This is a genomic window from Flagellimonas marina (genome assembly GCF_042651185.1).
In the GTDB taxonomy this organism is placed as follows: Bacteria; Bacteroidota; Bacteroidia; order Flavobacteriales; family Flavobacteriaceae; genus Flagellimonas; species Flagellimonas marina.
On sequence record NZ_JBHSCL010000010.1, the window covers coordinates 57,039 to 112,241 of the forward strand.

Annotated in this window: 71 protein-coding genes (1 of these 71 cut by a window edge); 17 read left to right on the forward strand and 54 right to left on the reverse strand. The window is 44.9% G+C overall.

Annotation, left to right across the window (positions count from 1 at the left end):
* The first annotated feature begins 25 nt into the window (after positions 1-25).
* The 6 genes from ACFOWS_RS16950 (at position 26) to ACFOWS_RS16975 (ending at position 11,408) form a co-directional block, all read left to right on the forward strand.
* Entirely contained in the window at positions 26-3,685 is a 3,660-nt protein-coding gene (locus tag ACFOWS_RS16950; protein WP_379767198.1) for a hypothetical protein, read from the forward strand.
* A 5-nt stretch (positions 3,686-3,690) separates the two neighbouring features.
* The gene (locus ACFOWS_RS16955; RefSeq protein WP_379767201.1) at positions 3,691-5,286 is read left to right on the forward strand and encodes an interleukin-like EMT inducer domain-containing protein; all 1,596 of its coding nucleotides are present in this window, start codon (positions 3,691-3,693) and stop codon (positions 5,284-5,286) included.
* A 51-nt stretch (positions 5,287-5,337) separates the two neighbouring features.
* Positions 5,338-7,575 (forward strand): phage tail fiber protein, encoded by a 2,238-nt coding sequence (locus ACFOWS_RS16960; protein WP_379767204.1) that lies wholly within the window; start codon positions 5,338-5,340, stop codon positions 7,573-7,575.
* Between the two features lie 62 nt (positions 7,576-7,637).
* Positions 7,638-9,869: a phage tail fiber protein gene (locus ACFOWS_RS16965; RefSeq protein WP_379767207.1), complete on the forward strand. Its 2,232-nt coding sequence runs from the start codon at positions 7,638-7,640 to the stop codon at positions 9,867-9,869.
* Between the two features lie 25 nt (positions 9,870-9,894).
* On the forward strand, positions 9,895-10,710 hold the full coding sequence (locus ACFOWS_RS16970; protein ID WP_379767210.1) for a hypothetical protein: 816 nt from the start codon (positions 9,895-9,897) through the stop codon (positions 10,708-10,710).
* Positions 10,711-10,763: 53 nt separating this feature from the next.
* Complete coding sequence (locus ACFOWS_RS16975; RefSeq protein ID WP_379767213.1) at positions 10,764-11,408, forward strand: hypothetical protein; 645 nt, start codon at positions 10,764-10,766, stop codon at positions 11,406-11,408.
* Here ACFOWS_RS16975 and ACFOWS_RS16980 read toward each other — a convergent pair.
* From ACFOWS_RS16980 to ACFOWS_RS17235, 53 genes are all read right to left on the reverse strand, one after another.
* Positions 11,391-11,666, reverse strand: a complete 276-nt coding sequence (locus ACFOWS_RS16980) for a hypothetical protein (protein WP_016054062.1) — start codon at positions 11,664-11,666, stop codon at positions 11,391-11,393. The two genes, ACFOWS_RS16975 and ACFOWS_RS16980, sit on opposite strands and share 18 nt — an antisense overlap.
* Positions 11,663-11,965: a hypothetical protein gene (locus ACFOWS_RS16985; RefSeq protein WP_349043917.1), complete on the reverse strand. Its 303-nt coding sequence runs from the start codon at positions 11,963-11,965 to the stop codon at positions 11,663-11,665. The genes ACFOWS_RS16980 and ACFOWS_RS16985 overlap by 4 nt, the downstream gene beginning before the upstream one ends.
* On the reverse strand, positions 11,965-12,762 hold the full coding sequence (locus ACFOWS_RS16990; RefSeq protein WP_379767217.1) for a hypothetical protein: 798 nt from the start codon (positions 12,760-12,762) through the stop codon (positions 11,965-11,967). The genes ACFOWS_RS16985 and ACFOWS_RS16990 overlap by 1 nt, the downstream gene beginning before the upstream one ends.
* A gap of 300 nt (positions 12,763-13,062) precedes the next feature.
* On the reverse strand, positions 13,063-13,392 hold the full coding sequence (locus ACFOWS_RS16995) for a hypothetical protein (protein ID WP_016054066.1): 330 nt from the start codon (positions 13,390-13,392) through the stop codon (positions 13,063-13,065).
* Positions 13,367-13,504, reverse strand: a complete 138-nt coding sequence (locus ACFOWS_RS19020) for a DUF7230 family protein (protein WP_016054067.1) — start codon at positions 13,502-13,504, stop codon at positions 13,367-13,369. Before ACFOWS_RS19020 ends, ACFOWS_RS16995 begins: the two co-directional genes overlap by 26 nt.
* A 271-nt stretch (positions 13,505-13,775) precedes the next feature.
* A complete protein-coding gene (locus tag ACFOWS_RS17000; protein WP_379767223.1) occupies positions 13,776-14,030 on the reverse strand; it encodes a hypothetical protein in 255 nt (84 codons plus the stop codon).
* Positions 14,031-14,038: 8 nt separating this feature from the next.
* On the reverse strand, positions 14,039-14,476 hold the full coding sequence (locus ACFOWS_RS17005; protein WP_349043956.1) for a hypothetical protein: 438 nt from the start codon (positions 14,474-14,476) through the stop codon (positions 14,039-14,041).
* Positions 14,451-14,864, reverse strand: coding sequence for a hypothetical protein (locus ACFOWS_RS17010; RefSeq protein WP_379767226.1), 414 nt, complete (start codon positions 14,862-14,864; stop codon positions 14,451-14,453). The genes ACFOWS_RS17005 and ACFOWS_RS17010 overlap by 26 nt, the downstream gene beginning before the upstream one ends.
* A 45-nt stretch (positions 14,865-14,909) precedes the next feature.
* Entirely contained in the window at positions 14,910-15,809 is a 900-nt protein-coding gene (locus ACFOWS_RS17015) for a hypothetical protein (protein WP_379767228.1), read from the reverse strand.
* A complete protein-coding gene (locus ACFOWS_RS17020) occupies positions 15,809-18,058 on the reverse strand; it encodes a hypothetical protein (protein WP_379767231.1) in 2,250 nt (749 codons plus the stop codon). Before ACFOWS_RS17020 ends, ACFOWS_RS17015 begins: the two co-directional genes overlap by 1 nt.
* A gap of 243 nt (positions 18,059-18,301) precedes the next feature.
* Entirely contained in the window at positions 18,302-18,823 is a 522-nt protein-coding gene (locus ACFOWS_RS17025; protein ID WP_379767234.1) for a SprT-like domain-containing protein, read from the reverse strand.
* A 93-nt stretch (positions 18,824-18,916) separates the two neighbouring features.
* On the reverse strand, positions 18,917-20,206 hold the full coding sequence (locus tag ACFOWS_RS17030; RefSeq protein ID WP_379767236.1) for a DNA gyrase subunit A: 1,290 nt from the start codon (positions 20,204-20,206) through the stop codon (positions 18,917-18,919).
* Complete coding sequence (locus ACFOWS_RS17035; RefSeq protein ID WP_379767239.1) at positions 20,203-22,098, reverse strand: ATP-binding protein; 1,896 nt, start codon at positions 22,096-22,098, stop codon at positions 20,203-20,205. The genes ACFOWS_RS17030 and ACFOWS_RS17035 overlap by 4 nt, the downstream gene beginning before the upstream one ends.
* Positions 22,099-22,165: 67 nt before the next feature.
* Entirely contained in the window at positions 22,166-22,390 is a 225-nt protein-coding gene (locus ACFOWS_RS17040) for a zinc ribbon domain-containing protein (protein WP_379767242.1), read from the reverse strand.
* Positions 22,330-22,761 carry a hypothetical protein gene (locus ACFOWS_RS17045; RefSeq protein ID WP_349043964.1) on the reverse strand — a complete coding sequence of 144 codons (432 nt, stop codon included), beginning with the start codon at positions 22,759-22,761 and terminating at the stop codon, positions 22,330-22,332. The genes ACFOWS_RS17040 and ACFOWS_RS17045 overlap by 61 nt, the downstream gene beginning before the upstream one ends.
* 20 nt (positions 22,762-22,781) lie before the next feature.
* Complete coding sequence (locus tag ACFOWS_RS17050; protein ID WP_379767245.1) at positions 22,782-23,378, reverse strand: hypothetical protein; 597 nt, start codon at positions 23,376-23,378, stop codon at positions 22,782-22,784.
* Positions 23,365-23,664: a hypothetical protein gene (locus tag ACFOWS_RS17055; RefSeq protein WP_016053818.1), complete on the reverse strand. Its 300-nt coding sequence runs from the start codon at positions 23,662-23,664 to the stop codon at positions 23,365-23,367. Before ACFOWS_RS17055 ends, ACFOWS_RS17050 begins: the two co-directional genes overlap by 14 nt.
* Positions 23,661-24,251, reverse strand: a complete 591-nt coding sequence (locus ACFOWS_RS17060) for a hypothetical protein (protein WP_016053819.1) — start codon at positions 24,249-24,251, stop codon at positions 23,661-23,663. The genes ACFOWS_RS17055 and ACFOWS_RS17060 overlap by 4 nt, the downstream gene beginning before the upstream one ends.
* A 32-nt stretch (positions 24,252-24,283) precedes the next feature.
* Positions 24,284-24,616 carry a DUF7717 family protein gene (locus ACFOWS_RS17065; RefSeq protein WP_016053820.1) on the reverse strand — a complete coding sequence of 111 codons (333 nt, stop codon included), beginning with the start codon at positions 24,614-24,616 and terminating at the stop codon, positions 24,284-24,286.
* Positions 24,617-24,701: 85 nt separating this feature from the next.
* Complete coding sequence (locus ACFOWS_RS17070) at positions 24,702-24,905, reverse strand: hypothetical protein (protein ID WP_016053821.1); 204 nt, start codon at positions 24,903-24,905, stop codon at positions 24,702-24,704.
* On the reverse strand, positions 24,893-25,054 hold the full coding sequence (locus ACFOWS_RS17075) for a hypothetical protein (protein ID WP_379767249.1): 162 nt from the start codon (positions 25,052-25,054) through the stop codon (positions 24,893-24,895). The genes ACFOWS_RS17070 and ACFOWS_RS17075 overlap by 13 nt, the downstream gene beginning before the upstream one ends.
* Positions 25,055-25,128: 74 nt before the next feature.
* Positions 25,129-25,614, reverse strand: a complete 486-nt coding sequence (locus ACFOWS_RS17080) for a pyrimidine dimer DNA glycosylase/endonuclease V (RefSeq protein WP_379767252.1) — start codon at positions 25,612-25,614, stop codon at positions 25,129-25,131.
* A 67-nt stretch (positions 25,615-25,681) separates the two neighbouring features.
* The gene (locus ACFOWS_RS17085) at positions 25,682-25,987 is read right to left on the reverse strand and encodes a hypothetical protein (protein WP_379767255.1); all 306 of its coding nucleotides are present in this window, start codon (positions 25,985-25,987) and stop codon (positions 25,682-25,684) included.
* Between the two features lie 430 nt (positions 25,988-26,417).
* The gene (locus ACFOWS_RS17090; RefSeq protein WP_379767258.1) at positions 26,418-26,681 is read right to left on the reverse strand and encodes a LysM peptidoglycan-binding domain-containing protein; all 264 of its coding nucleotides are present in this window, start codon (positions 26,679-26,681) and stop codon (positions 26,418-26,420) included.
* A 14-nt stretch (positions 26,682-26,695) separates the two neighbouring features.
* Positions 26,696-27,367, reverse strand: a complete 672-nt coding sequence (locus ACFOWS_RS17095) for a 3'-5' exoribonuclease domain-containing protein (RefSeq protein ID WP_349043696.1) — start codon at positions 27,365-27,367, stop codon at positions 26,696-26,698.
* The gene (locus ACFOWS_RS17100; protein ID WP_379767261.1) at positions 27,364-27,675 is read right to left on the reverse strand and encodes a hypothetical protein; all 312 of its coding nucleotides are present in this window, start codon (positions 27,673-27,675) and stop codon (positions 27,364-27,366) included. The genes ACFOWS_RS17095 and ACFOWS_RS17100 overlap by 4 nt, the downstream gene beginning before the upstream one ends.
* Positions 27,657-27,971 (reverse strand): hypothetical protein, encoded by a 315-nt coding sequence (locus ACFOWS_RS17105; RefSeq protein ID WP_379767264.1) that lies wholly within the window; start codon positions 27,969-27,971, stop codon positions 27,657-27,659. The genes ACFOWS_RS17100 and ACFOWS_RS17105 overlap by 19 nt, the downstream gene beginning before the upstream one ends.
* 26 nt (positions 27,972-27,997) lie before the next feature.
* Positions 27,998-29,329: an ATP-dependent DNA helicase gene (locus tag ACFOWS_RS17110; RefSeq protein WP_379767267.1), complete on the reverse strand. Its 1,332-nt coding sequence runs from the start codon at positions 29,327-29,329 to the stop codon at positions 27,998-28,000.
* Positions 29,326-29,613 (reverse strand): hypothetical protein, encoded by a 288-nt coding sequence (locus ACFOWS_RS17115; RefSeq protein ID WP_016053830.1) that lies wholly within the window; start codon positions 29,611-29,613, stop codon positions 29,326-29,328. Before ACFOWS_RS17115 ends, ACFOWS_RS17110 begins: the two co-directional genes overlap by 4 nt.
* A gap of 178 nt (positions 29,614-29,791) precedes the next feature.
* Entirely contained in the window at positions 29,792-30,325 is a 534-nt protein-coding gene (locus ACFOWS_RS17120) for a hypothetical protein (protein WP_379767270.1), read from the reverse strand.
* A 7-nt stretch (positions 30,326-30,332) separates the two neighbouring features.
* Positions 30,333-31,325, reverse strand: a complete 993-nt coding sequence (locus tag ACFOWS_RS17125) for a hypothetical protein (RefSeq protein WP_379767273.1) — start codon at positions 31,323-31,325, stop codon at positions 30,333-30,335.
* 41 nt (positions 31,326-31,366) lie between these two features.
* The gene (locus ACFOWS_RS17130) at positions 31,367-31,570 is read right to left on the reverse strand and encodes a hypothetical protein (protein WP_379767276.1); all 204 of its coding nucleotides are present in this window, start codon (positions 31,568-31,570) and stop codon (positions 31,367-31,369) included.
* Positions 31,571-31,584: 14 nt separating this feature from the next.
* Entirely contained in the window at positions 31,585-32,076 is a 492-nt protein-coding gene (locus ACFOWS_RS17135; protein WP_379767279.1) for a hypothetical protein, read from the reverse strand.
* Positions 32,077-32,081: 5 nt separating this feature from the next.
* Entirely contained in the window at positions 32,082-32,867 is a 786-nt protein-coding gene (locus tag ACFOWS_RS17140) for a hypothetical protein (protein WP_379767282.1), read from the reverse strand.
* Positions 32,803-33,195 carry a hypothetical protein gene (locus ACFOWS_RS17145; RefSeq protein WP_379767285.1) on the reverse strand — a complete coding sequence of 131 codons (393 nt, stop codon included), beginning with the start codon at positions 33,193-33,195 and terminating at the stop codon, positions 32,803-32,805. The genes ACFOWS_RS17140 and ACFOWS_RS17145 overlap by 65 nt, the downstream gene beginning before the upstream one ends.
* Positions 33,192-33,422 (reverse strand): hypothetical protein, encoded by a 231-nt coding sequence (locus ACFOWS_RS17150; protein WP_016028021.1) that lies wholly within the window; start codon positions 33,420-33,422, stop codon positions 33,192-33,194. The genes ACFOWS_RS17145 and ACFOWS_RS17150 overlap by 4 nt, the downstream gene beginning before the upstream one ends.
* Positions 33,423-33,517: 95 nt before the next feature.
* The gene (locus ACFOWS_RS17155) at positions 33,518-33,772 is read right to left on the reverse strand and encodes a hypothetical protein (RefSeq protein WP_379767288.1); all 255 of its coding nucleotides are present in this window, start codon (positions 33,770-33,772) and stop codon (positions 33,518-33,520) included.
* Positions 33,773-33,851: 79 nt separating this feature from the next.
* A complete protein-coding gene (locus tag ACFOWS_RS17160; protein WP_188669538.1) occupies positions 33,852-34,061 on the reverse strand; it encodes a hypothetical protein in 210 nt (69 codons plus the stop codon).
* Positions 34,062-34,094: 33 nt separating this feature from the next.
* A complete protein-coding gene (locus ACFOWS_RS17165) occupies positions 34,095-35,534 on the reverse strand; it encodes a DnaB-like helicase C-terminal domain-containing protein (protein ID WP_379767292.1) in 1,440 nt (479 codons plus the stop codon).
* Positions 35,535-35,543: 9 nt separating this feature from the next.
* Complete coding sequence (locus tag ACFOWS_RS17170; RefSeq protein ID WP_349043851.1) at positions 35,544-35,849, reverse strand: hypothetical protein; 306 nt, start codon at positions 35,847-35,849, stop codon at positions 35,544-35,546.
* Positions 35,850-35,889: 40 nt separating this feature from the next.
* Entirely contained in the window at positions 35,890-37,038 is a 1,149-nt protein-coding gene (locus ACFOWS_RS17175; RefSeq protein ID WP_379767295.1) for a hypothetical protein, read from the reverse strand.
* A gap of 79 nt (positions 37,039-37,117) precedes the next feature.
* Entirely contained in the window at positions 37,118-39,793 is a 2,676-nt protein-coding gene (locus ACFOWS_RS17180) for a DNA polymerase domain-containing protein (protein ID WP_379767297.1), read from the reverse strand.
* Positions 39,794-39,815: 22 nt separating this feature from the next.
* Positions 39,816-40,133: a hypothetical protein gene (locus ACFOWS_RS17185; protein WP_379767301.1), complete on the reverse strand. Its 318-nt coding sequence runs from the start codon at positions 40,131-40,133 to the stop codon at positions 39,816-39,818.
* A gap of 68 nt (positions 40,134-40,201) precedes the next feature.
* Entirely contained in the window at positions 40,202-40,570 is a 369-nt protein-coding gene (gene regA, locus ACFOWS_RS17190) for a translational repressor RegA (protein ID WP_349043847.1), read from the reverse strand.
* A 3-nt stretch (positions 40,571-40,573) separates the two neighbouring features.
* Positions 40,574-41,146, reverse strand: coding sequence for a DNA polymerase clamp loader subunit A (locus ACFOWS_RS17195; RefSeq protein WP_349043846.1), 573 nt, complete (start codon positions 41,144-41,146; stop codon positions 40,574-40,576).
* A gap of 1 nt (position 41,147) precedes the next feature.
* Positions 41,148-42,146, reverse strand: coding sequence for an AAA family ATPase (locus tag ACFOWS_RS17200; RefSeq protein ID WP_349043845.1), 999 nt, complete (start codon positions 42,144-42,146; stop codon positions 41,148-41,150).
* Positions 42,147-42,210: 64 nt separating this feature from the next.
* The gene (locus tag ACFOWS_RS17205) at positions 42,211-42,876 is read right to left on the reverse strand and encodes an LCP family protein (protein ID WP_016053850.1); all 666 of its coding nucleotides are present in this window, start codon (positions 42,874-42,876) and stop codon (positions 42,211-42,213) included.
* A gap of 20 nt (positions 42,877-42,896) precedes the next feature.
* On the reverse strand, positions 42,897-43,181 hold the full coding sequence (gene rpbA / locus ACFOWS_RS17210; protein WP_379767307.1) for an RNA polymerase-binding protein RpbA: 285 nt from the start codon (positions 43,179-43,181) through the stop codon (positions 42,897-42,899).
* Between the two features lie 45 nt (positions 43,182-43,226).
* Positions 43,227-44,210 carry a hypothetical protein gene (locus ACFOWS_RS17215; protein WP_379767310.1) on the reverse strand — a complete coding sequence of 328 codons (984 nt, stop codon included), beginning with the start codon at positions 44,208-44,210 and terminating at the stop codon, positions 43,227-43,229.
* A 3-nt stretch (positions 44,211-44,213) separates the two neighbouring features.
* Positions 44,214-44,879 carry a hypothetical protein gene (locus ACFOWS_RS17220; protein ID WP_379767313.1) on the reverse strand — a complete coding sequence of 222 codons (666 nt, stop codon included), beginning with the start codon at positions 44,877-44,879 and terminating at the stop codon, positions 44,214-44,216.
* Complete coding sequence (locus ACFOWS_RS17225) at positions 44,876-45,127, reverse strand: late promoter transcription accessory protein (protein WP_349043842.1); 252 nt, start codon at positions 45,125-45,127, stop codon at positions 44,876-44,878. The genes ACFOWS_RS17220 and ACFOWS_RS17225 overlap by 4 nt, the downstream gene beginning before the upstream one ends.
* Before the next feature lies 1 nt (position 45,128).
* On the reverse strand, positions 45,129-45,392 hold the full coding sequence (locus ACFOWS_RS17230; protein ID WP_016053855.1) for a dsDNA binding protein late transcription: 264 nt from the start codon (positions 45,390-45,392) through the stop codon (positions 45,129-45,131).
* 9 nt (positions 45,393-45,401) lie between these two features.
* Entirely contained in the window at positions 45,402-46,382 is a 981-nt protein-coding gene (locus tag ACFOWS_RS17235) for an RnaseH (RefSeq protein ID WP_379767318.1), read from the reverse strand.
* A gap of 278 nt (positions 46,383-46,660) precedes the next feature.
* Between ACFOWS_RS17235 and ACFOWS_RS17240 the strand changes: the two genes are divergently transcribed.
* The 5 genes from ACFOWS_RS17240 to ACFOWS_RS17260 all read left to right on the forward strand — a co-directional run bounded on the left by ACFOWS_RS17240 (position 46,661) and on the right by ACFOWS_RS17260 (position 50,723).
* On the forward strand, positions 46,661-47,176 hold the full coding sequence (locus ACFOWS_RS17240; RefSeq protein ID WP_016053857.1) for a sigma factor for late transcription: 516 nt from the start codon (positions 46,661-46,663) through the stop codon (positions 47,174-47,176).
* Positions 47,173-47,400 carry a hypothetical protein gene (locus ACFOWS_RS17245; RefSeq protein WP_016053858.1) on the forward strand — a complete coding sequence of 76 codons (228 nt, stop codon included), beginning with the start codon at positions 47,173-47,175 and terminating at the stop codon, positions 47,398-47,400. The genes ACFOWS_RS17240 and ACFOWS_RS17245 overlap by 4 nt, the downstream gene beginning before the upstream one ends.
* Positions 47,384-47,728, forward strand: a complete 345-nt coding sequence (locus ACFOWS_RS17250; RefSeq protein ID WP_379767321.1) for an a-gt.4 family protein — start codon at positions 47,384-47,386, stop codon at positions 47,726-47,728. The genes ACFOWS_RS17245 and ACFOWS_RS17250 overlap by 17 nt, the downstream gene beginning before the upstream one ends.
* Before the next feature lie 26 nt (positions 47,729-47,754).
* A complete protein-coding gene (locus tag ACFOWS_RS17255) occupies positions 47,755-48,774 on the forward strand; it encodes a metallophosphoesterase (RefSeq protein ID WP_349043841.1) in 1,020 nt (339 codons plus the stop codon).
* A 257-nt stretch (positions 48,775-49,031) separates the two neighbouring features.
* Entirely contained in the window at positions 49,032-50,723 is a 1,692-nt protein-coding gene (locus ACFOWS_RS17260; RefSeq protein WP_379767324.1) for an AAA family ATPase, read from the forward strand.
* On the opposite strand, the gene ACFOWS_RS17265 is transcribed toward ACFOWS_RS17260, so the two are convergent.
* Positions 50,710-51,420 (reverse strand): HNH endonuclease signature motif containing protein, encoded by a 711-nt coding sequence (locus ACFOWS_RS17265; protein WP_379767327.1) that lies wholly within the window; start codon positions 51,418-51,420, stop codon positions 50,710-50,712. The two genes, ACFOWS_RS17260 and ACFOWS_RS17265, sit on opposite strands and share 14 nt — an antisense overlap.
* A 48-nt stretch (positions 51,421-51,468) precedes the next feature.
* On the opposite strand from ACFOWS_RS17265, the gene ACFOWS_RS17270 reads away from it, so the two are divergent.
* The 6 genes in view from ACFOWS_RS17270 to thyA are tightly spaced (at most 24 nt apart) and all read left to right on the forward strand, a layout consistent with a single transcriptional unit that may run on beyond the window.
* Positions 51,469-51,666 carry a hypothetical protein gene (locus tag ACFOWS_RS17270; protein WP_379767330.1) on the forward strand — a complete coding sequence of 66 codons (198 nt, stop codon included), beginning with the start codon at positions 51,469-51,471 and terminating at the stop codon, positions 51,664-51,666.
* On the forward strand, positions 51,663-53,438 hold the full coding sequence (locus tag ACFOWS_RS17275; protein ID WP_379767333.1) for a hypothetical protein: 1,776 nt from the start codon (positions 51,663-51,665) through the stop codon (positions 53,436-53,438). The genes ACFOWS_RS17270 and ACFOWS_RS17275 overlap by 4 nt, the downstream gene beginning before the upstream one ends.
* Positions 53,439-53,462: 24 nt before the next feature.
* Positions 53,463-53,723: a hypothetical protein gene (locus ACFOWS_RS17280; protein WP_379767336.1), complete on the forward strand. Its 261-nt coding sequence runs from the start codon at positions 53,463-53,465 to the stop codon at positions 53,721-53,723.
* On the forward strand, positions 53,720-53,977 hold the full coding sequence (locus ACFOWS_RS17285) for a hypothetical protein (RefSeq protein WP_379767339.1): 258 nt from the start codon (positions 53,720-53,722) through the stop codon (positions 53,975-53,977). The genes ACFOWS_RS17280 and ACFOWS_RS17285 overlap by 4 nt, the downstream gene beginning before the upstream one ends.
* Complete coding sequence (locus tag ACFOWS_RS17290) at positions 53,974-54,555, forward strand: dihydrofolate reductase (protein WP_379767342.1); 582 nt, start codon at positions 53,974-53,976, stop codon at positions 54,553-54,555. Before ACFOWS_RS17285 ends, ACFOWS_RS17290 begins: the two co-directional genes overlap by 4 nt.
* A gap of 1 nt (position 54,556) precedes the next feature.
* Positions 54,557-55,203, forward strand: partial view of a thymidylate synthase gene (gene thyA / locus ACFOWS_RS17295; RefSeq protein ID WP_379767345.1) — the 5' portion only. It continues 208 nt past the right edge of the window; 647 of the gene's 855 nt are visible here — the first part of the coding sequence; its start codon is at positions 54,557-54,559; its stop codon lies beyond the right edge, outside the window.

Genomic DNA, 55,203 nt, shown 5'->3' on the forward strand with positions numbered 1-55,203 from the left:
TTGAATAGATAAAGGAAAAACGATAATGGTAGCTAAATCATTCCGCGCCACAAGTGGCCTTGATGCTGCTGGCGAAAAAGTTATCAACGTTGGTAAAGCATCGCGCTCCGTGTTGAGTGACGGCGTGAACGTTGACTTTTTTAACGAATTTAACACCGTACAACAGTACGATTCAACCCGTGGCTATGCTGCTTTCATGGCTATCATTTACGCGCGTCGTATCTGGTACGCTCGCGCTGATATCGCATCACCTGCGGGGGCTTTCGATGAAACAAAGTGGATCGCAACACGTAATGATCCAAAATGGGTATATAACAACGTAACCAATCCAGACGGCTTGCCTGTTGAGTCTGGTACGTACATGATGTGTGATGGGCGATTCTCTGAACTATCGTACATTCTGCCAGATTCCCCGATTGAAGGTGATATTGTAACCTTTAAAGACGGTGGCGGTCTTGCTGGTGTCAACAGCATTCTGGTACGTTCAAACACTCGTCAGATCCGTCTGCGTGATATTCAGTCAAGCTCTTACCGACTGACTCACCCATATATGACCGTAGCGTTTATCTTCAACGGTAACTTATGGCGTGTAGCGGAAATGCGTGATAACCGCGATTCTCAGTTTGTAAACGCAACTGGTTTGCTTCCTTTCCAAATGCAAGCGGGTATGGTAACATTCCGTAACAGCGGTACAGGTAAAATCACCCTCCAGTTGCCGAAGTATGCAAACGATGGTGATTCAATCACAACCTACGATCTGGATCGTCTTGCTTCGGTGAACGTTGCGACTCTGCAAGTTTATCCCGGTAGCGGACACACGATCAGTTATGACGGTATCAATAACGTACCCTCTGTGACTTCACAGCGTTCCGGTTATGGTATTTTCATGTTCGATCAGGCTAATAACCGTTGGGTTGTTTATGACGGTGATCAGCGCGTTCGTCTGCGTCGTATCAGTGATGACCTGAACATGTTGCCGAACGATTACGTGTTCATCACTCCGATTGCTGTCAACCCACCAACTGTACGTAATGTAACGCTGACTCTTCCGCAAGATGTTGCAGAAGGTGATCGCGTATATATCAGTATGTACATGATGGGGAAAACGCAGAACTGTACAATCAAAGTTAAAGATGGTTCCGGTGAAAAGATCCGCACCAATAAAAACATGATGCAGTTCCCACAGCGTAAGGATTATCCGCCTGATGACTGGTTCAGTGTTGACACTCTGACTTTCAACGCCGATACTGACTATCTTCCATATATGGAACTGTCATATCTGAAAGCTACGAAAGAATGGGTAGTTGCACAGTATCGCCCGATCATTGAACGCGTCGATCCAACAAACCGTTCTCGTCTGGGTGTTATCGCACTGGCTACACAGGCAGAAGTAAACAAAAACTGGGAAGATTTACCGTCTGATGAACTGGCAATAACCCCGCGCACACTGGCGAATAAAACCGCTACTGAAACGCGTCGTGGTATCGCTCGCCTGGCAACAACTGCGGAAGTTAACCAGAACACGACAGCAACCTTCCTTGATGACGTGATCGTGACGCCTAAAAAGCTGAACGAACGATCAGCAACCGAAGATCGTCGTGGGGTGCTGGAAATCGCTACCCAGGCAGAAACAAACGCTGGTACTGATGACACTACCGCAATCACGCCTAAGAAGCTCGACACACGCCGCGCGACCGAAACCCTAGCAGGTATCGGGAAACTCGTTACAACGGGCGCTACGACAGCGGAGGGGGCTTTACGTGGGGATGCTGGTACTAACGTCTACAACTTCAATAACGGTGTTGACTTACTGACTCCGAAATCATTGAACGAGAAGACGGCGACCGAAAAGTCAAAAGGTCTGGTTGTTCTGGCGACCGAAAACGAAGTGGTAACTGGTGCTGCTGCTGGATCTGCTTCAATGCCGATTGTAGTAACTCCTGAAATGTTACATCGTAAAACGTCTACTGAATCGCGAATCGGTTTGATTGAAATCGCTACTCAGACAGAAACAAATAACGGTGTTGATGATCTTCGTGCGGTAACGCCTAAGAAGTTGAACGACCGCAAGGCTACTGAATCACTTGATGGTATTATTGCCCTCGCTACTACTGCGGAAGTTGCAGCAGGTACAGTGACGAATAAGGCAGTTGTTCCGGTTAAGCTGAAAGAGTTCTTCGACGTTACAAGTCATGTTGCGGTTGCAACTGCTGATGGTTTAACTCAGTCCGGTACTATCTGGACAACGGTTAACCTGGGGATTGTTTCTGCTACCGAAACGCAACGTGGTACTTTACGCGTAGCGACTCAGGGCGAAACTGATGCGGGTACGCGTGATGATGTGATTATCACTGCGAAGAAACTGCAAGCGAAGAAATCAACTGATACAGCAGAAGGTATCATTCGTTGTGCGACTAATGCGGAAGCTGGCGCGGGTACTGCTACTAACTTAGCAATCACTCCGGCAACAATGCAGTTCCTTAATGGTACTGATCCGGCATGGGGCGCAACAACTACCCGACGCGGTGCTGTGTTTATCACAACCAAATCAAACACCTTTATCGGTGATAATCTGGTTGGTTCTACTCAGGCAGTAGATAGCTACCTGGAAGATTTTTATGCTGTATCGCCTCGCGGTCTGAACTTTGCTCTGCAAAACTTCTTACCGAAAATGGCAACAGCACAGAATAGTTTGAGTCTGGGCGGTGTGGTTGCTGCAAGCTGGATGCGTCGCGATGCTGATCAGACCGTGACAGGTAATAACACCTTTAACGGTACGAGCAACTTCGTAGGCAATGTAACCACTAACGGCACACTGACTGCGAACGCTGCGGTAGCAGTTAACGCGGTTATGACCTCAAACAACAACATTAACCAGTCTGCGAAAGCAAACACGGTTTATGCTAATACTGTTTTGAGCACTGCTACTGCGGGAACCAAAAACCTGCTTCGTACTTTCCGTGGTGGTTCAACGGATACTATCTGGCATGAAACGGTTCAGGGAAGCATGTACCGCCTTGCAACGGGTGCAACGGATTTGGTTGATGTTCTGACTATCGGTGATACTTCTAACGGCGCTATGGCGTACTACGGTACGAATATTCGCTTGAACGGTAAAGCCCTTGCAAATATCAATACCGCTGGCGATCTGTTTGTTGCAAGTGATGCAACTCCTACGGTACAATTACGAACCGCTGCAACTAACGGTTGGAACGGTGTGACAATCAGTAATGATAACGGCGTGACTACTGCAACCGTGATCAACACTCGAAACTTCACTCAGCATCTTGACAGTACCTACGTCAATGCGACGGGTGATACGATGACGGGAACCCTGGCGGTTAACGTTAGCGGTACGGGTGGACGCTTTACCAGTGTAAACGGTACTGGTCATATTCAGGCGGGTGATTTCTCTGGGGCGACTCAGAAAATGCGCTTAACTGGCATCAATGATCAGGTGTTGACTGAATTCAACATCAACATCACCGATTACAACAAAGCGATGATCAACGGAAACCTGATTTATCATGCGGGTCGTCGTCCGACTCCTGCGGAAATCGGTGCTGTTGCGCTGGCGGGTTCAACCGTTGATACTCTGGTTGTTCGCGACTACATCAAAATCGGTAACGTGAAAATCTTCGCAAATCCAGTCACTAAGACTTGTGAATTTGTGTGGGAGGAATAATTTAAATGGCGAATAACGAATTTATGGCGTTATTCGGCCCTGATAGTTTCACGGCGAGTGTGTTTTCAGAAGCAAACGCCGTGAAATATCGCCTTGTTGTCCGTGGAACGAATAACGATTCTGCGGTCAACTCGGTTGAGGTATCTATCAATGGGGCTGATATTATTAACCGAAACGTACAGCGCGGTCGAGGGATTAACCTTGCTGTAATTGACGGTACGAGTTTGGCTTTGCTGGATTTCAAAACTTTTGATATGTATGGTGATCCTACTACGAATGGGACTGCGATTAGTGATTACCTATCTACACTTCCAGCAAACAGAATTGTATGTTTCTATACGTTCGATGCTATAAAATCTACCGATGCGTTTTTGAGTTATATGCGCACAATCGGATCGGTTGCATGGCCTGAAACACGATTCTTTAACACGCCGTCATCATCAACAAACAACCCGCAACGTTCATCCTATTCAGCAATCTATTCATCCACGATGAAAAAGATCTGTATGGAAAACTTCGTAGGTGGTTCTGGTAGTGGACTCAAAGACAACACGACGAGTTTTGTTGAGGTTGTATTCGATGAATTCAGTGATATCGGGGTAACTGGTATTCCTGAAAGAATGGTTGATGATGTTCAGGTATATCAGAACAGTGGCAGTGCTTACGGCTTCCATTTATACGGGATGTGGGATATTGGTTCTACTGTTTTCCTGGGAGACATCTTCAAGTTCACTGGTGATGTGTATTGCTCGCAAGAACTTCGTGATGCTGGCGGTGAATGTTATCTCTATATGTGGTCACAGAACGCCTCTGGTCAATGGTTATCCTCTGCGATCATACGAACTACTGGGTTAGCTCCTGATGAATGGCATTCTTTATCAGCGTATTTCACTATCCCTACGGACGCGCTAAACGTGAAGATGGGCTGTATGGTATATCACTACCCGTCTACCGTGAAAGTGGGGCTTGCTCAGTGTCGCAATGTCCAGATCAGTAAAGTTCCACGAACCGAAACCGATCGCAACGGGGCGGCAATTGGTGTCAATGGTATCAGGATGCAAACGCTTTCCGAAGTCGATGATACTGGAACCCAAAACCCGATTGATATGCTGCTTTCTCTTCCTGTTTCTCCATCTGGAACGAACAGCGATAAGAAAATCAGTTCTCATAACTTCGCAGAACTTGATTATATTGTTTCTGATCCGGTTGAATACACTTCGACTAACACAGCGGAATATCAGTACAAGGAATGGACAGCAACACAACAAGCGGCGGTAACTAAAGCATCACTAAGCAGTTATGGAATGAAACCTGGCGATACGATCCGTATGCAATGTCAAATGAAACGCGATGCAACAGCAATCGCGAATAATAAAGGCGCATACATCGTAATGCAGTTCTGGGATGCAAACAATACGTATATCACTGGTATTAACATGCGTGATGTTGGTACGATCCCGAACATTTATTCATTCTACAAAAATGAAGGTGTTGTTCCTGCTGGGGCGGTTACTTTCGATTTCGGTTTATATCGTTATCCAAATAACACAAACACAGGTTCAATGTCCGCGAAAGACGTTAAATTGTCGATTGTGCGTTAAAGGGGCGAAAGCCCCTTTTTCATAAATACAGTCATTACAGGAGAAATTTTTATGGCTGATTTGAAATTAGGTACAACGCTGGGTGGTGCGGGTATCTGGAGTGCTTCTAACCTTCCTCTATTGCCCTCTGGTGGACAATTAACGTATAAAGGCTGGAGAGTATACACAGAAAATGATCGACCAACAGCAGAAGATATAAACGCACTCTCGACGATTAACGGCGGGACTGTTGCAAAGAATACTACGTTTAGTCAAAACGTAACCGTAGGTGTAATGTTAACGGCTAACGCTATTCAGACAAATAGCGATGTTACTGTAGACCGAACCGCCGTTGCTCCTGTGCTCAGATTTCGTCGAACTGATATTACGGGTGTTCCTACTGCGGAATCTGGTATTATGTCTATCAACGCATATAACGGTATCTCTGGCGGTCAATTAGCAGGTGCAATCAACGTAAACGCTCGCACAGACGGCGGTAATAAAATATACATTCAAGCGTTTAAAAACGGTACTCAAAACACGCTGTTGAGTCTGGACTCACAAACCCAGCAGATAACAGTTGAACAGGGTTCTTTCCGTGTGATCGGGACTTCTAACCTCGGCGTGACGAATGCTGCATCACTGGTTGTTTCCGGTGCGATGACTGCAAACACGGTTACTCCGACGAACTGGTCAAACCATGATGAACGTTATATCACGGGTATTCCTCGCGGTATGTATGGAACTAGTTTCGGGGCTGCTGTTGTTACCGAAAAGAACGATGTTCTGTCAGTAGGTGGTAACGTAACAGACGGCCCATATGGTAATACAACATACTACGGTCAAGTCGTCAACTATCGTCGTACATTGAACACAGGCGTTTCTCTGGTTCAAGAATATTATGGGAACGATTTATGGATTCGTTTGGGATCTGGTTCTCCTGGTGCTTGGTCATGGAACCAGGGCGATGCTAATGGCTGGCGACGTGTCTATGATACGTCTACCCCACCAACACCAGCAGAAGTAGGGGCGGTAAACAAATCTGGTGATTCGATGACGGGTCAGTTATGGATGTCTGCTGATATCAGTATGCGCGGAACTGTAAGCCGTCACTTCCGTTTCGAATACCAGAAAAACGATGGTACTACAGCGGTCGATGCGTACATCTATAAAGATGGTGTAGACAACCCTACACGTCGCCAGGGTGTTCGTATTAACTGCGGTACACCTAACCGTGTGAGTGGAAACACGTCAAACTCCGGTGATTTTGTATTTGGTGAAGACGGTAACTTTACGCTTCCCGGCGGGGGTATGATTGTTCAGGACAGCCTTAATTCTGGTGTTTACTGTACTTCTGCATTGAGTACAATAGCAACCGGATCGAAGAATTATCTTCGTCGTTTCCGTGGTGGTTCTGGTGATGTGATTTTTCATGAAACCGCGCAAAGTAATACATGGCGTATTGCATCGGGAAGTTCTGATTCACAAGATGAAATGATTCTTTCTACTGCTGGTTCTGGTTGGGTTCGATATCGAGGAGAGGTTGTTTCGCAATCAGCTAACGGCTTGCGAATTGCGTATAACAATAAAGGATTCTTTATCCGAAATGACTCAAACAGCACATATTTTTTGGTGACTAATGATAATGATCCGTATGGCACATACAACAGTCTTCGTCCTTTGTATATCAACAATGATACGGGTTCTGTAACGTTAGGTCATGCTGTTGGAATAGGCGGAAATCTCAGCGTCAACGGTTCATTTACCACAGCTAACAGCAGTTTGAGCAATGGTCAATTAGTATTAAACGGTTCTGATGTTGCAAGGGTATATTTTTCACGAAGTGGTGCTAACCCTCGCGATATGTATATGTTCCATTCTGGCGATGCTTCTCGCGGAAACCGTGTTGAAATTGCGGATACTACATCATATCTGGTTTATTTTGAACGCAACCCTTCATCCGGCATTCAAATGATAATGAACGGTAATGGTAGCTTTAACGATGTATATATTCGTTCTGATGAAAGACTGAAAAGCAATTTCAGTAAGATTGAAAATGCATTGGATAAAGTTGATTTACTTGATGGTATGGTGTACGACAAAGCAAATCATATTGGGGGTGAAGAAACTACCCGTGAGGCTGGTTTAGTCGCACAACAACTGCAAGAAGTATTACCGGAAGCCGTTAAGAAAGGTGTTGATGGTGAACAGAACGAGATCTTAACTGTTTCTTCTTCTGCTGTTATCGCCTTGCTGGTTAACGCGGTAAAAGAACTCCGTGAGGAAGTCAGGGAACTTAAATCCCGCTAATTAAAAGCCCTTCGGGGCTTTTTCTTTTTATAAATATCATAAAAGCATTTGAGGATCTAATAATGGCAGATTTAAAAGCGGGTACTACCGTTGGCGGTAATACTATCTGGAGTCAGGCGAACTTGCCTTTGCTCCCTTCTGGAAACACAATCACATATAAAGGCTTTAAAATCTACACCGAAAACGATAAGCCAACAAAGGCAGAAATCGGATTAGGCAACGTAACGAACGATGCACAGGTGAAGAAAGCTGGCGACGATATGACCGGATCGTTGAACATTACGGGCGCAAACAGTCAATTAACTGTTCCTTATCGTCTGTTGATGCAACGCGCGGTTGCTGGCGATCCGTATGTGCTGTTTGTTCGTCCAGATAACAACCCTGTATCAAACGGTTATCCATCAAACACGCTTCGCGTGATGACGATTACTGCACGTACCGCAACAACAGCAGATCCGGTTTCTGGTGCTCAACTGGCTAACGTATTGGCAGATCAGACAACGCAAGGTAACGGATCATTAACGTTACAGGCATTTGCAGCCCCAAACACTACCACGGGCGCAAGCGGTGCGCGAACAGCAGAGATTTACCTAAACGGCAACGGTGAAATATCTTTTATCGGAAGTGGGCTGAACATTGGCATGACAACCAGGGTCAATGGTACTTTGTTTGGTACACAAATGGCAATCAAAGGAGATTCTAACCGAAATCTGTTCTTCCAGGATGCTGGCGGTAATGAACTCGGTTTGATCTATGCCGATACAGGAAAGAACTTATATGTTCGTACTGGTGGTGGTGCATACGCAACCAGATTTGCATCTGATGGAACTTTAGTTCTCGCTAACCATCTAAATGTTCCTGGACAGGCTACGTTTAACGGTCTGGGTGTGTTTAATAGCCGTGCTTCCGTCGAAACTGATTATGATACGCAAGGGATAAACACAGCAATACTTCGAGTAACTACAAACGGGGATGGAAATGCTGTTGGTGACGGTGTTACCTACTTAGGCCATAAAGATGGTAACGGAAGATATAACCATTATTTCCGTGGTACTGGCGTAACGTATATTAACACCAAATTAGGTCTTAACGTAAACGTACCATCGTATTATAACGACGTTCCACAGGGCACGCCAGCGCAATATTTCTTACCTACTGTCGGACAGGGCGGGAAAAACTATTTGCGCCAGTTCCGAGGCGGTAACGCGGACACAATCTGGCATGAAACTGTTCAGGGTGGCGTATATCGACTGGCAACAGGTTCTACAGACGGACAGGAAGAATTACAGATTTCAACTGCTGGTTATTGTCGTACTCGTCAGGAATTCCAAAGCACAGCAGTAAAAGGCGACGGTGGGCAATTCCGAGCGGTTGCTGGCAACTATGGTTTCATTATCCGTAATGATGGTGGTAACACGTATTTCCTTCTGACAGATTCAGGCGATCCATATGGTTCATGGGGTTCATTACGCCCTATTACAATCAGTAACGGTAATGGTGTTGTTTCTATCGCAAATGGCGCGAACATTAACGGTTCTGTTAGCTTTGGTAACGCAGTAAACTTCAACGGCACGGTCGAAACAAACGGTATTGGTTGTGGTACGCCAAACGGATTGGGTACGACTGGTATTTCTCTGGGTGATAACGATACAGGTTTCAAACAGGAAGGTGACGGTATTCTCAACGCCTATGCAAATAGCCAGCGTATTATGCGATGGACTACTGGTGCAACTGCTAACTATAAACAGTTACAGGTTCAGGGTGTTAACGGGCCAGCATTACTTCTGAATAACACAGCGACTAACCAATCGTGTTATTTGCTGATTACTTTGGCAGGTAACAACGGCGCATACTTCGGGTTTGGTGGTGCTGATGATAACGTAACGGTACACAACTACCGACTGAATACGACCTTACAGTTGCGTACTTCGGATCTGTATATGAACCGTGGCCTGTATGTTGAAGGTAACGTAAACGCCAACGATGTGTATATTCGTTCTGATATTCGACTGAAATCTAATTTAGTTGAATTGAAAGATTCGTTAAGCAAGATTGAACAGCTTAAAGGTTATATCTACGATAAGCAATCAAAAGATGCTGATGATATCGTATACCATCGCGAATCCGGTCTGATCGCTCAGGACGTTGAGAAGGTATTGCCGGAAGCAGTACGCGAAGACCACGATTCCGGTATGTTGACGATCTCCCCGTCTGCAATTAACGCGCTTCTGGTGAACGCAATCAATGAGATTCGCGAACGTCTGGAAGCAATTGAAAACAAATTAGGGGCTTAATGCCCCTCTTTAAGAGGAATATTTTATGGCTGTTGTCGGTATACCCGGATGGATCGGGTCTTCTGCGGTAAGTGAAACAGGTCAGCGCTGGATGTCTGCTGCGGCGGGTCAACTTCGATTATCTGCTGCGGGGTATATGTCACGATTTGCTGGCGTATCGCGTGAACAGACAATCACTATAGGATCAACCGATGCCTATGCATGGAGTACGTTAGTCAACCAGATTAAATCAATGGGTGTCTCTGGTAACGCGTTTAAAGTAGTAATCGCGGGTACGGTTATTTCTAACAGTGCTGGTTCTCCTTGTCTTTATTTCCCTTCCGAACTGGCAAGCGTCGATTATATCGAACTGGTTATCAATGGCGGTTGCGGTATTATGGGTCGCGGTGGTGCGGGTGGTGGTGATAACACAGGGGGTGCGTATTCCTCTGGTCAGGCTGGCGGTACTGGTGTTACCAACGAGATCGGGGGTAAACTCAGGATCAACAATGGAGGATATATCGCTGGTGGTGGTGGTGGTGGCGGTGCTATCAACATGCCTACTTCAACACAGCGCCGTATTGCTGTTCCTGGTTCTGGTGGTCGTCCGTTCGGCCCTGGTGGTACGGGTGGTTACTATACATCAAATGGTAACGCTGCATCGCGTGATGCTCCAGGTGCTCGCGCTACTGGTGGTGGTGCTACATCTGGTGGTGGTGGTAACTTAGGCGGTGCGGGGGAAAATGGTGTTAACGCTCCAGACCGTTTAGATCCGTTGCCGGGTGGTGCTGCTGGTGCTGCTGTAAATGGTAATGCCCCCGCATGGTTAGCAGTTGGCACAATTTACGGTTCACGAGTGTAAGTAAATTCCTAAATATGTTCGGGGGTCGGCATCCCCGAACTTGAGGATTAAACATGGCGCTATTACAAGATAAATTGGCGGTGCTTGAACGGGTAATATCGTTCATCATGGCGGTCAAAACATGGAAACAGTTATTCATTAAATTGGTTCTTATCGTCACTATTTTCATTATGTTCGTAACATGGTACAAGTGGGATGACTTATTTTCAGTCTGGAAAACATCTTCAAGCGTTATAGACGTGCCGACGATGGAGATTGAAAAGGCAAAAAAGTTTGAATCCGCATCCATCGAACAGTTAAACATAGTGCATTTAACTACGGGTGCGGATTTTTCGGCAATCTTTGGTTTCAGACCTAAGAATGTCAATTATTTTGTTGATATAATTGCGTATGAAGGGAAGTTACCGCAACAGATTAACCCGAAAAATCTGGGTGGCTATCCTATAGACAAGACATCGGAAGAGTATAATAGACATATAAACGGGCTGTACTATATCTCAGATATTGCAAGCCCGTATCTTCCAACAAAAGACCTTGTTCCGGTAGCATATACCTTTAGTTGTCCTTATTTCAATCTCGAAAACTACTATTCTGGATCGATTCTAATGGAATGGTATATACAGAAGCCCGAAGTCACCGATACGAAGTTGATGACCGTGTGCAATCAGGCCGCAAGAATTTTAGGCAGGATTCGATGATAATTTCAGTTTCAAACTACTCAAAGCCCGATTGATGAAATCTTTTACTTTCGTCATCGGGCTTTTATCGTATATGTCCCATACGCGCATGAGTTCGTAAGGTGTCGGAACATATTCATCGTTCCAGTATCCAACATTACCTATCGTAATGCGCCGGAAACCAGCCTCTACGCTGTGATATACAAAGAACCCAGCCTTACCCACAGGGGCGACTTTAAAACCGCGTGTAGCGGCTTTCATGGCTTCGTCGTGTGTCATGATAGAATCACTTCGCCTCTGTATTGATTGTGATAGATGTATGGACGAACACCCAGTGGGTGATTATCTATGACTAAGATCAGGTCAAGTTCGTCGTGGTTATCATCTTCTGCAACTATATCCCAGTCGGTCGCTTTCTGTTCTTCAACACTGGCAATGAATACCTGGTTAATCTCAACCTTACGGTGAGAACGGCGAATGATCGTATCCCCTTCGCGGAACACGATCATATCTGGGTTAATCGGGCGGTACGCGGTTTTACCCGCGCACACTTCATTAAGCATTTCTTCGTATGTCATTATAATACCTTTACTCGCTGAACGATTGTTTGTTTAACTTCTTTGTATTCGTTGTGAAGTTTAGGTGTCGCTTTGAAGCGAATCACATCACCCTCTTCAACAATTTTGTTTCCGTAGTAGATAACCACGTTACCATCTACGTTGATTTTGGTCATGAAACGTTCCACTTCGGTGTAATAAGAAACTTGGGTATATCCGAGAGAAATCACTTTCTCAACAACCCCGCTCATTTCCATACGCTTGCCGATTTCCCCGATGTGCTGCGCTGCGGCGATCTTCGCCTGGCGCTCTGCTTCCCATTCTGCACGGATTTCTTCACGTTTAGCGATATAATCCTTCTCCAGCGCTACGCCCATGCAGTAAGAGCAAATAGCCTGAAATACTGGGCTATCGTTGCCGTTTTCTTTGCACTGATCAGCCCACCACAGAATAGTATACATCGGCATATCAGCAATCACTTCACCTTTACGCTTGCCGATTGGCATGATGCCCTTCTCCAACAGTTCCAGATTTTCGGTGTCCTGTACAGACAGTTTACTGCGACGTTCGAACAGATCGAAATCTGCGAAGCCCTGGAACACCATCTGGAAAGTATCGGTCTGGTTAAGACGATCCACCATGCGATCGAAGTATTCACGCGCTTTCGCTTCCGCTTTATCTGGGTCAGTAGACAGGTTGCAGATATAGTTATCAGAAGTAAATTCACCTCCACGACGCTCTACACGCAGGGTGTACATAGCATTTTTAGCGCCAGAAGAAATGAAGTATGTCGCGGTAACTTTAGTCAGGTTAGTCATGGTGAATCTCCTCAGTGGTTTCGTTTCGACAAGGCTAATATAACAAAAGCCCTCAACCGAAGTCAAGGGCTTTTTATCATGCGTTCGAATCTTTCATAACTTTATGAAGATGGATATCAAAAATTTTCCAGTATGCTTTTCCGCGAGGATAAATTTTTGCTTTATCAATGTCTTCGTTGCTTCCCCATGTATTGTTTGGGTTACGACAACGATTTTTTGCATAATCCATGTGCCAGAATAAGCGTTGCACCGATGAATCTGTGCCTAATGGATCTTCGTTGCTGAACAGAATTTGTGAACTCATAAGAAGAAACCTGTTCGAACTACTAAATCGATCTGTTTTTCCGGTATCAGTGGCACATCTGCATCAACGTTGCACTGATAATACATCCCGACATACTCATGAGGAATGTTGGATTCACTCGCCCATGCCAGGTTGTCATCTGTACGCGGCCCTAACATGAGGTTAACGATATTGACAGCATGTTCCTGTTCTGGGGTGTTGTTGCATCCGTTCACATAATGCCCGTGAGCGGTTTTGAGGATTTCAATGATATCTTCGTCGGCTTCAACGAGATACAACCCCGTGTTTTCTGGGATTTCCTCAAGAATAATCAAAGCGGTTTTCATCACACTTACCTTTATGTTTCTGTTTACGTTTTGCTTCTTTAAGTGCTCGCTTGCGATCGCGGTGAGTAGAAGCGCGGTTAATCCAGGCATGTTTCGCTACCAGATTGTTCATCGAGGATATAATGGCACATGATGTTGAATACTGACTTCACCATAAAGTTTCACGATAGTTAAGCTATCAGATCCTTTAACAATTCTGTATTTTTCTGGAACAACGCGGTCGATTTCTTTTTTGACGAAGTTAAGCAATCCGAAGTCATCTATATCTTTTGGTGCTTTGGAAATAGAAGACAGCGATACTCGTTGACGTGAATCATAGTACGAAGAAATTACAAACATATATTATTTTCCTTATTGGGGCTTTTCAGCCCCATTTTAGAGAATTAATCCAGCAGTTTGCGGATTTTATCCGCGATACGTCCGGCGCGTGTTGCGCTTGCGGTATGATCACTTTCTTTGGTAGCCAGTTCAGCCAGCTTGCGCTGATGTTCTTCTTCCGCTGCTTTGCGGTCTGCTGCTACCTGTGCGACCTGTTCGTTATCGTGAGCAATACGCGCTTCAAGTTCGGTCAGGGTTTTGTCAAAAGTTGCTACGATTTCATCTACAGAACGGATTTTGGAAAACAGTTTCATATTCATTATCTCAATTAGTATGGTTGGAATTCAAAGTCAAACAGATCATTTAGTGCGCGGTTGTATTCAGTATAGTTCTCACCATCCCCGAACCGCATCTGAATCGCGCTTTCCGCTATTGTACCAGTAAGATTTGAGAAACCAAAGAGGTTTTTAATCTTATCGTGTGCAACGAAGTACAGAGAAGCACTATCCAGCAAGGCCACCATCGCTGATGGTTCGTGTTCGCGGCGTTTGATACGTAACAGAGTACGGTTTGCGCCAGTCTTACGGCGTTGATTTGGGGCTACGTAGAATCGGAATACTACCTTACCCGTTTTATCATCAACTACCAGGTAGAAGCCGTGTTCTTTCAGGTCAACCCCTTCGAACTTGGTGAAGTCACCGCGCTTCATGTCACCTATCTTAACAGCATATTTGTGGATGTCAAGCCTTGTCAGAATTCTTTTCATTTTTCTTTACCAGTTTATTTCCGAATTTGGTGTTTACACCAGTTTTCATATTCATTGTCAGTACCAGCAAGAAGATAGGGCATGACAAAATCAAGATCGTTGCGCCGAACACTAAGCGAACTAAGCGAATCAACAACGTCCCGATCCATTTCATCGGTATCTCTACCCACTTCTGAACCGTTGCGATTACCAGCATAACATAACCCAGATTAAATGCAAGGGCTGTTGCGATAATACCGTAAGGTTTTTTGAAATATGTCTGTTCGCCGTCTTCTGTACGTCCAGCGGTAACGTTGCCTCCGTTCCAGAGTTCTTTAGCGGTTTTAATGGCTGTTTCTGACCCGCTCAAGTTCTGCCAGTAGTCAGGAATGCTCTGTAGGAATTTCATAATCGAATCCTCCGCGCCTGAATCGCTCCAGGCGCTGTTTTGGGGTTAGTAGTGACTGAATCCCACAGTTACATCACGCATCACCTGATAACGACATACGCGCATCTTAGCGTTGTCGTAATCTGTTGGGATTGCTACAACATCGCGAGGATTAACCTTAACCTGAATGACTCGCCCACGTCCTCCGCCATAGTGAGGCAGGTACGATTTTGCGGCAACATGCAAACCACATGAACAGGTTCGGTTTTTATTCTCGTCTACCTGGTTACGTGGCATTTCAACCACAACACCAGGGGAGTTATCGAACTTACCGGAAGCCAGATCGCGGAAGTCTTCACGAACACGTTTCCACGCGTAGAAATCTCCATCATCTGCCAGTTCGATATCGTTATGCACCATGAACCCGTAAAGCTGATACACAGCATCGCGTGAAGGGTTTTCCATCAACTTCTCGAAGAAGTTCACCAGGTGCTCGTAAGGGCGATCGTTGTACATTTCACGAACGATACGTTGCGTGATACCGCTGTCAAACACGATATCTTTGTACAGGACTTTATGCCCGATGATTTTAATGTTGCCTTTGCTGTAAATCTTCAACGCTTGCGTTGTGTCCAGCAGGGTAGCAACTCCCTCAATGTCGCCCTTAACCATTAAAGCATGTGCTTTTTCGAAGTTAGGGTGTGACGAATCCGCTGTGATGATCTTGCCGTCCAGTACCAGAGTAATGAACGATTCAGAACCAATCATTTTAGATTTGACATCTGTTTGCGGAAGTGGTTTCGATGCTTCCGTATTATACTTAGCGTGTTGCTCGGTAATAACGCGCCCGATGGTTCGGACGCTTACACCAAATTGTTTAGCCAGTGCAGTTTTGTTCGCGCTGGTCAGAAAGCCCTCATAGACAGCTTTCTTTTGTACATCATCAAGGATCTTAACGTTTCTCATTATTTCCACCGTATAAGGTTGACCAAATCCATCACAATTTTATCATCATTAAACATACTGCGGAATGTAGAATAAGATGAATGCAACAACATGTAATGAATTGATGGGTTGCGTTCTGCAAATAAATCGTAAGCAGTATCAACGCGTTCTTTCATATCTTTCCGCATTTTGTAATACTTCGTTGACATTTCACGAAGTAACAGGTTACGCACCACAGTTTTTGATTTGTTTTTGCCCTCGATAACATCATAGGTAAACTTACCATCAAGATAATCGAGCAACAGATACAATTCTGGATTATAGCGGTTTTTAACCATGCGATCAAGGGTTACGCCCATAGAATCGCGCAGGGTTCGGATCTCGCTTCCGTGGTTTGATGAAATCCATGCAGGGAACCAGTTAGGTTTTATCTTCTTCGCTGCGTCCGCAAAACGTTTTACCAGATAATCATCAAGGCATTTCATGTTGCTATCTGGAATGCGACTCCACAGAGAGTTTCGCAGAACCATCACTTCGTTCAGACCTGTAACCGTTAACATGGTCATCATACTGCTGGCGATGCTACCCAACGAATAGTTCTGTGCTTCTCCGTCCAGTCGGCTATATTCATCAACCCCATAAAGGCGCATAGCGTACATTTCATCCAGTTTCACAAACTGTGCTTTAGTCAGGTACAGATCGTTTTTCTGTAAGTTGCCCTGATCATCCAGGAAGTAATGATATGCTGTAGGCGTTTTTGGACGCGGTTCTGAATCACCAGAAGATGATTCACGCGTTGCTTTCCAGCGCTTGCGATCTTCGGTATACGTTTCGAATTCTTTAGTCATTTCACTGGTTTTCAGTGTAACGATCTCAGATTCATCGAAATACCCAGTTCTGATCAAGTCCTGAACAGGTTCACTATTAATCTCTTTGGTTACGAAACTGATACGTTCCGAACCATTCAACATGCAGTAACCGATCAGATATGGGCGGAGTGAACGCGCTTCATTATCGTTTTCAACAATGAACAGTTTCTTCTGTCGCCACGGTTGAATCATGCGCATAACGTCCTGGCGTTTGGTAGTTTCCGCTTTGTATGTCTCGTGACGGCGACCAGAACCCACACGTTCAAATACGCAATCTTTCCCGTCATATGGGTTAGCCCAGAAACCACAGATATATTTTCCGGTTGCAGTTTCACTACTTTTAAGATGCGTCAGAATTTCAGCCAACGATTCTTTACCCACACGGAAACGATTATCACGGGTTACGAACCCCTGCAACAAACCAGGCAGATTATTAAACCATACGAGTTTATCGCGGGTTGTCTTCTGCTTTTTATACTGTTCCATCAACTCTTCATCAAAGCGTTTGTTGATTTTGTCCAGTCGATCCGTAATCACTTTCTTCGTGACTTTATCAAGGCTCAACTCTTCACGCGACGGCATGAAGTCCAGCGATCCCAGAGGGAAATCCAGAATATATGCGTAATTGCTGTTACGGTAGCAGTAGAACAGCGAGTTTTCGAACATATCCAGATCGATTGGATAACAAATGTTACCCATACGCGCATATACGCCGGAATAGTTTGCAGACTTATAACGAATGATCCCGCGATCGTCTGCTTCTTTTGGTTGCCAGTTAACATCAATCTGAACACCGATGAAGCGCGGACGGATACCCGTAAACGGTTCGTAAACACGCGCCGCTTCTCTTTCCCATTCTTCAATATCTTCGACTTTAACCGGAACGGTGATTTGAACGCCGTTAGGTTCGTCTGTTTCGATTTCGTAGATTTGGTCAACGAAAGGTTCACCATTATCCATGTAAGCCGTGTACGCACGTTTAACGCCGTCCTGGATGGATTCGATAGTGAATGTTTCGGTGTAGCAGAACGGGGATTTACTACCCAGTCCCAGCGCCCCGATCAGTTCGTCGGTGTCGGTTTTGGTGGATTCGAAATAGGTTGCAAACACCTCTTTAACCATCCAGTCACTTAACCCTGTGCCGTAATCACGGACGATGAAACGCGGATCGAGAACAGTTGGTAACTGAACATCGAACGGGTTCATGTTACCCGCTACCATATGACCATCAATGGCGTTACTGGAGATTTCGCGAATAATTGCGCGGATCTTGTATTTGTAAATGGTTGATGACATGATTTTGTATGTTTTCGCACTGGTAGCCATTTTAAACTTCGTGCGTTCGCCTTTATCGAAGCCCGTAGTGTGAATGGTTTGTGGTGCTAACTGACGCAATTTCATTGTTTATATCTCACTTGGTGTTGAAGATGATGTTATCACATGAATATTTCATAGGCTTTTGATCAAGCCCATACTCAACAGGTGTACACATCCGGTCAAGGTATTCGTAAACCTGTTGCTTCTGACGTTCGCGGTCTTTCATATCCATGATACCGACCACGATAGCAGTTACAAAACATATTGCAATAGTACACAGCACAGCTATTGTAATATATTTTCCCGTTTTTGGTGCATCATATGGTTTCATTGAATCGCCTCTGCATATTGTTCTGGTGTCAATTTACGCGCTACTAAGCGCCCTTTGGTTGCTCGTTTGTTTCTTGAAATGTAGATGTTTGCAATGTTGCGTTTACCTTCCTGGATCTCATTGTACATCTTTTCGGTCATATTGCACTGATAAACTTCACCGTTCGGAGTTTTCAGGAAAAACGCGTATATGTCTTTTTCGCTTTCCTGAATTACTGATTTCTCACGGATACGGCTTTTGCATGGTGTAGGCTGTGCGCCCAACTCGATAGCTTTACGCTGCCATACGATCCCGTGTCCCGCTCCATGTCCTACCAGAGCATGAGAAATTTCGTGCATGAGAGTATCTAAAACGTTCTCGTATGTGTCTTCCTTAACATGATCGCGACGTAACTCAATCAACTTACGAGTGTATGAACACTGACCTAAAGTTCTTTTGAAACGTCCGTTGATTTTAAAAGACCAATGAGATAAGCCATACTTCGCCATGATGCTTTTGGCCCAAATGGTTATTTCCATGTCGCTACGAGTTTTGAACATTTTATATCCTCCCCAAATCAGTGAGAACACTATAACAAAAAGCCCCCCGCGATGCAAGAGGCTTTTTGTAAATTATTTCAATTTCTTCGAAAGTTCTTTCAAATCATTGAGATATTCAGTTTTCGGGGTCGTTTCTTCCCAGTATTTCAGTTGCTTACGCAGTTCGTTCGCTTCGTCTTCCAGCTTTTGACGTTCATCCGTGGTTAGATGATAGATATTCATCGCAACCAGGATTTCGGCGTGGTTCTCGCAACCCGTCCACGTAGAGACAAGTTTAACCGCTTCGCTGCGACTAAGCCCCTTCAACGCGTCAGGTTGTGCGATCATCTGATCAATGAAGTCAACCTTCGCCAGCGCCTTATCTAACGCTTCCTTAGTCTCTTTGATGCGTTTATCAATGCGTTGTTGATAAACACCGATACGGATGTCAACGAAGTCTTTAAGCAACGTTTCAGGACGCTCGTATGAATGCAGTTTCCCGTTAAAGATAACGTTGATGTTCGGGTTTGAGTTCTCAATCAATCCGAAATCTTTCAAGATCTTTTCACGGGTAAGCCCGTTTGCATACTCGCGTTTGAGGGTGATCTCGTAGCGGAAATCTTCTTTCGATAGATCCTTATAGCTTACGATATACCCTTTCTCTTCCAGCTTATCCAGGATAGAGATATATTTCACGCGATCGTACTTGACCGGAATCTCTGTGATCACCAGTTTGGTTTTACCCTGGAGTTCATACTTGCCGTAAATCGTACCGTTTTCAATGTCACCTTTGAAATGCGGGTATTTCAGATCCAGTGTGAAATCTTTTCCGTTCAGGTAACTAACACATCCATTCAGAACCGAAATCGGATCGTGTGGTGGAATGTTGGTAGCGTATGCTTTCGCGATCCCGCTGAACCCGTTAACCAGTACCATCGGAATGATTGGCAGGTAATAGGCTGGCGGTACGTGTTCAGGATCTTCATGCGGGATTGTTAAATCTTCATCCATGTAGATAGCCTTGAACAGCGGAGACAGCTTACATTTAATGTAACGCGGTGCGCCTGGCTTTTTAACCAAACGGGAACCAAAGAACCCATCGCGGTCAAAAAGCGGGATGTTATTGCACCAGTGCGCCGCCATAAGAGACAATGCCTCTTCAACGGATGTTTCCCCGTGGTGATAACCATACATTGCAACACCGCCAGCGATAGAGGCTACTTTCTGGAAGCCTGTACCGCCTTTCGCTGCGGAATGCACGAAGAAACGGTGAACGGGTTTGAACCCGTCTACCAGGTGCGGGATCGCACGAGAATAAATTGTGTAAAGGGCAAACGTAAGCCCTTCTACCTGCACAACGTCTTTAATACTTCTTTCCATCATTTCACCGAAAATTTATGTTTTCCGTTCACCCAGTCTTTACGCGGATCGGATTCATCACCGAAACACAGTTCCAGAACGTCTTTGTATTCGTCGCCCAGTACGATTGTATCGTATTTTAACTGGTCGCCCAACACCCGATCGTAATCTTCTTTACGTAAAGAACCCAGCCCTTTGATATATCGTACCTCTTTCGCCTTATCGCGGAACGGTGCGAAATCTTCAAGGGAGTAGAACCATTTTTCATCTTTACCGACTTTCGCAATGATAATCGGTGTGCGGATATAACGGATCTTTTTCTTCTCGAACAACTCAGGCCAGCGGCTAAAGAACGCAATCAGTAGGGTGAGAATATCACCCCCGTCAACGTCCGCATCGACCATGATCCCGATGTTGTCGTAAGTCATTTCGGAAGAGTCGCCTGGATGGAGATTCAGGATCGCCATGAGTTCAGACAATTCTTTGTTTTTGAGCACTTCTAAGTTACTCATTCCCCAGGTGTTCAACGGTTTACCACGTAGCGGAAATGCGCCTTGTGTCTCTTCGTTTCTGCACTCGATAAACTGCCCCACGGCGGAATCGCCCTCGGTCAGAAACAAAGTGGTTTCTACCCCGTCAGTGTCGATCCCTGATGCCGGAACATGTTTTGCAACCTTCGCCTTTTTAGCTTTCTTCTTCGCTTTGGTAATGGCTGCGGCTTCTGCGGCCTGTTTGCGAATCAGAGCGGACTCAATGATCGGAGTGATTATTTCAGAAGTATCCATAATATGTTTCGCGATCTTTTTATAGTTCAGTCCGGCGTGGTTGTTGAACTCCCCAGCGGTGTTAGTCAGTTTTTCTTTCGTCTGACTATCAAAAGCGGGTGCATTGAAGTTATGCAAAAACACAACCAAAGTCAAGCATTCTTTTACACGGGCTTTCGGGATCTCGATAGCGTGTGTTTTCTTGATCATCGGTTCGAGTTCGGAATAGATACCGTCGATCATGGTATCAACATGAACACCGCCGTTTTTCGTATCCAGACCGTTAACGAAGGATTTCTGTTTGAAACCGTCTTCTGTGCTCGCCAGGATGAAACTGATTTTGTTGTTTGTCTGGGTAATCGTTTTATCGCCGTACATCGCGCCATACATCGCGAATTTGTTCGGGAGGATATCACCGTTATATGTGAATTTAACGGCAGGGAAAGCCACTGCAAGCGCCATAAGGCGATCTTTGATGACTTCCTTTGTCTCTTCGTCGATACCGTCCACGCCGAAGATAGAGAAGTCAGGGGTAAACTTAACGGTTGTCCCTTGCTCCTTCGTCGGGCTGGTGCGGTAATCCATGTTCTGCGCCCCGTCCGTACAGTTGATCGTGACTTTGCGTTTACCGTTGGATGTCTCACCGATAAAGATCGCGCTGTAACAGTTTGTCAGGAAAGAACCTACACCGTTCATCCCCATTGTTACGCGGTTTTCGTCATCGAAGTTAGAACCGGATTTAGCCATTGTCCATGCTGCAACAGGTTTAGGAACAATCTTCCCTTCTGGCGTTCTCACGTCATCTTGTGGAATACCGCGTCCGTTGTCCGAAATAGTGACCAGATTGTGATCAATCTTCACTTCGATTTTGTTCGCATATTTGAAATCAGTTCGGATCGCTTCGTCGATGGAGTTATCCAGGATTTCGTTGATGATTTTCACCAACCCTTCCACGTATTCCACTTTGCGGAATTGCCCCATGATAAAACGTTCATGGGCTTCTTTGTTCACTGAACCCACGTACATATTCGGACGTTTGCGAATGTGATCGCGATCGCTCAAGCAGAATGATTCATCCACCTTAGCGCCCTTTGCTGGGGCTTCTGGTGCTTTCTGCGGCTCGTTATCGTCCATTAAGAAATCTAAACTCATATTCACCTCTTTATTAGTTCTCAGACATTATATAGGGTTCTATGAAAAAGAAAACCCCTTTCGGGGTTTACTTGTTGTACGGGAATCCGTCTTTCACCATCTGCGGCTTATCAACCGTTCGTTTCGCCTCGCCCCCGCAATCACAATCTTTCGGTTCGTCGCGGCTTGCGATGCTGGACATTTTCGGGAATTCTTTTTCGCACTTGGTGCATTTATAGGTATATGTTGGCATTAATAAATCTCTGACAATGGAATAAAACGGATCGGGGTTGCGGCTTTGCTGAAAACACATTGTTTGTTCCCTGCAAACATGAGATCAGTTTCGTACACCATACAAATATATCCCTGATTCTCCAAAATTTGCCGCTCCCAGCTATCGAACCATTTAGACAACTTCTGCAATGAAGAGAAGCCGAAAATATAGCTACGATAATTTTTACCATGTTTTTTGAGGTTACGCATTAAACGAAGGTCTTCGCATGGTGCGGGGTGACGAGTCTCGGAGATACCGAAGTTTAAACCGAACTCGATTCCATGAATATCGAGATACTCATAGAGATCGTCTTCATCACCGACACAACCCGTATACGGGCCTAATTGCTTACACCATCCATCATATTTGGATAATATAGACGCTTTCAATTCAACGCGATAAACCAACATGATCCGATCCTCGTAATTGATTAACTACAAGTAGAGTACCACTTATCTAATTTCTTATCAAGCAGTTTATTGATCACTTGCGCGATTTCTGTCGTCCCGTGGGTTGTACTCAGTTTCAGGTAAATCACATCCAGGGCACACACGATCGCATCAACGCTTTCTTCGACGATATCACCGCCGCGTTGAGGCTGAACGAGACATTCGGAGATCTCCCCAACCTCTGCGGACAGGTGGTGAACCACGTCGCTAACGGTTCGTTTTTTGACGCTATGAGCGGTCTTGAAAAACTTATCCAGAACTACAGCGGAATTTTCGCGCGGTACTTCCTCACCTTTATTGACGTGGTTGATTTCAGTTTCCGGTTCTGGTGCAATCCATACCGGATTGAAAAGCCCTTTCATATCGTTGAACTTGATAGGAACGGGAATACCTTCAAGATAAAGAATCCCTGTTTCTTCATACACCATACTGATCCGGCGTGGTGAATTGAAGTCCATCGGATTCTTACGCAACGCGTCATACATACGACGAATCGGGTCGGCTTCGGATGCCATTTGACACACAGCCATTAACATAGATTTCGGGGCGTACATATCACCAATTTTATACTTGCTCATTTACAATACCTTTATGATAACCAACAATAAAACAGTTCACTTCTGGACGTTCACCAGGGAAATGCACACACTGCATGACGCGTTCAGCCATGAGTTCTTCGCCCAAATAAACAGAGGTGGTTTCTTCGTTGTAGTGACAATCATACGAAGTCTTAACACTCATACCAGGCAATCCGGCGATATGCATAAACTTTGAGTTCGTGCATGGTTTACCCTCAATGTTCTTTCCGTTTACATCAAACGTTGCAAACATTTCGGTTTTGCTGTTCTTTGGGCGTCTGCTCATTTCTTCACAACCTCATTATATGTTGACAGGTTCCATTCATGCACTTCCGGCACTTTGGAGTAATGATCCAGGAATACTAACTGGACTTGCATAACATTAGCACGATCCATATTGAAAAGGAAACGTTGCGGGGAAGTAATACACAGGAAATCTTCGGTACTTCCTCTGCTTGCGCTAAACTCTTTTGTTTCTCCGCCGTCAAATTTAGCATAGACTGGCGTAGAAAAATACGGGGCGAATAGTTCGCGTTTGGAATCGTCCGTAATCGCGCTGAAACACACGTCTACGAGCTTTCCGGTTCCTTCCCGTCTGATGGTGAGCATTGTCCCTTTCGTGCGCCCTAAGACGTTTACAGAGCGCGTGGTGACATCACCAAAAGCGTTTGTGTAACTCACAGTCTCCACAAAGCCCATATCACGACGTTGTTTTAACATTGCTTCGTGTTGCGCTTCTGCATCCTGTTCTACTACTCGTTGTGCGGCTTCATACGCCGCTTTGTTCGGATCTCTTGATTGCCATGCGAAGAATAAAACCCCTGCGGCTATCAGTCCGAAGATTGACCAACTTGCGGTCGCTGATAGTTTCATTTTAATATTCCAAAGGGGCCGAAGCCCCGATTTTAGCGAAGATAGCGAACGTAACCGCTACGGTCGATCGCGTTCTCTGGGTTGTTGAAGATATTACCGCGAATACCCTTAGCAGGTGCTTTCCATCCTGCGGCTTTCAGGATATTGCCGTCATTGTCCAGGAAACCAGCAACTGAACGCTGATCGAACATTTCACCAGTCTGTTTGTTGCGAGTATCCTGCACAATACGATGATACTTACGGCCTTTTTCCAGAACGAAAACAGTTTCAAAGAATTCGTTTTCGAATGCGCCACCGTTACGGGCTTTGAACATCGCATCCAGTAAAGGCTGTGCTGCGGCTTTCAGTTCGTCAAAAGTATACATGGCAATCTCCTAAAGTCTGTTTCGTTTCGATGGGATAACTATATCAAAGCTATCCCGTGAAGTCTTTAGCAAAAAGTGCTATTTGTTAAACCCGTTTCCCTTGATACCATTTCGGGAAAATAACCCGGTCAATAAAAGTTCTCCCCAAGTTGAAACTATCACCGAACAGGAGAACACCAAACAAAGGGTCGTGCTTGATATCGTTTTTCCCGACAGTCTTCATTTTCCCTTCGTGGATCACGGTGTCACCCACCGTGATATCCTTGATGCTTACTTTTACATGATGCATACAATCACCTCTGCGAGTTTAGCAGGTTTTGCTTCTGGTCTAACTTTCAACGCATCATTCAGATTCTTTTCAACCATTGCTACCGCGTCGTTTTCGTTGAAACCGTTCTTAACCAGGACTTTAACTACTTTGGCTTCTAAGTTTTTCATGATGCGTTCCTTTTGTCTGTTTCGTTTCGATGTGTGTAATATACTGCATATCGAAATTTGGGTCAATACCCAAATCAAAGAAAATCGTATTTTTCTTTTAATTTTTCGTAATACGTATCCCATGCCGCTTCGTCGTTGATGATCTCAGTACCGAACCGATAAGCACGTTTGCGCAGTTCGAAACGTTCACGGATACGCTCAACATTGATTTTCACTGATTCCGGCGTTGGTTGCCAGTCCGCGCACAAATGACGATGAAACAGGGAGTTTGACAGCGGACTAAGATCGAAATCTTCGTATGCACCGTCCATGTATTCTTTACCGTTACGCGTGAGGTATTCAGCACGTAATGCAACATGACGATCGCGAAGGTATCCCAGCTTATTGTAAAAGAAGGTTACGTGTCCGGTTCCCAGCGTATACACAGCAGGGATTTTTGACAGGTTGATTTTTGCCTTACCGGATAAAACGGCATTGGGGATGCGAGGGAGTTCGCGCAGTTCTGCGATCAGGTGTTCGTTCAGCAGAAGAGAAGGATCGATTGTGTTAATACGTGTCATAGTTGCCTCCTTTTGGTATGTGCGCAATATACAAAAAAGCCTCTTGCAATGCAAGAGGCTATTAAAATTATTTTGCCAGTGGTATAAGCATCTTTCGCATACCGCCGTTTTGTGTCGCATCATACACGCGTTTAGCTTCAATAAGGGAAAGTTCGATATGGTATGATTTCCCTTTCCCGTCAAAATCAAACGTTACTGTGCCGCTTGCTACGCTTACATGAGTAAAGATGAACTCACCAGCGAAATGCTTTCGAAACGCTTTGTCATGATCTAGGAACCATTCAAACGCTTCTCCGTGCTGGTACAGTCTGACGATAATCATTGAAACTATGACGAAAATCAGAACTGCTGCGACGATCGTAAGTTCTTTCATCACTTACCCCTGTTTACAGATTGACGGTGCAGCACACGGTTAACGCGTGGCGCTTGATACGGTTTCATTTTGTACGGTGTTGGATCAGAGTATTCGATCCGGTTCGGCATTGCGTACAGTTCAACGCGTGGTTGAATCCAGCGGATTGAGTCGATTAACCCTTGAGTTAACGCACGACCGAAACCTACACCAACTAAACATAAACGCATAATATCCCCTTACTGTGCCAGAATGTGAAGCCATTCACCTAACCACACGATCGCCTGATAAGACAACCACACCGCACCGGATACACACGCAATCACACCAATGATCGCAAATCCGATTAAAATGTTCAAACCTTCTTTCAAATCACCAAACATGTTTCATCCTCTTTTGTTTCAGTCCCTACAAAATAACAAAGCCCCTGCACGAATGCAAGGGCTTTTTATCATAATTCGACTAACTGAGGCAATTTCAGAACCATCCCCGGAAGGATATAGCTTGCATTACTAACGGTTTTACGGTTCAACTTAGCGATAGACTGCCAGCGCTCACCACAACCGTATAATTTTTCAGCGATTGAATACATGCTATCGCCAGGCTGAACAACATATTCATCGTATTCGACTTTAACGAACGCGGGGTTCATGAGAATGTCAAACATCTGCGCTTTTGCTTCGTTCAGTGTTTTTGCATGTACAGTTTTACCCACAAATGATAATTTAATCATCTTTTCCTCGGCAGACTCAATGGATCGGTTTCTTCTTCACTTGGGGGTTCTTCCAGCCCCAGCGCATATCTCAATGAATAGACTATCATCAAAACATCTTTCGCGCAATCGTGAATTGAATTATGCATCACAAAACCATCAAGCAACCCTTTCCGAAGAGGACAGGTCGAAGCATCACGCGTTAACAGGCGGTTTTCGATACATGTACGCACATCGCGACTATTCCAGAACACGGTCGGCATATCTTCGAAGATGTCGATCTTACCAACCATCTTACGCACGATATCAACCAGAATACCGCGATCGAATTCAGGGCCACGAACATAATCGAGTGATTGCCAACGGCTCACACCATCCGCTTTCAGGTCTTCAAAGAATTGTCTGTGTCCTGCATAGAGTTCCAGATCTTCCGGCGACGGTTTCAGGATTTGACGGGCTTCTTCGCTTTGTTGTTTCCACCAGGCGATTGTTCCCTGATCAGCAATACGATCAGGCTGATTGCGTAAATCAAATTTGTACTTGCGCCCCCGTGCAACCAGTTCCGCGAACGTTGGCGGGTTATGTGGATCATCAACAAATGGAACGTATGAGAGTTCAATCACCTTCCCGTTCGGGGAAGGGCCAACCGTTTCATAATCCCATACGTAATCTACAGGTAAATGACTCATGAAGTTCTCCGCTTATACTCTTCCATGAAGTACGCCAGCGTAAGCGCAACTTCTGGGTTGATATCAAAAGTTTCAAACTCTTTGCTTTGCAAAGTCATCATACCGAACTGACGCAGACCGGAATGATAAATTGCCTTTTCCAGACGGTTCGCGTTTTCAACAGCTTCTGTGAATTCGTCCAACACATCACGATCGATGAAATGCGGAAGTTCTTGAACAGGAGTTTTGAAAATTAGATCTGCAATTGCTTCCGCGTGGAGGCGTGGGATCTGGATAGATACATCTTTTTTCATGATATTAGTGTCCATATGTCTTTATTTTCACGAATGTTTCGTGCCATTCGAAGAATCAACACGATAACGCCATATTCATCATAAGTCAATTCGACTTCTTTTGCAATAGGACTCCATGAATAACTTGGCCCGTTCGGAGAATACAGAACATCGTTAGATTTTTCAATGAAGCGCAAACGGTGAATAACTTCTTGCGGATCTGCTGCGCTATACATCCCGAACACATTGACCGCATGTGGATCTTTTTCTCGAATTTTATCGAGTGCTTCCAGAATTCGGGGAATGTCTTTTACAAGGATAGTCAATTTCATAATAACCTCAAAAGGGGCAAAGCCCCTTATACATAATCAACGGTGTAACGTGCGCGGGTTACGCCCACATAGATTAACTGCTTACACAGATCGTAATCTGCGAACGCATACGCATCGCGCGTGTACATATACGCATGGTCATACGTGCTCCCCTGTGATTTGTGATACGTGCAAACCGGAAGAGGCTTAACATCCTGGAACTTGTTTTTAATCGCCCAGAACGAATGCCACGGGGCTTTATAACCTGTTTGTTGCTTGATGCGCTTATAAGTGCTCGCAACATAGGCCAGATAGTTACCCAGGCGTTCTTTCATCACCGGATCAACAACAACCTGAATCTGTGCTTCGGTTTCCTCTTCGAGTGATGCCGTTTTCAGAAGATAGAATTCAAGTTCGATCTTCTCGTCGCACTTCTCCGCCTTGATAACTTCCCGACGCGGGATGATTTCTAAGACTCGGATTTTTTCGTTGTTGTTATAAACAATCTCGGTGAAGATTTGCCCGTTCAACCGCATTTCCTGAACTAACGGTTCCTGCATCACGATCACTTCATCGAGAATGAAAGGTTCTGTTGTTTTGTACAGGTGTTTACGGATCGTTGCGTTCAGCTTGTCCACGTTGTCGTTAGTGTAAGCGAACATGCGGTTCTCGATCAAGTCATCCGGCGTTTTGACACGGCGGAAATACTGACGGAGGAAGTCAACAGCGTTAGCATGTTGGAACACACCCAGATCACCGACAGACATCGGTTTCAGCATCTTACCATCACGTACAGCCCGTGAAACCTGAATAATCGGGTTCCCTTCTGCCTGACGCATGATTTTATCCATACGGATAACATCAAAGATTTCTTCATCAAAGAACGGGGAGAGTTCAACACGTCCATCGGCGTTTACCGGACGGATCTGATCTTTATCACCCAGTCCCAGAATAACAGCGTTGCTTGGAATACTGCGCCGGATGATTCGGAACAGATCCATATCAACCATCGAGACTTCTTCAACAACGAACACGCGACAGGTAGACAGATCAGGCGCTTTCTTGCCTTTCTGCTGTTCGAACACACGCAGTTCTTCGTTAGTCACAGGGCTAATCTTCAATGCAGAATGAATCGTTGTTGCGTCCATTCCCGTAGCCGCTGCTAACACGTTTTTAGCCTGGTGTGTTGGGGCAGTTAACCAAATACCGCTAATCCCCAACCCTTTCAGAGTGTTAAAGACAAACTTAACCAGTGTTGTTTTACCAACACCAGGGCCACCCGTAATAGTTGTATGAATGGCGTTCTGGATGTTGTGGATCACGCGATCATGCGCGGACTTCTGATCGTCACTCAGATCATCAAATGTTAACTCGCTCATAATTTGAGTAATACCCCTTGAATTTTCGAATTCTCAATAAACCAACGCATCTCTTTTTTCTGTTCTTCGGTTGCTGGTAGTTGCTCGGTTTTGCGGAAGAAACTGAAACGCGGTTCGTCCGGCGTGTAGTTCAGTTTGGTTTCGTAGCACTTGCGGATAAAATCTAATTTATCTTTTGCAAGTTGTGGTGATGCAAACAGTTCCGGCGTTTTCCCGTTTTCAACGTATGGAATAGTAAAGCCGTCTTTGTCTTTCGTAACAATGATATAGTATTTGTCAATCATTTTCGCCCCTCATAGATGACGTAGAAAAAACCTATAACCCATAGCAATGATAATACTATCAAAGCGGCTTTTCTGTCAACACCGTTAACGTGGAAAACGCACCATCCGAAGAGATACGTTATCACCGCGCAAACGATATAAGACAAAGCAAATACGGCATGTAGCGCGGTGAGTTCCATTAGTAGTTGTTAGCCCAACGACGCAGGTTTTCCGCCTGTTTCAGAGCATACAGCTTGTAGATGGTTTCCGCATCAAGTCCCAGCGCGAGGAACTTACACATGAAGAAGTGCCACTGGTCAATCAGTTCAAACAGGATTTCCAGTTTGTCTTCTTCTTTCATTTCTGCGAATACCTGGCTACGCAGTTCCTGGTGATTTGCTTTCCACGGTTTCCAGACACCGGAAGCCGCTTTTGCACCGCGTGACATACCGCCCAGAGCGGTGTAAAGTTCGCGGGTTTCGTCTGCGATTGCATCATCTTGCAGTTTCAGCCAGTCCAGGATCTCACCGCACGTTTTCAGTTCGTTCGGACGTGGAACCCAATTCAGGGTATCAGACAGGCTTTGTTGTGCATGGTTTTGCAAGTCCAGCATCTTTTGCAGCGGGTCAATTCCGTTCTGCAATGCATTGCGGTAGAAACCTTCTACCATTTCCAGATCATCGGCTTTAACCAGGTGCGCACAGCTATTAAACACAGGAGCTTTATCAGTCATATCAATCTCATTTTTTCGGTGATTTGTTCCACGACTTAAACCGAAGTTTCGCCGTGAGTCCAGAAACAGTATTATCTTTCAAATACTGCATGATTTCAAGTTTAGTTGCGCCGTCCGTTTTTATCATTTCGTTGATATCTTTTGACGGCCACGGGCATTTGTCCCACAACACAACCTTTTCGCCAGCCTCAATTAATTTTAAAAGGCGGTGAGTAGTATCAGGGTGTCTCGCTTCATTGTCAAGAACCCAGACACGCATATTTTTATACGGAACGTCAGACAGCGCCATTTGTCCGCCCGTAATCGCACCAGCATTATCTACAAACAGGCTATCCAGCGGCCCTTCAAGCAGGTAGACAGGTTTCAACGGATCGATGGTATCTTGACCATAAACTTTCGTTGAGTGTTCACACGCTTTGATTGTCATGTATTTTGCGTTGGCATTGTCACGTAAGGCACGTCCCTGGAATGACTCGATTTTACCCTTTTCATCAAAGATAGGGATCACCAAACGCGGTTCATCCTTCGGTAAAGGGTATGCGTCCGCATTCACAGAGTTAACCAGGTGTTGCCATTGACGCGTAAACCAGAGGCGATCATATTTGTCTTTAGGTATGTGACGACCTGCAACATACTTAACGATAGGGTGATTTTCTGGCAACGTGTCCAGACGTTCGCAGAACTGCAATTCAGGAATATATTTCTTTTCTTCCTTCGGCGGTTCTTCGTGCGTCTGTTTTAAATCTTTACGATCCTTGAAAGATTCCATCAAATACGCGGTATAATCATCCGGGTAATAGTCTTTCAGAAACACAGAAAACGGCTTGCTGTAGTTGCAGTTAAAACAACCACACATCATGTGTGTGCCTCGTTTTGACGGGAATATCCAGAAACGTTTTTTGTGCTTATCCTTCATGGAGTCGCCACAAATCGGACAACGGGAATGGATACTGAATTCTCCACCCCGTCGAACGATTTCGCTTTGTGGTAATGATCCCATGATACGAGTTGCGAACTCTATATCAAGATACATGTTTACCTCTATCGGCTAACTTCTTTCTCTGTGCCGTCTAAAGTGATTTTCCATTCATAGAATATCTTATAAAACGGATAAGGTCTAGGAATATCAACACCCGATGATGTTTTTCTTTCGTTCGTGTACACGATCGCTGTGTCGCTCATGTACTTGATACGGATAGGAAACCAGGTGTAATTGTTCGCAGTAACCCAGATCCGATAATTCAATGGCGGTAATGGTTTCATTCTTCACTCTTCATGATTTTACGTTTGCGTTTATGCGGACGTGTAGAACCCAGAACCTTCGGCCCTTTGTTCGTGATCGCGCCTGTAGTCACACCCGAAGCAATATTATCCACACTTCCGCCTGAATCACCTGCAACCATTTCTTCGTTGAGTCTTTCGCGAAGTTCTGGGAGGTTCATCATGATTTCTTCGTGATCTTGCTCGGTCAGGTTCCAGCGGCTCCGTAACGAGTCATAAGCACTTGTAAGGTTCATGAACCCAGACATATAAGGAACCGCGTTTAAACGGCGCTTGATGTGTCTCACAGAGCGATGGAATGGGGAATATGCTTCCAGTTCTTCCTTCGTTTTCGGGTTTTTCAATACTTCCCCTTGACCGTCGATGATACCCAGCTTGTAAGCCGTCCATTCAGTCCAGGGCTTTTTCAGTAGGCGAATCATTCGCACACTGTAGGTTAAATCCATGTTTTTGATTAATTGATCGCTCATAGTCTTTACTCTATTGTGAAAGTGAAAAGGTTTTGCGCGGGTTCTGGCTCCGGTTCGGGGAATTCCATACAGACAACTTCACACATCGGTTTCACGCCTTTCCATTCTTCCAGATAATATCCGGTATCAATGCCGTAACCTGGTTGCATTTCAAGGCCAGTTTCATCAAGAAACTTTTTGCATTTCGATGTTGTCGTTGATTCGTCCTGTTGGAAATAACGCCGTCCAGAGTAACGAAAATTCGCGGACATCTGCGGGAGAATGAACGTACCCGCACGGGCAATCTGTGAAGCACGTTCAATCACTTTATATTCAAATTCCGCGCCCGTATACTTACCCTTAAAATTGGATGTCTTTATCTTGCCGAAAGGAGGATTGCTGATCGCCATATCAAACAGAGTATCAAACTCCGTCGTTAACGCGTCTGCGTTAATCCAGGTCGCTTCCGGTACGATACGCTTACCCAACTTATAGTATGTATGGTTTAACTCCACACAGACGATTTCACGCGGTTTGGCGTACATCATCATATGAAGCATCGCGAAGGATAGCCCACCGATACCCGCGCACAGGTCAACAACGCTTCCACTGGTACAAGCATCAATGGTGAAATCGCGAGCAAGTCCGATCGGGGTAAAGAATGCACCCAGTTCAGAGTTATTCGTAAATGCACCTTCATGGAAGTTTTCGATAATGAATAATTTTTCGTCGTAGGTTAGCGCCTTGTCAGACTCCACCAGATCCATTATCTTGTTGTGTTGCTTCGTTTCCGCTTTCGTTAACTTTGCCATTGTCCCAGCTATACAGTAATGTTGATTCATTAGGGTAGAATTCCCACCCGTCCACGTATCCGGTTTCCCAGTCAGTAGTTTGTTCAAAACCACAGATCCATTCGTACACACCTGGCGGCAGTTCTACGGAATCAGGAAGCCCGATATCTTCCGCACTGCGTCCACACTCAAAAAATGCATCGTGAATGAACGGACGAGATAATACCGTAACATAACCTTCATCGTCAACAGCTACGATCCAGCGCGAACTGTGAGGACTATCGAACTTCGGTTCTTCTTCGTCTGCATCAGCTTTTATTTCAGCCTTACAAAAATCTAAATTCATCATTTCACTAAACCTTCTTTAACGCCCTCTTTCATGGCTTTCAGAACACCGATAAAAGCGTCTTTGCCACCGATAGCGCCGATGATAAGCATCAGGACACCAACACAACCCGCCAAACCGATTCTGAACAGGTTCCATGCAAACGGGATAGCCAGAAGCACCAACCACGGGAACGGAAATCCCATAAGTGCGTTTAGAACCAGTAAGATAAAAGCGATTGCAAGTTTCATGATGTCCTCCTTTGTTTGTTTAGAATAAGGTATCACCTTTCGTGAAGGATTGCAATACCTATAGATACAAAAAAGCCCCTTTCGGGGCTTAATTTTTATGCTTTGTTGATAAGATACCGAAGAACGTTTTTGGCCTGAACTTCGTTACAGCAGAGTTTGAATTCTGGGTCGATTGGGAGGAAGCCCCAGAGGAAGTCAACGCTACCTTCAACATCTGCTTTCCCACTTTTCAGCATTTCAACCAGCAAACCTCTGTTTACTACGCTGTTAACTACTGCATCGAAATAACCCGCGCTGAAATCCAGTTCTGGGTTCATCACTTCGTCGTATGGGTTGTTCAGTAAGTTCATTTGGTATCTCCTAATCCGTTTCGTTGTCTACGGGAGTCATATTATCACAATCATAACTCCCGTCAACCCCTAATCAGGATTATTTTACGTTTTTTGCAATCCAGAGAGTCAGTTTAGGGAATACATTTGCCATTGCCAACACAAACAGCACCCAGAAAGCCAGCTTAATCACACCGATCACGATCAGAGGTGCAAACACAAGCCACCATGAAGCATTTGCCATAACCCCGATTGCTGCCAGTTTCAGAGACAGGAGGATCAGGAACACAATAACGAGAATCTTTTTCATTTCACTATACCTTTGATTGGGGCCGAAGCCCCGTTAAAATTGAATGTCTGTACTATTTGCTACTTCGGCTAACTTACTGCTTCGGTTATTCTCAGCTTGTTTTACCATAGCACCTTGTGCTTCTTCAAGCGTTTTCGGCATCTGACGACCTTTATAATCAGATTGGAACCCGATATCGCTGTTGTCGGTATCCATCCAGCGTTGATTACCCTTACGCACTTCGAGTTTGAAGTGGTTAAAGTGGTTCTTATCGCCGTAACGGGATTTGATCTGCTTGAACAACTGCAATCCCTGATCAGCTAACTCGTCGGTCTCAATCACAGCTAACATAAAGTCAGCGGTAGCCGGAAGACCAGCAGATTCGGCAACGTCGCCCATACTGATATCAGAAGCATCCCACGCGGCGCGGGTAGTCTGCGCACCAGTCCACATTACGGTATTCGTTTCAACAGCCAAACCGCGAAGTTCTTCGGCAATCGCTTTAACCAGGATGTATGTATTTTCCGCCCCGCGTACACGGGTAGAAGCACAGATCCCCAGGTAGTCAACAATAATCACATCAGGTACGAAACCCTTCTTCAATTTAAGCTCTTTAATCAGCGCTTTGAAGTGGTTCGCGTTCGCCCCTGCTGTTGGGTATTGCTTAACGATTAAACGTCCGACCTTCGACTGTTTGAGGCGTTCCATACGGTTCTTATAGTCCGCATAGGTGATGTTCCCGTTGTCGATATCGTCCAGTGATACATCCAGCAGGTTAGCGTCAATACGTTTAGAACAAACGTGTTCAGCCATTTCCATACTGATATACAGGACGTTTTTACCCGATTGCAGGTAGTCAGCAGCGAGAGAACAAAGCCCCAGAGATTTACCAACGTTAACACCAGCCATTAAGATGTTCAATGTTCCACGTTCTGCGCCGCCTTTGGTAATGGCGTTCAGGATCGGGATATTGAAAGCAATCTTCATCGCTTTGGACTGGTAAAGCATCCAGCGTTTTTCATAGTCTTCGAAGTAATCATGACCGACCGAACTATCGAAGCTAATCGCTAACGCTTCCGCCATGATGTCAGGGATTGCCCCAACGTCAGGGATTTTGTTGTTGCGTTCGCCAGCAGGTTTTTCAGCATTCGCCTGGATCTCAATTGCACGGGACAGAGCGCGATACATTGCCTTGTCACGACAATAGGTTTCCGTTTCTTTCATCAACCATTCCAGATCTTCCGGCGCATTTTTCATGCTGCGGATCATCTTTTTGGTATCTTCGTAGACTACATCACTCAGGCTCTTTTTGTCCAGAGCTACTTCTAAAGCAGTTTGTGAAGGAATGCTGTTGAATTCCTGTACGTGCTTATCCATCAAATCAAAGAGAATCTGCGCGTTCCCTTCGAAATATTCACGGCGTAAATGGGGCCACGCCTGAACAAAATACGTACCATTAAAAACCAGATTTGAAAATATTGTTTCGACGATCATTATTACCTCTTAAACCAGATTAGCGAACATCTGAAAGAAATTATACAGCTTTACTTTCAACGCCGCCCATAAGGTCTTTTCAGGCTTTGGGAGATTGGGCTTGATCTGCGCGTAGATTGCATCGTGAACCAGCGGAATCAGTTTTTCTTTGTCTTCGTCCGGCGTACTAAATTCGACTTTCAGGCCGTTATCCCAATACACCTTATGGATGTACACTAAGTGTGCAACATCGTTTTCATCGTTGATCAACAGTTCTTGAATAACGTCCTGCATTGCTTCATCAAGAATGTTTTTTGTTTTTTGTTCAATGTCCATGATTCACCTATTAAAAGGGGGCAAAGCCCCCAGTTGTTTATTACTCTTCTGACATATCCACATCATCAGGGATATCGTCATCGAGATCAAATTTATTTGACGGTTCTACTTCATCGTCAGAATAAAGATCTTCGAGTGCTGCCCCGTCAGTGATCTCTTTGTCAGGAATACGGTACTTATCCTGAATAGCATCAAGGAATGGTTGGTGAGTGAACAGAGGTTTCCAGAACTCAATAGAGTTGGTTTCCGATTCACGCCATTTCTTTTCTTCCAGTTCAAGTTCGCCCGTTTCCGTGTTCAGGAACGCACGACCGCGCCAGCCTTTCGTTGGAGTCTGAACGAAGTTCATTTCCATAGCCAGATCCAGAAGACCAGAGAACATACTGATACCGCCCTCATAGGTAACATGAAGCGGGAATTTGGATTTCTCTTTCACGAAACGAGATTTCTCGATGTTCATGATGAAGTCATAACCGACAACTTCCGTACCTTCTTTCACCTGCTGTTTGCCCAGGATGATCGCGGTGTCTGCGGAATACATCAGACCAGTACCACCAGAAATGACTTTCTTGCTGTACATTTCTTGTGTGTCGTATGTGTGACAGATACACACCATTGGAATATCCAGATCCGCCAGGTAAGGCGTAACCATACGGAACATACCTTTAAGTGCTTTAGCGCGGGTCATGTCCTGTTTGTCGTTGTCAGACAGGGCATCAGCCAGTTCTTTTTTACTCGCGGTGTTGCCTACAGAGTCCACGAAAATGATCACTTTGTCGCCACGTTCCAGCGCGTTAAGCTGGCTCACAACGTCATTTCGAAGTTGCTCAACTGTCGTGATACGAGTATACACCACACGATCGGGGTCAACGCCCATTGATTTCAGGTAAGACTTAGTTACGCCTTTCTCTGAATCGTAGAACAGACACACAGCATCCTCATTCGCTTTGAGGTACGCCGCAACCGTCACCAGCCCCAGATTCGATTTAAAGTGTTTTGACGGACCAGCAAACAGAGTTAAGCCGGAAGTCAGACCACCATCGAAAGCGCCGGACAGCGCCAGGTTCAGGATCGGTACACGAGTTCGAGTTTTGGTGATGTTATTGAAAACATCGCTTTCAGACAGAATTGACGCAGATTGACTATTCGAATTTTTGATCAGTTTTTTCAGGAGTGCTTTATTAGACATTTATTTTTCCGGTTTATATACACGCATAATATATTCCTCACAAATTTATATAAATGGGGCATTTCTGCCCCGTCAGGTCTTACCAGTCATCACCGAACAGAGTGTTCAGGGATGCGCGTTTTTCGTAATCAATTTTACATGCTTCCGTGATGTTTTGCAACGGGCTAATCACATGTTTTTCAAATAATCCGTTGTAGTCAACCCAGTTGAGAATATCACTTTCGATCTCAACAGGTAAACGCGTACCGGATTGCCATGCGATGCAATCGGATTGCCACGGGTTTTTATCTCGCAACGGCAGAACCATAACCTTCTCACCTTCCATAATCGGGGTAATTCCTTGAAAACCCTTCGTATATCGGTTAAAGAACAGAACGCCTTTGATGTGGTTTGGTGTCCCTTTGATTGGGTATCCAAAATCATCACGATATTTTGAGATATTGTTAGCAGATGATACACCAGCTATTTCGCGGTAGTCAAGCGCCTTATACTCTTCTTCAAATACTTTGAAGTGTTCGTGTAAGGATTCTTCACCTTCTTGCAGGATGCGACGGATCGCTTCTTTCAAGAACTTTTTAACCGCTGTCGGTGTACTACTTCGCTGGGTTTCCATTCCCATGATCTTTAATTTAGGTTTCTCGTAGCGGGTTCCTTCGGAGTCCCATACGTTAGCCGCATATCGTTTCTTAGCCGTCCAGAAACTACCCAGACCTTTCGATCCCAGAGGTGGACCAGAAATGATTTCGCGATCCATAAACATCAGGTGTTCGACGTTGTTCATGTACTCGCACAGTTCGCGGTAGCCCTTATCAATGATAGGTTCCATGCGTTCTTTACTGAACTTATCCAGGAAGTCAACCCAATGGTTGTTATCCCTGAACTTACTTTCACCGCCGACTTTCGCGATCACGTTGTCCATACAAACATAAATGGAGTCGGTGTCACAGTAACGCACGTATGCGTAATCCGTGGTGTTGCACAGTTCTTTAAGGTATTCGTTAACCTTACGCTCAATCCACTGAATAGCCAACTGCCCGAACATGGTGATCGCGCTGGCGTTTCGAATATCGAAGTAACGGAAATGTTCGTTACCCAACGCACCATAAAGGGAGTTGATACTGATTTTACGGTTAAGCTGTGCGGTGTTCGCCTGTGCGATTTTCTTCTCACACACTTTCTTCACGGCTTTAAGCATTTGCTTAGACAGAGTTTTCAGTACAGCTTTTGATTCATCACCGAAATCTTCATAGAACTCGAAATCAGGGTTGATCATTTGGCTGTGTGCGTCTGTCAGGTGTTCGAGTTCGTGCTTAATCAGTTCGAGATTTCGCTCACCCGCCATCATTCTTTTTTTCCACGCCTTACGCTGATCAAATACTTTCTTGATCTCGACCGGAATCACGCCTTTAACATCGCGTCGGAACATCCACCCGTTAGGAGAGCAGCTAAATTCATCGCTAGGACGCGGCGCAGTCTTATTGATGTATTCATGCATCGGACGCACTGCAAAGCTGTTAGCGATTGTCTCAGGGCTTATATTCACCTGTCGGATGATAGATGGATACAGACTGGTCAAGTCGAACGATACAATGTAACGGTATGGAGCGACAACAGGATCTTTAACGTATGCACCATCATACGGCGTTTTAGTATGGCGTTTGTTTTCTGGGATTACTTTCTTCTCTTCACGCAGAGAGTTGTAAATGATTGCGTCCCACGTTTTAAGCGGTGACATAACCCCAGGGAAATTGATTTTCGCGTAGTATGCTACAGACAGAACCAGTTCGATAAAGTTGCGTTTACCGTCGATATCCAACACGCGGATAACGTCAACGATGTTATACGTGATGTATTTCTGGTGATCCGCTTGACGCAGTTCAGACAGCGAACCTTCGTAATCAACTTTGCTTTTACCTGTTTCGAACTCAGCGATCGCGCCCAGAGCGTAAGTTGGTTGCGGGGTGAAACTGAATTTCTTGTAGAGATCCATTCCATCCATTTGAGCAACGCCGTAAATCTCATAGCCCAGTTGTTCGTTCCCGTAATGGTCGGTTGTTGTCTTCGCAGTCACTTTCCCGAACGGGCTGAAATGACGAACAACGTTTTGCCCGAAGATGTTCAGGTAACGGGTGATGATATACGCGATATCGAACTTGTTTGAGTTCCAGCCCGTAACAATAACAGGCGTCCGCTCTTTCCAGTCTTTGATATAAGCCGACATCAGCGACTTTTCGGTCTGGAATGAACGGTAAACAATTTTCTTCAAATCTTCTTCGCTGATCTCGTTTTCGGTATCAACTTTCGACGCTACCCATTCATCTAAACCACCCTCGACCAGATCGTACACAAAGAATTTATCTTCAACGCTGTCATAGTGGGTGATTGCGTCGATAGCGTATTTTGCTTCGCGTGGATCAGGGAATTCAGGCGCGGTAACTTCGATATCAAGTGAAGCAATGCGGATCTTGTCGCGATCGTATTCGATTTCCTTTCTGTAGGAATCGGAGATATACGCCAGCCTGAAATCATCCATGCCTAGCGCTTCCATGCCTACATCTTTCATTCGCTGCATCCAGTTTTTTGCTTCCTTGATGCTTTCGAAGTTCTTTTTGATGCAGGTCTTGCCGTAAATGTCGCGATATGGCGAGTCTACACCCGCCATAGCGTGTTGAAACATTGTAGGCGCATATTTTGTTTTGCGAACCTGTTCGCGTCCCTCAGAGTCAATGAAGCGCTCGTAGATGTGATCGCCCATTTGCTCAACGGATAGATAAAATTCATTCATTACGGTTTTCTTTCTCCGTGTTTAATCGTGACAGGAATGATACCCCAGCCAGCTTGATCAGATCAAGCGAGCGTTGCGCTAATTTGTGATAGCGTTGGGTGTCAGGCCGATTTAGTTGTTCAACCAGCACGGTATATTCTTCCATGATGCGGGTATAGAACTTAGGGAAGTGATCCCGCGCGTATGCGTAGGTGCGCAGATCAGAGAGATTGCAAGTAAGAGACAGTTTGATGTCTTCGCTATGCAGACGGTTGATCAAGTGATCACCGGATTCAATAGCTTTGATGATTTCTTCAATACGAATTTTCATAATTTAGTCCTCACAAGTGGTGTACAACCAATATAACAAAGCCCCTGCATTTCTGCAAGGGCTTTTGATTAATGTCCGATCCGGTACTTGTATTTCAAAGTCCATTCAGCTTTTTGTGCGTGAGTCAATACGCGGAAGTTGTTCTCTTCGGAGAATTTCAGATCCGGCGTAAGGATGGAAACCATACCCCACTCTTCCAGAAGTCGCGCAATGTTATTGCGGCGCAGTTCGTCATCTTCGGTCATGTCAACCTGGCGACCGTCCAGCTTCAACAGTTCTTTGAAGTGTACGATAAAATAACGCCCTTGTTTCTGTAGGATGTGGCAAGACTGCCACAGCATTTTCTTTTTGTTATTTGCGATCCCGATACGGGTCAGCGTTTCGCGAATTTTCAGGAAACTGTCATCGCTGGACAGTTTAATTTCGAGCATGTTCATACATCACCATTTCTTTATTAGTTGTTCAACCTTTTTCTGGTCGGTTTTATTTTTCACAACATCAGCCAACACAGATAAAGCAACTTTCATATTTTTCCGCTTCCACTCGTCCAGTTTTTCAAGCTGTTTGAGTTCTTCGTAATATTCCATTGCTATACGTGTATTTACACCGTATCGTTTTTGGAGAACATGAAGGATAACTTTCATTTCGTTATCTTCGGTGAGTTTAGCCCACGCCCCGAACCGCTTACCTTTGCGCACCGTATGCAGGTAATAATCAAAGTGCGCCTGGTCTGGTAAACCGGAACCGATCATATTCATCGTGTATGCAGGTATCAGCGTTTCGATATGCTGGCTCATTGCATTGTCGATGAAAAACTTATCGTATGAATCAAGGGCAGAGATCCGTAATGGTGTCTTCCCGTTGTTCAGTTCTTCGAGCACCATAAACAAGGTGTTTTCCTTGTCTTTGGTGTACTCTTTCACAAGTTCTTCGATCTTGTCCCAGTCTTTAGAACGCCAGGCCGCTTCATGTTCGTTCAGTTCTTCTTCATCGAGAAAAGCAGCCAGTGACATTTTAAGCCTCCCACGCGAGGGTAAGCATTAAGCCCATGAACAGGTATTGCAGGTGAATCTCTTTGTTCACTGCCAGCCCGTACTGTGCGTTGTTTTCGCCTACTGCCTGAATGAGTGCAACCTTAGATTCGTTGGTGACGATCGGGTATACCGCATCCAGAAGTTTAGCCAGGAAAGTTTCATACTCAGGCGCGTACTTGATTGCTTCGGCTCGCAGTGCTTTGAAGTTCTTCGCTTTAAGCCCCTCAATCACTGGTGTGATGTCCGAACCAACAATCTCAGACAGAATACCAGCATCAATTTTGCCACGCTTAGAATAGAACCCAAGAGCTTTAACGATGGATCGCGCGTCTGGGTAGTGCTTCTTAACGAATCCGGCGATCACCTGCTGGTCATATTCGATTTTCTCGATTTCGAGGATACCGAAACAACGTTTGATCATTTGCTTCATCAGTTCAACGCGTTCTTCCTTCGACGGGGAACCGAACTTGACTACCGGACAGCGGGAGATCAGCGCAGGGTGAATCCCGTTGATGTTGTTCGCGGTAATGATAACAGTAACGTTCTTGCTGTACGCTTCGATAAAGCTACGCATGTGCTTCTGTGCTTCTGCCATGCCAGGGCGATCGAATTCGTCAATCAGAATGATTTTACCGCCTTTCTTCTGCGTCATAGAGGACGCGTAACGATCCAGTTCGTTACGGATGAAGTTCACACCACAATCGGAACCGTTGACAAACATCACTTCCGCATCAACTTCGTTAGCCAGAACCAGCGCCAGCGTTGTTTTACCCGTACCTGGGGAATCAGAAACCAGAGTCATGTTGTCGATGCGCCCAGACTTGATGAAGCCGCGCATCGTCGCTTTATCAGCAGCAGGGAGAATGCATTCATCGATCGTCGTCGGGCGATAGCGCTGATCCCATGCGAATTCTTCGGGAGACTGGGAGATTTTGCCGTATTTGGTTTCGATTAACTGTACGTTTTCACTAAGTTCCATAATATTACCTTCAATTGATTATCAAAAAGGGGCTTAACGCCCCTTGTGTACTACTTTGTTTATCTTACTTGAACTGGCTGGTTGCTTCAAGTACCACTACATACGCAACGCCGTTTTCGGACGAGAATTTCGCAGCGCCGCGAGAAGAGATTTCAACTTTGTAATCGCTGTTGATGAACTGCATGTTGTCAATCTTCATATCGAAGTTGAACATGTTATCACCTTCGTAATCGCCCACTTCTACAGAGAAGGTTGACTGACTTTCTTTACTTTTCGCGGTGATTACCAGCTTGCCGTTGATTGGCTCAACAGACAGGTCGGTCAGTTTCATCATGCGTGACGCTTTGATCAGTTTTTCGAAATCGTTCGCGCTAATCTGGAAAATCAGATCCGCAACTGGCATTTCCAGACGCTTCTTAGGCTGTACGATTGTGGTTGGATCGCTTGAACGCTCAACGATTTTCATTTTCTCACCACGAATGACGATTTCGCCAGTGGACAGGTCGTGAGTTACTTCGGCATCAGTGCCTACAACGTTCAGCATGTTCAGGAATGAGTTCAGATCGTAGATACCTACATCTTCGTCAATTACGTCAGAAATCGTTGCTTCTGCGTAAACTACGCTGTTGATGGATTTCGTCATAATGAACGAACCCTTTTTCAGCATTACAGACGGGTTGATCTGGGAGAAGTTTTTCAGGATGTCGATCGTTTGTTTAGAGAATTTCATATTCAACCTATAGTTTTCAATTAGGCAAAAGTGCCGTTAATCAGGGATTCTACAACGCGATCCGCCGCATTGTCAAGGAATTCTTTGCTTTTGGACTCGTTGATTTTCGTACCCGCTTCGCGAGCGTCGTGAATCAGTCCGGTATGTACTGCGCTTACTGCTTCGTCGATCCGTTTGTAATGCTCAAAGCGTTCAGCTTGAGGCATCGCACGGAAAATCTCTTTGATGTTTTCCGGCACTTTACCTACCCAGGATTTGCGAACGTTGTTCAGATGCGCTACATATACGTTTTGTTCTAAATTCATATCTACCTCAAACTTTCAAATTGGGGGCTTTCGCCCCCGTAAGCATTACAGATCCAGCAGTTTATCCAGGTCGTCATCACCGGAACCACCTTCCAGGTCAAACGGAGGGGTGTTGTCATCTTCCGGTACGCTTCCGCCTACGTTCAGTTGACTTACGCCACCAGATTCTTTAGCACCTTTGGACTGGTTGCCATTATCGAAGTTTTTCAGTTCGTTGTCAAATGAGTTCAGTTCTGAATCCAGATCCGCACCAGCGCTTGCGCCAGCACCCATTGCAGCACCACCGAATACTTTGGTGAACTTCGCGGTCAGTTCCGCAGTTGGTTTGAACTGGTCTGGAGCAGTGATTGGACGCAGATCGCTCATACCTTCGAAGATTTCTTTCTGACGCGCTTCGTCTTCGATGCCTTTGATTGGGCCAGGAACACCAAATTTGCTGTCGTCGTAGTTAGGCCAGTCGCCTACTTTCTTCGCGGTCAGGGTGAAGTTAGCACCACCAAACGGACAAGTTACAGCGATACCTGGTTCATCCAGATCAGGGTTGCCAGCGATAGCAGCGGTGATCTTATCCATGATTTTCTTGCCGAAACGGAACTTAAACACTTTACCTTCGTTTTCCGGCGCTTTCGGATCTTTAACGACCAGAATGTTAGCCCAGAAGGATTGTTTACGCCCAATCATACCCAGCAGTTTATCAGCTTCGCCGCCTTTATTGGCTTTGGCTTTTTCGAACAGATCGTTGTCAGAGATATACTGACATACAGGACAACCATCATAATCGCCGTGGGTAGACGGACAGTTTTCAATGAACCACTGATTGTTCTTTTTGAACGAGTGATTCACCAGGCGAACAAACGCCAGTTCGTCATCAGAGCGGTTAGGCAGGAAGCGAATAGTCGCAGAACCGTTTTTCTGTGCATCCAGAGTGAGTTTCCACTCTTTTTCATCTTTCTGGAAGCCGGAGGAACCTTTCAGAGCGGCGACTTGTTCTTGCAGTTTGGTTGGATCTTGACGTTTAAAGAATGACATATGTTATTTCTCGTTTAAGTTAATTAAAGTTTGTTTCATTAAGTTTCGGTATTTTACGATTTCTTCGTTACTGATTTCAACTAATTTTCTGTATGCGTTTAGTTTTTTACTAAATTCATTCCAGACGAAATCCGTTGCGATTTCATCGTGTTTATTTATGATGTCTAAAAACGAGTCGAGGATCAAGAATGATTCATAAGAAATCACCCCAGACTGTACGAGTTTGCTGATATACGAGGTTGATGATTTGACGCTATACTGAAACACCTTTGAGAGGGGAATACCTTTCATGCGGGAAAATTCATACAGGTTTTTTACATCGTCCACGAAAATATTATCAATTCGCCTCAACTTGCCTATGTATTGACGATAAAACACGATCGTATCTTCGTCTACATCCCCGACCCAGAAGTCGGGGTTAGCTACCATATTGCAGAGTAGTATAAGATATATTTCTTTGAATGTAAACCTTTCGGCTAACTTTGCGAAAAAATATCTATCCTTTCTCTTTTGGAACGCTTGTTCAGTGATCTTTATTTCCCATTTGTACTTGATCGCGTCATACTTCCCAGCAAAGTGATTTTTCATCACCAGATACAGTTTGTATACCGCGATCGGTTTCAAACGGGAATTAGCGTCTGAACTGTCAAACGGGGTTTTAAATTTCACATGAAATCATCCAGTGTTTGCGTCGTCGCGTGGTCTTTAGCCACAGAAGGACGCAGCAGATTGTTTTTAATGGCTTCGTCGCTAATCTTGTCGATGATCGCTTTCGGTACTGTTTTGGACAGCATAGCATAATCAATGCTGTTTTCGTCCATCCATTGTAACGTAGCTTCCATGTAGGTTGCCCCCTCAGAGGCAACCAGATTTTCGATATACAAGCCGACTTCGGTTTTGTTTCCGATTTCGCTCATATTACGCCTTATCGATCACATCGTACAGTTCGATAAGTTCGTTGTTCTGTTCTTCGAACGCGGTACGTGCCTGTTCGTGATACAGTTTGAACAGCTTGCCGAAGGTTTTACCGTCGATACCATAATCCGTTTTCGCTTTGGATTTGATGTCTTTGAAAGAACCCTGGAAATGTTCGATCTGAGTTTTAACGTTCGACGCTTCTTTGATCAGTTCTTTAACCGCTTTAGCGATGTCTGGGTTTTCTTGCAGTAATTCTACACTCATTTTGTTACCTCAAAAGTCACTTAGTTTTTCATACATACGGGTAAGTTTGCATTCCATGAAGTATTTCTCCATTTTTGCTTTGTTCCCGATTTTTGGAGCATTGTACGCTTCTTCGATTGCCGTTGCAACATCTTTCGGAATAAAATCAAAGTCGCGAAGTTCTTCGTTTTCTCTGTAGCGGATCGCCCACTCTTCTGGCATACCCACAGTCGGATCGTCCGCTTCCAGCCAGGCTTCGAGTTCAGCAGCCCTGATTTGTGGGGCGCGTTCTCCTTCAACCTTCGTAACAATATAGTCATTTCGCATTTTAATGCAAGCGATACTATCTTTTTTATCGCCCTTGATGATCTTCATGCGCAAATCGTTACGAGGTGAACCATATTTCGGTGTAACCCATTTCTTTTGGGTTGGCGACCACTGACGCACACCCTGATATTTTTGAAGGGCTGCAAAGTCACCATCAGCAGAAACGATCAGGACACGTTTACCTTCGGATACCGCTTTACGCGTCACCACACCGATCACGTCATCGGCTTCTGCGAAGTCAACACGGATACCTTTGTACGGTAAATTAGCACGGATTTCATCGTATGTCGGGTGAAGGAAACCATTCAGGCGATCCCAGTCCCAATCCGATGCTTCTTGTTCCATTTTTCGTTTCTTTTTGTAGTACCAGGCTTTACTTCTGCGCCAATACTTGTTATCATCAAAGGCTAGAACAATTTCAGGGTACTCACCTTTGAATTTAACCACATTGTGACGAATGGTGTCAAGCACTATGTGACGAACAATTTGTTGGTTGATGTCATTCTGGTCTTTCGGCTTGAAGTTGTTCATCAACGTTGCTACCGAAAGGTTTGAAATATCTATACACATCACATCAACAGGATCATCGTCATTGCTCATTAAGCTGTTCAGGTTGAACATACTTGCAAATGAAGACATTTCAATACCTCGTTGTTGTTGAATGAAACTGATTATAGTGATCACTTTTTCAAAGTCAATAGATCATTTCAAAAATCTGAGCGAAGCGAAGGACACGAACGTAGTGAGTGTCTATGTACTGAATGTACGTTTTAATATTTTTATATTTTATATATAGAGAAAACAGTACATTTCCGTATACTTTTTAACCAGTTTTAACTATCCGTTTCGCTTCGCTCACGGAAGCGCTTCGCGCTGATTTTATTAAATAATATAGATTGGAAGTAGGTTTGAAACACCTGATTCAATCGGCTATAATGAATGTATTCAATTTGGAGAATATAATGACTACAAAGATTTATGCAGATAATGATAAGCTGTATCCAGTTATGTGTAAGTGGAAACAGCAAATCCGTGAAACTGGTGATCGTAAGATGCCGGATGAACTCGGTATTGCGATTATGAATATTGCTCACGGTTTGGCACGTCGATACAACTTCAACCGTTATTCCGAAGACTGGAAAATGGATATGATCGATGATGGAATTTCAGCAACGATTTCCGGCCTTCATAACTTTGACGAAACCAAATATACAAACGTCTACGGTTACATCAACAAGGCTTGCTGGCAAGCGTTTGTAACTCGTATTCTCTACGAGAAGAAAGAGAACGCGAAGAAATACAAATACTTCCTGGAACATGTCTATGACAGCGATGATACTGATATGACCACGATAGCCGATGAAACTTTCATTCAGGATATCCATGACAAACTTAATCAGTATGAAGAGTCCGCGAAAAAACCAAAAGATAAAATCGAGGTTGTGGACGAATCGCCAACATTGGAAATGTTTCTATGAAAATTAAAATTGACCTGAACAAAATTTTAGCAGATGCTAACGACGAAATTGATCTGCTTCCTTACCTTGTGAAATTAGAGTTGCAGAGCTTAGGGATTCCGATTATCATCGACCCTACAGATGTACGAGATCCAGACTTCCAGATAACAGAAGGTCGTCTGGACTATGTAATAAACGCCGAAACAATGATCATGGAGATCACTTACTATGAACGTGCAGCATGAAGTAATCGACGAAGTACACCAAAAATCAGCGCTGGATCTTCGTGAAGAAGAACTGGAATCCATCAAGGGTACACGCATTGAACAGGAAGCCCTACGCAAAGCGCAAAAGTTCATGCGGAAGAACAAAGCGGAATGGAAGCGACTGCATAAACACGCAGAGAACGCACTCTTCGAAGGTAACAAAGAGCAGTACGTATACGCGATCAAAAAGATGCGTGATATGCTCAAGCAACCATACAACGATGAACTGATTGAAACGATGTGGATCACTTCGAACCAGCAGTTGAAAGACCTGTTCATCATGGCTTCTGAAAAATACGGCAAATAAACCCCTTCGGGGGTTTTGAGGTTTATATGAACTATGTTTTAATTGGGGATACCCATGCCGGACTTCGCCAGGATAACCCCTGGAACGAAGAAAACCTGTATGCGGTATTCAAACAGATCGTAGAGTATTGCAAAGAACACGGGATCACGCGCGGCTTCCATGCTGGCGACTTCTTCGACGTTCGAAAAGCAACCACACAAACGACAATGAATTTTGTTCGTGAAAAGCTGGTTCCTCTTCTGATTGAGGCGGGGATCACTCTGGATGTTCTTGTCGGCAACCACGATTGCCAATTTAAGGACAAAATACGCCCCAACGCGCCACGCGAGATACTAAGTCAATACGAATGCTTTAATGTCATCGACGAACCGACCACGGTTGATTTAGGTGGCGGAAATTCGATTGACCTGATCCCGTGGATTTGTCAGGAAAACAGCCAGCGTATTTTTGACTACATCAAACAATCGAAAGCTAACTTTTGTTTGGGACACTTCGAACTGTCTGGTTACTATTTCTACAAGAACAGCAAAGCCGATCATGGGCTGGAACCTGATTTCTTGAAGAAGTACGATCGTGTTTACTCTGGACACTATCACCACGCTAACGAGGGTGATAACGTGTTTTATATCGGTACGCCTCTGACTATGAGCGCAAACGACGAAGACGAAACACGCGGATTCTATGTGTTCACGGGCAAGCCTGAATTGACTTTCATCGCTAACCCTGTGTGTCACCATCGCCGGATCATGTATCCAGCACAGAAAGATGTTGATCTCGAACAGTTCCGCAACTGCGCGGTGCGTCTGATTGTCAGTGAAATTGATCAGGGGCTTGCAAAGTTCCAAACCAAAATTGAAGAAATTGCCTATGAAATCAATATCATAGACAAAGTTCAAACAGATTCGGATGTCGATACCGACTTTGAAATCAAAACCGTTCGTGGCCTTATCACTGAGTATATCGCCAACATGCAGATCACCGACGATGAAAAAGAGGAAGTGAATAAGCTGATCAGCGAACTATACGCGGAGGTGTCAAGTGCATAGCCGTTATGATGAATATTTCGGGGAAAATCCCCGATATTCTCACCTGTTGCGTATGTTGGGAATGAAACACATCATTTCCACATCCGACGAAGCAGGGGAAACCAGCGCAGTTTGTTTGACCATCATGAAGGGTGCATGGCATTCATCACGAACATGGTCAATATTCATGCTTGATACACTGGACGACGATACTCTATCATATAGTATTGATTCATCAGTTGTTCAAATGATCACTGAATTATGTGAACGGATTTTAAATGAAACTAAACTTCAAAAAAATTAAGTATCAAAATATTCTGTCGGTTGGGAACACCCCGATCGAACTGGAATTTGATACGGCAAAGAAAACCCTGATCACGGGGAAAAACGGTGGCGGTAAATCGACACTGATCGAGGCGTTAACCTATGCCCTGTTCGGTAAGTCATTCCGCGATCTAAAAGTCGGGCAGTTGGTGAACAGCGTCAACAAAAAGAAATGCCTGGTTGAACTGGAAATCGAATACGGGAAAGACTCGTACAAAGTGGTGCGCGGACAAAAGCCGAAGGTATTCGAGATCTGGAAGAACGGCGAGAAGTTGCCGGAAGACTCCGCAGCGGGTGATTATCAGGCACAGCTTGAATATATGCTGAACATCAACCTTGTGGGCTTCAAACAGGTTATCGTTCTGGGTACAGCGGGTTACACTCCATTCATGGAACTGAAAACCCCCGAACGCCGGAAACTGGTTGAAGATTTGCTGTCTCTGTCCGTCATCAGTGAAATGGACAAGTTAAACAAGTCATACATTCGCGGTGTTAATCAGCAGTTGGATACACTCTCAATGCAGGGTAATCACATCCAGCAGCAGATCGCAACACACCAGCGCTTCATTGACGAACAGCGAGCGAAAGCAAACCAGAACAACGCCCGATACAAAGAGATCTACGATAGCCACGTAGAAACCGCAAAGAACATCAAAGCACAGCTTATGCAGTTGCAAGCGGAGATCGCGGAAGTGGTGATCACGGGCGAAGACCGGACGGAAGATATCAACAAACTCCGTGACGGTTATTCGCGGCTCTCAATGACTGTAGAACAGTTTAAAAAGCTGGAGGTGATGTATCAGAAAGGTGGTGAGTGTCCGGCCTGTAAACAAGCGATTAAACCCACTCCTGAGCGTATGGCGGAGATCGCAGAGAACATCAAAGCGGGTACACAACGTTTAACCCTGATCAAAACCAAACAGGACGAGTTGCAAGGGATCATGAATGACTTGCTGCAACAGCAACGCGCACTCAATGCCCTGAAAACCAAATATGAAGCCCTGAAAGGTACTCTGCAAAACGAAGTTGCCAACGCTAAACGCGCACAGGCGATCATGGAACAGGCAAGCGCGGAAGTAGTCATTGATGAAGAACCCGTGAAGCAGTTGCAACAGCAGGAAGCAGAACTGAACGAAAAACGACAAGGCTACGTCAAGGAAAAATATATTCGTGGTATTGTTACGGATATGTTGAAAGATTCCGGCGTTAAAGCGAGTATCGTTAAGCGTTATATTCCGTACTTCAACAAACAGATAGCATATTATCTGGATCTATTGGGTGCTGATTATCAGTTCACTTTAGATGACGAGTTCAACGAATCGATCAAATCACTGGGGCGCGATGATTTCAGTTATGCGTCATTCAGTCAAGGCGAACGCGCTCGCATCAACTTGTCTATTCTGTTCACATGGCGTGACGTGACAAGTAAAGTATCAGGCGTGGATCTGTCTCTGCTGGTACTTGATGAATGTTTCGACGGCCCCCTTGACAAAGACGGCTCTTTTGCTGTAAAAGGATTGCTTGATGGTGTTAACGGGAATTTGATTGTGATAAGTCATCAGGATTTAGATCCAGAAGATTTTGACCGACACATCGTTATGTCGAAGGTCGGTCGATTCTCGAAGATGGAAATCAAGAAGTCTTAAACTTGCAGTTGTCAAAATGCCATCGTTTCATATTGGTGGCATCACCAACTTTAGCGCAATGGGGGCAAGTTAATTGCTCCCTTTTCTTTTGTGTTTTTCTGTCTGGGTTCTGAGTACAATATGGAATATGACTGTTCAAGTAATGCACTGTCGATTCTGTACCGCAATGAGGACAAGAACCGCGCTCCGATACTACGTTGCTGTTTTTATGTGCTCGCATGACTCCTGCAAATGCATTCACTTTCCCTTCATTGCCTGGCTTGTGCTTGCAGTTGTCGAAGTGCCATCGGTTCATATTACCTATTAAGCCGGACGTATTGCAATGAGGACACGTAACCCTGTTCTGTTGAAGTTTGGCCTGTCTCATGCGTAAGCGTGTCTCCTCGCTGAACTCTTTTTGTTTCTGGGCTTCAAGTGCTTTCTCTTTCAACCATCCATAGCGACGGTTTGCTGTACGCGCAGACGATCGAGAAGTGCCAACTGTAAGCATGTTAGCAGCATAAATTAGTTTATGGTTGCCTGGATACATCTTGACCAATAGCAGGTGTGCTATGAAGTGTTGACGTGCTGACAGTTCAACCAGATTTTCGGGATCGTCCGATCCTCCCATGCATTTTGGAACGATGTGATGTTTCTCTTTGTATTCTGCATCCGTTCCGGTAGTCATGAGTTGTTCGTAAATCTTATGATAATTCATGATGATAAATCCTGTTTGATAGTCCGTTAGATACCCCTATTTAGGAACATGATTATGTTAGAAAGAGAGTTTGAACTGATAACAAGCCCCGAAGTGGAGAGGTTTTATCTCCATAATGAACTATTGGAAGAAAAACATGTAGTTACAATGGCAGATGTTGAGGAAGCATTCAAAGACAACCCCATTGAATTGACCCGCATCAAGAATAATAAATCTTCGGTGTGGTTCCTCGAAAAAATCTATTGACAGTAAAACATAAATACCTTAAAGTCGCCCGTGTACTGAGTTGCACGGGTTTTTATTTTGAGGAACGGAAAATGATTAACGAACAAATGTCACACAGCGAAGCATTGAAGATTTTAGGCGCTACTGGCGACGAATCTAAAGCTGAACTGTCAAAACTCTTTAAACGTGCTTCTCTGCGCAATCACCCCGATCGTGGTGGTAGCACTGAACTCATGCAGAAAATCAACCAGGCGTATGACGTTGTAACCAAAACAAACAGCGCTGGTAAAACTTTCAGTGATGTTCGCGCAGAACACGCAGCAAACAAAAAAGCATGGGAAGAAAAATTTGCGGCGTATTTCGTGGTTGCGAAAAACTATTTCAGCACGAAATTCAACGCGCAAGAATTTGCGGAATATTTCACGAAATTCACCGGACAACCAACAACCTATACCCAGACAATCAGCGAAGTTCGCGGTCATACTGTTCACGCAACCTATCGTTTCACTTCTGGTGATGCGTTCTTTGACTTCTCTTTCTCTTGTCAACCGCCTAACGGTCAAGGTTTAGCAGCGCCGGACGCGTCCGCACTGGGTAGCGTATCAGTTAATACTCTGGTTCTGGTTGGTACGAAGAAACACAAAATGGCAAGCCGTGATTACCAATGGGGCAAGAACCCAGACAAAATCACGCCGGAAAGCCTGTTCCCTACTAAGAAACTGGAATCCATCTTTAGCCCGACTAAGAAGGATCTCAAGTTCAAACGCGCGGACTACATGACATCCTTTGCCCGTATCCTGGGTGCGAAGGTTAGCGGTAACGATGTTATTGTTGATGTTGGACACTATAAAGTTCACTTCTACCGTCACGTATTCATGCGTAAAGGCGCGTATGTGTTCCAGTATGTTGTTGACCCAACGGTGAACAAATTCAAACCTGCTGAACGTCTGAAAGGTACTATGCTGGAAGATGAAGACGGTGCATGTCTGGATATGATCATCGACACTTTCAAAGAAATGCAGAAAGTGAAACCAGACGCAAGCGGCATCGCAGCGGTAATCGACCGGATGAACGCAGAGTTTGCAGCGGGGCATCGTTCAGCATCTTTTGTTAAACGTACCGCACAGCAAGCAGCAGCGCCAGCGCCGGAAGAGAAACCAAAACGCACCGTTAACCGCATCAATAAAGATGACTATTTCAACGCACTGAAACAGGCGGGGGCAACATTCCGCAGTAACTACGGTGAGTTTGATAACGGCGCGGGTTTGACTTTCCACTTCAAACGCGAGATCAGCAACCGTAAAGGTTTCTGGAGTTTCAGCAGCTTTGATTTCATGCACTCCGGTCAGAAACATGTTGAATGGTTGAAAGATATCGACATTGACGAGGATAGCAAAGGCGCAAGTATCGGTTTGCTGGTTGATACCCTGAAACAACTTCGTGGTGTTGCTGACTGGTACACAGCCCGTAAGATCCTGGAAGGTATGCGTGATAACTTCAAGGCTGGTAAATTCTCCGCACCTCATGTGAAGAAAGAAGCCGAACAGAAACGCACTGAAACGCAAGCTAAGGACGAGTTAGGCGCACAGCCTACGAAACCACAGGCAGCGAAGAAAGAATCCCCAGCGGTTGATAAGGCGCATCAGGCACAGATGGATCGTGAGAAATCACAGATGAATGCAACCATTCGTTCTATGCTCTCTGCCCTGGTTAAAGCCGGACGCAAAGACACACCGGAAGAAATCAAAAAAGCAGTTGATGAAGCAATCGCTCTTTGGCGCTTGAAACACTAACTGGTTATGCTATAATGGGAACTGTTGAAAAGCAGTTCCCTTTTTTATGAGGTGAGTATGATTATTCAGGTATCGGTTCAGGGCAACACTCTGACAGTAACAAATTCCATTATGACCGCTATGGCTGCATGTCGTGATCATGTGATGTCAAACCCTCCGGTAACGGAAATTCTGGAAATTGATGTATGGGAAGACGGTGTGATCGAAGAATCCTTTGGTTTCACTCCGTTAGAGGAAGATTTACGCAAAATGGAACAATGGCTATGGCAAACTGTACCCCAATGAAACTACCAAAACACACAACCCTGTTAACCCGCGAAAAACTTCATTCTGTTGAATGGAGTCCGTTAGATGTGATGGTGTTCGATCTGGAATCCAAAATCATTAACGCGCATGTTAACGGATTGAGTATCTTTTCTGTTGAATTTGAAAAGATTCGCGGGTATAATGAAGCCTGTAAAGACAAATTGCGTGTCATGGTTGAAGCTATGGGCTACATCGTGACTATTGAAGACAACAAAATGTGGATTGCGCTATGAGCAAAGTAAAAGCAGTTTTCGCCGTTGGTCATGATATGTACGAAGTGGACTATGCTTTCGGTTATGAACAGGGTTTGCCGTGGGGCCACTGCAAAGAGGATTTGCAGAACTTCAAAGCAGAAACCGCAAATAGCGTCCTGATCATGGGTGCGAACACTTTTACTTCTCTGCCTGGTAAATTGCCAGGGCGAGTTCATTGCGTTCTGTCTGCATCCGGTCAACGTTTGGTAACGAAGAACGGGAATACCGCTGATTACATCATTCACGGCGGCGGGTTGTCTGCTGCAATCGACGTGATGAAAGCAACGCATCCAGATCGTGATGTGTGTCTCATTGGTGGTAAGTGGTTGCTTCTGCAAGCAATCAATAATACACTGGTTGATGAAGTGGTTGTGACCCACATTTACGGACATCATGCATATAATGCACCAGCTTTTAAACGTGATGTTTCGTTCACGGTTCCTGAATTCTGCGAAGCGGTTCTGAAATATGAACTGACTGATTTCAAAATTCAACAGATCGAATCAAACGAACGAGTCAGAAAAATTATCGTCGATCGACATACGAAAAAGGCATAAAATGAAACAATATCTTGATATCGTCAACACCGTTCTAACACACGGTACTGAATCAACCGATCGTACTGGTGTTGGTACACTGCGCATCTTCGGGATGCAAGCACGTTGGAACCTCGCAGAAGGTTTCCCAGCTACTACCAGCAAACAGCTATTCTTCAAACCGTGTAAGCATGAATTACAATGGTTCCTCGAAGGTTCTACCAACGTGGAAACACTGCGTAAAATGACGTGGGGTGAAGATAGCGATAAGCGGACGATCTGGGACGATAACTACGAAAATCAGGCTAAAGCGCTGGGTTATACGCATGGTTATCTGGGACCGATCTACGGGCATCAATGGCGCTCATTTGGTGCGGAAGGTTCTTATTATGGTGTTGACCAGATTAAGAAAGTCATCGAACAATTGAAAACCAAACCAGACGATCGCGGGATCATCGTTTCTGCCTGGAACCCGATGGATCTGGATGATATGGCTTTGCGTCCGTGTCACTGTTTCTTCCAGTTCGTCGTAATCAACGGTAAACTGTCTCTACAGTGGTATCAGCGTTCAGTTGATGTCTTCTTAGGGTTGCCGTTCAATATCGCCTCATACGCTCTCCTGACGCATATTATCGCTGATATTTGCGGGTATGAAGTGGGTGATCTGGT

What these genes read in the sequence shown, in the direction of transcription:
- ACFOWS_RS17010 (WP_379767226.1), bottom strand. Translation starts at nt 14,864, where the DNA reads ATGAAATTCCTACAGAGCATTCCTGACTACTGGCAGAACTTGAGCGGG.
- ACFOWS_RS17020 (WP_379767231.1), bottom strand. Translation starts at nt 18,058, where the DNA reads ATGAAATTGCGTCAGTTAGCACCACAAACCATTCACACTACGGGCTTC.
- ACFOWS_RS17105 (WP_379767264.1), bottom strand. Translation starts at nt 27,971, where the DNA reads ATGAAATTGACTATCCTTGTAAAAGACATTCCCCGAATTCTGGAAGCA.
- ACFOWS_RS17160 (WP_188669538.1), bottom strand. Translation starts at nt 34,061, where the DNA reads ATGAAAAAGATTCTCGTTATTGTGTTCCTGATCCTCCTGTCTCTGAAA.
- ACFOWS_RS16965 (WP_379767207.1), top strand. Translation starts at nt 7,638, where the DNA reads ATGGCAGATTTAAAAGCGGGTACTACCGTTGGCGGTAATACTATCTGG.
- ACFOWS_RS17055 (WP_016053818.1), bottom strand. Translation starts at nt 23,664, where the DNA reads ATGAGCAGACGCCCAAAGAACAGCAAAACCGAAATGTTTGCAACGTTT.
- ACFOWS_RS17250 (WP_379767321.1), top strand. Translation starts at nt 47,384, where the DNA reads ATGAACGTGCAGCATGAAGTAATCGACGAAGTACACCAAAAATCAGCG.
- ACFOWS_RS17150 (WP_016028021.1), bottom strand. Translation starts at nt 33,422, where the DNA reads ATGAAACTTGCAATCGCTTTTATCTTACTGGTTCTAAACGCACTTATG.
- ACFOWS_RS17030 (WP_379767236.1), bottom strand. Translation starts at nt 20,206, where the DNA reads ATGATGGAAAGAAGTATTAAAGACGTTGTGCAGGTAGAAGGGCTTACG.
- ACFOWS_RS17255 (WP_349043841.1), top strand. Translation starts at nt 47,755, where the DNA reads ATGAACTATGTTTTAATTGGGGATACCCATGCCGGACTTCGCCAGGAT.
- ACFOWS_RS17180 (WP_379767297.1), bottom strand. Translation starts at nt 39,793, where the DNA reads ATGGGCGATCACATCTACGAGCGCTTCATTGACTCTGAGGGACGCGAA.
- ACFOWS_RS17185 (WP_379767301.1), bottom strand. Translation starts at nt 40,133, where the DNA reads ATGAAAATTCGTATTGAAGAAATCATCAAAGCTATTGAATCCGGTGAT.
- ACFOWS_RS17225 (WP_349043842.1), bottom strand. Translation starts at nt 45,127, where the DNA reads ATGAGCGAAATCGGAAACAAAACCGAAGTCGGCTTGTATATCGAAAAT.
- ACFOWS_RS17260 (WP_379767324.1), top strand. Translation starts at nt 49,032, where the DNA reads ATGAAACTAAACTTCAAAAAAATTAAGTATCAAAATATTCTGTCGGTT.
- ACFOWS_RS17025 (WP_379767234.1), bottom strand. Translation starts at nt 18,823, where the DNA reads ATGGAAATAACCATTTGGGCCAAAAGCATCATGGCGAAGTATGGCTTA.
- ACFOWS_RS17005 (WP_349043956.1), bottom strand. Translation starts at nt 14,476, where the DNA reads ATGAAAAGAATTCTGACAAGGCTTGACATCCACAAATATGCTGTTAAG.
- ACFOWS_RS17115 (WP_016053830.1), bottom strand. Translation starts at nt 29,613, where the DNA reads ATGATTGACAAATACTATATCATTGTTACGAAAGACAAAGACGGCTTT.
- ACFOWS_RS16980 (WP_016054062.1), bottom strand. Translation starts at nt 11,666, where the DNA reads ATGACACACGACGAAGCCATGAAAGCCGCTACACGCGGTTTTAAAGTC.
- ACFOWS_RS16990 (WP_379767217.1), bottom strand. Translation starts at nt 12,762, where the DNA reads ATGACTAACCTGACTAAAGTTACCGCGACATACTTCATTTCTTCTGGC.
- ACFOWS_RS17215 (WP_379767310.1), bottom strand. Translation starts at nt 44,210, where the DNA reads ATGTCATTCTTTAAACGTCAAGATCCAACCAAACTGCAAGAACAAGTC.
- ACFOWS_RS17045 (WP_349043964.1), bottom strand. Translation starts at nt 22,761, where the DNA reads ATGTTGGTTTATCGCGTTGAATTGAAAGCGTCTATATTATCCAAATAT.
- ACFOWS_RS19020 (WP_016054067.1), bottom strand. Translation starts at nt 13,504, where the DNA reads ATGAACAATCTGGTAGCGAAACATGCCTGGATTAACCGCGCTTCTACT.
- ACFOWS_RS17230 (WP_016053855.1), bottom strand. Translation starts at nt 45,392, where the DNA reads ATGAGTGTAGAATTACTGCAAGAAAACCCAGACATCGCTAAAGCGGTT.
- regA (WP_349043847.1), bottom strand. Translation starts at nt 40,570, where the DNA reads ATGAACATGCTCGAAATTAAACTGTCCAGCGATGACAGTTTCCTGAAA.
- ACFOWS_RS16955 (WP_379767201.1), top strand. Translation starts at nt 3,691, where the DNA reads ATGGCGAATAACGAATTTATGGCGTTATTCGGCCCTGATAGTTTCACG.
- ACFOWS_RS17095 (WP_349043696.1), bottom strand. Translation starts at nt 27,367, where the DNA reads ATGAGTCATTTACCTGTAGATTACGTATGGGATTATGAAACGGTTGGC.
- ACFOWS_RS17285 (WP_379767339.1), top strand. Translation starts at nt 53,720, where the DNA reads ATGAAACTACCAAAACACACAACCCTGTTAACCCGCGAAAAACTTCAT.
- ACFOWS_RS17085 (WP_379767255.1), bottom strand. Translation starts at nt 25,987, where the DNA reads ATGAAAGAACTTACGATCGTCGCAGCAGTTCTGATTTTCGTCATAGTT.
- ACFOWS_RS16960 (WP_379767204.1), top strand. Translation starts at nt 5,338, where the DNA reads ATGGCTGATTTGAAATTAGGTACAACGCTGGGTGGTGCGGGTATCTGG.
- ACFOWS_RS16970 (WP_379767210.1), top strand. Translation starts at nt 9,895, where the DNA reads ATGGCTGTTGTCGGTATACCCGGATGGATCGGGTCTTCTGCGGTAAGT.
- ACFOWS_RS17135 (WP_379767279.1), bottom strand. Translation starts at nt 32,076, where the DNA reads ATGAGCGATCAATTAATCAAAAACATGGATTTAACCTACAGTGTGCGA.
- ACFOWS_RS16985 (WP_349043917.1), bottom strand. Translation starts at nt 11,965, where the DNA reads ATGACATACGAAGAAATGCTTAATGAAGTGTGCGCGGGTAAAACCGCG.
- ACFOWS_RS17040 (WP_379767242.1), bottom strand. Translation starts at nt 22,390, where the DNA reads ATGTGTTTTCAGCAAAGCCGCAACCCCGATCCGTTTTATTCCATTGTC.
- ACFOWS_RS17205 (WP_016053850.1), bottom strand. Translation starts at nt 42,876, where the DNA reads ATGAAATTCTCTAAACAAACGATCGACATCCTGAAAAACTTCTCCCAG.
- ACFOWS_RS17175 (WP_379767295.1), bottom strand. Translation starts at nt 37,038, where the DNA reads ATGTCTAATAAAGCACTCCTGAAAAAACTGATCAAAAATTCGAATAGT.
- ACFOWS_RS16950 (WP_379767198.1), top strand. Translation starts at nt 26, where the DNA reads ATGGTAGCTAAATCATTCCGCGCCACAAGTGGCCTTGATGCTGCTGGC.
- ACFOWS_RS17075 (WP_379767249.1), bottom strand. Translation starts at nt 25,054, where the DNA reads ATGAAAAACTTAGAAGCCAAAGTAGTTAAAGTCCTGGTTAAGAACGGT.
- ACFOWS_RS17195 (WP_349043846.1), bottom strand. Translation starts at nt 41,146, where the DNA reads ATGTCACTGGCTGCTTTTCTCGATGAAGAAGAACTGAACGAACATGAA.
- ACFOWS_RS17000 (WP_379767223.1), bottom strand. Translation starts at nt 14,030, where the DNA reads ATGAATATGAAACTGTTTTCCAAAATCCGTTCTGTAGATGAAATCGTA.
- ACFOWS_RS17080 (WP_379767252.1), bottom strand. Translation starts at nt 25,614, where the DNA reads ATGACACGTATTAACACAATCGATCCTTCTCTTCTGCTGAACGAACAC.
- ACFOWS_RS17145 (WP_379767285.1), bottom strand. Translation starts at nt 33,195, where the DNA reads ATGATGAATTTAGATTTTTGTAAGGCTGAAATAAAAGCTGATGCAGAC.
- rpbA (WP_379767307.1), bottom strand. Translation starts at nt 43,181, where the DNA reads ATGAATTTAGAACAAAACGTATATGTAGCGCATCTGAACAACGTTCGC.
- ACFOWS_RS16995 (WP_016054066.1), bottom strand. Translation starts at nt 13,392, where the DNA reads ATGAAAACCGCTTTGATTATTCTTGAGGAAATCCCAGAAAACACGGGG.
- ACFOWS_RS17270 (WP_379767330.1), top strand. Translation starts at nt 51,469, where the DNA reads ATGATTATGTTAGAAAGAGAGTTTGAACTGATAACAAGCCCCGAAGTG.
- ACFOWS_RS17165 (WP_379767292.1), bottom strand. Translation starts at nt 35,534, where the DNA reads ATGATCGTCGAAACAATATTTTCAAATCTGGTTTTTAATGGTACGTAT.
- ACFOWS_RS17120 (WP_379767270.1), bottom strand. Translation starts at nt 30,325, where the DNA reads ATGACTGATAAAGCTCCTGTGTTTAATAGCTGTGCGCACCTGGTTAAA.
- ACFOWS_RS17050 (WP_379767245.1), bottom strand. Translation starts at nt 23,378, where the DNA reads ATGAGCAAGTATAAAATTGGTGATATGTACGCCCCGAAATCTATGTTA.
- ACFOWS_RS17290 (WP_379767342.1), top strand. Translation starts at nt 53,974, where the DNA reads ATGAGCAAAGTAAAAGCAGTTTTCGCCGTTGGTCATGATATGTACGAA.
- ACFOWS_RS17200 (WP_349043845.1), bottom strand. Translation starts at nt 42,146, where the DNA reads ATGGAACTTAGTGAAAACGTACAGTTAATCGAAACCAAATACGGCAAA.
- ACFOWS_RS17070 (WP_016053821.1), bottom strand. Translation starts at nt 24,905, where the DNA reads ATGCATCATGTAAAAGTAAGCATCAAGGATATCACGGTGGGTGACACC.
- ACFOWS_RS17035 (WP_379767239.1), bottom strand. Translation starts at nt 22,098, where the DNA reads ATGAGTTTAGATTTCTTAATGGACGATAACGAGCCGCAGAAAGCACCA.
- ACFOWS_RS17265 (WP_379767327.1), bottom strand. Translation starts at nt 51,420, where the DNA reads ATGAATTATCATAAGATTTACGAACAACTCATGACTACCGGAACGGAT.
- ACFOWS_RS17125 (WP_379767273.1), bottom strand. Translation starts at nt 31,325, where the DNA reads ATGGGATCATTACCACAAAGCGAAATCGTTCGACGGGGTGGAGAATTC.
- ACFOWS_RS17060 (WP_016053819.1), bottom strand. Translation starts at nt 24,251, where the DNA reads ATGAAACTATCAGCGACCGCAAGTTGGTCAATCTTCGGACTGATAGCC.
- ACFOWS_RS17155 (WP_379767288.1), bottom strand. Translation starts at nt 33,772, where the DNA reads ATGAACTTACTGAACAACCCATACGACGAAGTGATGAACCCAGAACTG.
- ACFOWS_RS17100 (WP_379767261.1), bottom strand. Translation starts at nt 27,675, where the DNA reads ATGGACACTAATATCATGAAAAAAGATGTATCTATCCAGATCCCACGC.
- ACFOWS_RS17110 (WP_379767267.1), bottom strand. Translation starts at nt 29,329, where the DNA reads ATGAGCGAGTTAACATTTGATGATCTGAGTGACGATCAGAAGTCCGCG.
- ACFOWS_RS16975 (WP_379767213.1), top strand. Translation starts at nt 10,764, where the DNA reads ATGGCGCTATTACAAGATAAATTGGCGGTGCTTGAACGGGTAATATCG.
- ACFOWS_RS17245 (WP_016053858.1), top strand. Translation starts at nt 47,173, where the DNA reads ATGAAAATTAAAATTGACCTGAACAAAATTTTAGCAGATGCTAACGAC.
- ACFOWS_RS17240 (WP_016053857.1), top strand. Translation starts at nt 46,661, where the DNA reads ATGACTACAAAGATTTATGCAGATAATGATAAGCTGTATCCAGTTATG.
- ACFOWS_RS17170 (WP_349043851.1), bottom strand. Translation starts at nt 35,849, where the DNA reads ATGGACATTGAACAAAAAACAAAAAACATTCTTGATGAAGCAATGCAG.
- ACFOWS_RS17140 (WP_379767282.1), bottom strand. Translation starts at nt 32,867, where the DNA reads ATGGCAAAGTTAACGAAAGCGGAAACGAAGCAACACAACAAGATAATG.
- ACFOWS_RS17065 (WP_016053820.1), bottom strand. Translation starts at nt 24,616, where the DNA reads ATGTATACTTTTGACGAACTGAAAGCCGCAGCACAGCCTTTACTGGAT.
- ACFOWS_RS17015 (WP_379767228.1), bottom strand. Translation starts at nt 15,809, where the DNA reads ATGAGAAACGTTAAGATCCTTGATGATGTACAAAAGAAAGCTGTCTAT.